This is a genomic window from Streptomyces sp. NPDC001108, from assembly GCF_053598535.1.
This window is the reverse complement of the sequence record NZ_JBSFKL010000015.1, coordinates 1-57671: the sequence shown is the minus strand read 5'-3', so window position 1 is coordinate 57671 and position 57671 is coordinate 1. Positions and strand designations below refer to the sequence as shown.

General features: G+C 72.8%; 43 protein-coding genes (1 of these 43 running past the window's edge). 20 read left to right on the top strand and 23 right to left on the bottom strand.

Going from position 1 to position 57671, the window contains the following annotated elements:
* The 4 genes from ACWC97_RS27510 to ACWC97_RS27495 form a co-directional block, all read right to left on the bottom strand.
* A protein-coding gene (locus ACWC97_RS27510) for a multicopper oxidase family protein (RefSeq protein WP_352277666.1) crosses the window boundary here: on the bottom strand, positions 1-1037 show its 5' portion. Its footprint begins 649 nt before the window's first position; only the first 1037 of its 1686 coding nucleotides appear in the window; it begins with the start codon at positions 1035-1037; its stop codon lies off the left edge, out of view.
* A gap of 350 nt (positions 1038-1387) precedes the next feature.
* Positions 1388-1813 carry a CBS domain-containing protein gene (locus ACWC97_RS27505; protein ID WP_352277808.1) on the bottom strand — a complete coding sequence of 142 codons (426 nt, stop codon included), beginning with the start codon at positions 1811-1813 and terminating at the stop codon, positions 1388-1390.
* Positions 1814-1981: 168 nt separating this feature from the next.
* The gene (locus tag ACWC97_RS27500; protein WP_450652146.1) at positions 1982-2719 is read right to left on the bottom strand and encodes a DUF305 domain-containing protein; all 738 of its coding nucleotides are present in this window, start codon (positions 2717-2719) and stop codon (positions 1982-1984) included.
* Positions 2716-3420: a DUF3105 domain-containing protein gene (locus ACWC97_RS27495; RefSeq protein WP_450652144.1), complete on the bottom strand. Its 705-nt coding sequence runs from the start codon at positions 3418-3420 to the stop codon at positions 2716-2718. The genes ACWC97_RS27500 and ACWC97_RS27495 overlap by 4 nt, the downstream gene beginning before the upstream one ends.
* 235 nt (positions 3421-3655) lie before the next feature.
* Here ACWC97_RS27495 and glnA (ACWC97_RS27490) point away from each other — a divergent pair, with 235 nt between their 5' ends.
* From glnA (ACWC97_RS27490) to ACWC97_RS27460, 7 genes are all read left to right on the top strand, one after another.
* Complete coding sequence (gene glnA / locus ACWC97_RS27490; protein WP_352277664.1) at positions 3656-5017, top strand: type I glutamate--ammonia ligase; 1362 nt, start codon at positions 3656-3658, stop codon at positions 5015-5017.
* A 178-nt stretch (positions 5018-5195) separates the two neighbouring features.
* Positions 5196-5762 carry a hypothetical protein gene (locus tag ACWC97_RS27485; protein WP_385204988.1) on the top strand — a complete coding sequence of 189 codons (567 nt, stop codon included), beginning with the start codon at positions 5196-5198 and terminating at the stop codon, positions 5760-5762.
* A 452-nt stretch (positions 5763-6214) separates the two neighbouring features.
* Positions 6215-7537 carry a discoidin domain-containing protein gene (locus tag ACWC97_RS27480; protein ID WP_450652141.1) on the top strand — a complete coding sequence of 441 codons (1323 nt, stop codon included), beginning with the start codon at positions 6215-6217 and terminating at the stop codon, positions 7535-7537.
* Between the two features lie 2 nt (positions 7538-7539).
* On the top strand, positions 7540-8853 hold the full coding sequence (locus ACWC97_RS27475) for an MFS transporter (protein WP_450652265.1): 1314 nt from the start codon (positions 7540-7542) through the stop codon (positions 8851-8853).
* Positions 8850-9890, top strand: coding sequence for a TolB family protein (locus ACWC97_RS27470; protein ID WP_450652139.1), 1041 nt, complete (start codon positions 8850-8852; stop codon positions 9888-9890). The genes ACWC97_RS27475 and ACWC97_RS27470 overlap by 4 nt, the downstream gene beginning before the upstream one ends.
* Before the next feature lie 193 nt (positions 9891-10083).
* A complete protein-coding gene (locus ACWC97_RS27465; protein WP_352277657.1) occupies positions 10084-10881 on the top strand; it encodes a putative protein N(5)-glutamine methyltransferase in 798 nt (265 codons plus the stop codon).
* Between the two features lie 49 nt (positions 10882-10930).
* The gene (locus tag ACWC97_RS27460) at positions 10931-13921 is read left to right on the top strand and encodes a bifunctional [glutamine synthetase] adenylyltransferase/[glutamine synthetase]-adenylyl-L-tyrosine phosphorylase (protein WP_450652137.1); all 2991 of its coding nucleotides are present in this window, start codon (positions 10931-10933) and stop codon (positions 13919-13921) included.
* A gap of 33 nt (positions 13922-13954) precedes the next feature.
* Here the strand turns inward: ACWC97_RS27460 and ACWC97_RS27455 are convergent, their stop codons facing one another.
* The gene (locus tag ACWC97_RS27455; protein ID WP_450652135.1) at positions 13955-14869 is read right to left on the bottom strand and encodes a phosphatase PAP2 family protein; all 915 of its coding nucleotides are present in this window, start codon (positions 14867-14869) and stop codon (positions 13955-13957) included.
* A 177-nt stretch (positions 14870-15046) separates the two neighbouring features.
* On the bottom strand, positions 15047-16084 hold the full coding sequence (locus ACWC97_RS27450; RefSeq protein ID WP_352277652.1) for a LacI family DNA-binding transcriptional regulator: 1038 nt from the start codon (positions 16082-16084) through the stop codon (positions 15047-15049).
* A gap of 361 nt (positions 16085-16445) precedes the next feature.
* On the opposite strand from ACWC97_RS27450, the gene ACWC97_RS27445 reads away from it, so the two are divergent.
* From ACWC97_RS27445 to ACWC97_RS27410, 8 genes are all read left to right on the top strand, one after another.
* Positions 16446-17717 carry an extracellular solute-binding protein gene (locus ACWC97_RS27445; RefSeq protein ID WP_352277650.1) on the top strand — a complete coding sequence of 424 codons (1272 nt, stop codon included), beginning with the start codon at positions 16446-16448 and terminating at the stop codon, positions 17715-17717.
* A 21-nt stretch (positions 17718-17738) separates the two neighbouring features.
* Positions 17739-18755 (top strand): carbohydrate ABC transporter permease, encoded by a 1017-nt coding sequence (locus ACWC97_RS27440; RefSeq protein ID WP_352277648.1) that lies wholly within the window; start codon positions 17739-17741, stop codon positions 18753-18755.
* Complete coding sequence (locus ACWC97_RS27435; protein ID WP_352277647.1) at positions 18752-19636, top strand: sugar ABC transporter permease; 885 nt, start codon at positions 18752-18754, stop codon at positions 19634-19636. The genes ACWC97_RS27440 and ACWC97_RS27435 overlap by 4 nt, the downstream gene beginning before the upstream one ends.
* Positions 19637-19745: 109 nt before the next feature.
* Positions 19746-21422 carry a glycoside hydrolase family 13 protein gene (locus ACWC97_RS27430; RefSeq protein ID WP_352277646.1) on the top strand — a complete coding sequence of 559 codons (1677 nt, stop codon included), beginning with the start codon at positions 19746-19748 and terminating at the stop codon, positions 21420-21422.
* On the top strand, positions 21407-22477 hold the full coding sequence (locus ACWC97_RS27425; RefSeq protein WP_352277644.1) for a LacI family DNA-binding transcriptional regulator: 1071 nt from the start codon (positions 21407-21409) through the stop codon (positions 22475-22477). Before ACWC97_RS27430 ends, ACWC97_RS27425 begins: the two co-directional genes overlap by 16 nt.
* A gap of 454 nt (positions 22478-22931) precedes the next feature.
* Complete coding sequence (locus ACWC97_RS27420) at positions 22932-24641, top strand: carbohydrate-binding module family 20 domain-containing protein (RefSeq protein WP_450652131.1); 1710 nt, start codon at positions 22932-22934, stop codon at positions 24639-24641.
* A 136-nt stretch (positions 24642-24777) separates the two neighbouring features.
* A complete protein-coding gene (pulA, locus tag ACWC97_RS27415) occupies positions 24778-30102 on the top strand; it encodes a pullulanase-type alpha-1,6-glucosidase (RefSeq protein ID WP_450652129.1) in 5325 nt (1774 codons plus the stop codon).
* Between the two features lie 186 nt (positions 30103-30288).
* Positions 30289-32325 (top strand): ATP-binding protein, encoded by a 2037-nt coding sequence (locus ACWC97_RS27410; protein WP_385205022.1) that lies wholly within the window; start codon positions 30289-30291, stop codon positions 32323-32325.
* 15 nt (positions 32326-32340) lie between these two features.
* On the opposite strand, the gene ACWC97_RS27405 is transcribed toward ACWC97_RS27410, so the two are convergent.
* The 11 genes from ACWC97_RS27405 to ACWC97_RS27355 all read right to left on the bottom strand — a co-directional run bounded on the left by ACWC97_RS27405 (position 32341) and on the right by ACWC97_RS27355 (position 47311).
* Positions 32341-33063 carry a TetR/AcrR family transcriptional regulator gene (locus tag ACWC97_RS27405; RefSeq protein WP_392278724.1) on the bottom strand — a complete coding sequence of 241 codons (723 nt, stop codon included), beginning with the start codon at positions 33061-33063 and terminating at the stop codon, positions 32341-32343.
* A 49-nt stretch (positions 33064-33112) separates the two neighbouring features.
* Complete coding sequence (locus ACWC97_RS27400) at positions 33113-34195, bottom strand: PDR/VanB family oxidoreductase (RefSeq protein WP_450652126.1); 1083 nt, start codon at positions 34193-34195, stop codon at positions 33113-33115.
* Between the two features lie 2 nt (positions 34196-34197).
* Positions 34198-35103 (bottom strand): metal-dependent hydrolase, encoded by a 906-nt coding sequence (locus tag ACWC97_RS27395; RefSeq protein ID WP_352277636.1) that lies wholly within the window; start codon positions 35101-35103, stop codon positions 34198-34200.
* A gap of 87 nt (positions 35104-35190) precedes the next feature.
* A complete protein-coding gene (locus ACWC97_RS27390) occupies positions 35191-37068 on the bottom strand; it encodes a hypothetical protein (protein ID WP_450652124.1) in 1878 nt (625 codons plus the stop codon).
* Positions 37069-37139: 71 nt separating this feature from the next.
* Entirely contained in the window at positions 37140-40265 is a 3126-nt protein-coding gene (locus ACWC97_RS27385) for an alpha-N-acetylglucosaminidase (RefSeq protein WP_450652122.1), read from the bottom strand.
* A gap of 183 nt (positions 40266-40448) precedes the next feature.
* Entirely contained in the window at positions 40449-41096 is a 648-nt protein-coding gene (locus ACWC97_RS27380; protein WP_352277632.1) for a response regulator transcription factor, read from the bottom strand.
* The gene (locus ACWC97_RS27375) at positions 41081-42349 is read right to left on the bottom strand and encodes a sensor histidine kinase (RefSeq protein WP_450652120.1); all 1269 of its coding nucleotides are present in this window, start codon (positions 42347-42349) and stop codon (positions 41081-41083) included. Before ACWC97_RS27375 ends, ACWC97_RS27380 begins: the two co-directional genes overlap by 16 nt.
* 140 nt (positions 42350-42489) lie before the next feature.
* Positions 42490-43101, bottom strand: a complete 612-nt coding sequence (locus ACWC97_RS27370) for a winged helix-turn-helix domain-containing protein (RefSeq protein ID WP_352277630.1) — start codon at positions 43099-43101, stop codon at positions 42490-42492.
* A gap of 398 nt (positions 43102-43499) precedes the next feature.
* The gene (gene glnII, locus ACWC97_RS27365; protein ID WP_352277628.1) at positions 43500-44534 is read right to left on the bottom strand and encodes a glutamine synthetase; all 1035 of its coding nucleotides are present in this window, start codon (positions 44532-44534) and stop codon (positions 43500-43502) included.
* 168 nt (positions 44535-44702) lie between these two features.
* The gene (locus ACWC97_RS27360; RefSeq protein ID WP_450652117.1) at positions 44703-45851 is read right to left on the bottom strand and encodes an ARPP-2 domain-containing protein; all 1149 of its coding nucleotides are present in this window, start codon (positions 45849-45851) and stop codon (positions 44703-44705) included.
* Positions 45848-47311 (bottom strand): hypothetical protein, encoded by a 1464-nt coding sequence (locus ACWC97_RS27355; RefSeq protein WP_385205051.1) that lies wholly within the window; start codon positions 47309-47311, stop codon positions 45848-45850. The genes ACWC97_RS27360 and ACWC97_RS27355 overlap by 4 nt, the downstream gene beginning before the upstream one ends.
* 260 nt (positions 47312-47571) lie before the next feature.
* On the opposite strand from ACWC97_RS27355, the gene ACWC97_RS27350 reads away from it, so the two are divergent.
* Positions 47572-48483 (top strand): Gfo/Idh/MocA family protein, encoded by a 912-nt coding sequence (locus ACWC97_RS27350; RefSeq protein WP_352277623.1) that lies wholly within the window; start codon positions 47572-47574, stop codon positions 48481-48483.
* Between the two features lie 68 nt (positions 48484-48551).
* Here the strand turns inward: ACWC97_RS27350 and ACWC97_RS27345 are convergent, their stop codons facing one another.
* Entirely contained in the window at positions 48552-49040 is a 489-nt protein-coding gene (locus tag ACWC97_RS27345) for a MarR family transcriptional regulator (RefSeq protein ID WP_450652263.1), read from the bottom strand.
* 87 nt (positions 49041-49127) lie between these two features.
* Here ACWC97_RS27345 and ACWC97_RS27340 point away from each other — a divergent pair, with 87 nt between their 5' ends.
* On the top strand, positions 49128-49982 hold the full coding sequence (locus ACWC97_RS27340; protein ID WP_450652115.1) for an alpha/beta fold hydrolase: 855 nt from the start codon (positions 49128-49130) through the stop codon (positions 49980-49982).
* 18 nt (positions 49983-50000) lie between these two features.
* Here the strand turns inward: ACWC97_RS27340 and ACWC97_RS27335 are convergent, their stop codons facing one another.
* Positions 50001-50360, bottom strand: a complete 360-nt coding sequence (locus ACWC97_RS27335) for an arsenate reductase family protein (protein WP_450652114.1) — start codon at positions 50358-50360, stop codon at positions 50001-50003.
* A 130-nt stretch (positions 50361-50490) separates the two neighbouring features.
* Between ACWC97_RS27335 and ACWC97_RS27330 the strand changes: the two genes are divergently transcribed.
* The gene (locus tag ACWC97_RS27330; protein ID WP_352277618.1) at positions 50491-50760 is read left to right on the top strand and encodes a hypothetical protein; all 270 of its coding nucleotides are present in this window, start codon (positions 50491-50493) and stop codon (positions 50758-50760) included.
* Between the two features lie 81 nt (positions 50761-50841).
* Here ACWC97_RS27330 and ACWC97_RS27325 read toward each other — a convergent pair whose 3' ends face one another.
* Entirely contained in the window at positions 50842-51276 is a 435-nt protein-coding gene (locus tag ACWC97_RS27325; protein WP_450652113.1) for a hypothetical protein, read from the bottom strand.
* A 143-nt stretch (positions 51277-51419) separates the two neighbouring features.
* Here ACWC97_RS27325 and ACWC97_RS27320 point away from each other — a divergent pair, with 143 nt between their 5' ends.
* A complete protein-coding gene (locus ACWC97_RS27320) occupies positions 51420-51905 on the top strand; it encodes a hypothetical protein (protein ID WP_450652111.1) in 486 nt (161 codons plus the stop codon).
* A gap of 22 nt (positions 51906-51927) precedes the next feature.
* Here the strand turns inward: ACWC97_RS27320 and ACWC97_RS27315 are convergent, their stop codons facing one another.
* The 3 genes from ACWC97_RS27315 to glnA (ACWC97_RS27305) form a co-directional block, all read right to left on the bottom strand.
* Complete coding sequence (locus ACWC97_RS27315) at positions 51928-53292, bottom strand: lipase family protein (RefSeq protein WP_450652109.1); 1365 nt, start codon at positions 53290-53292, stop codon at positions 51928-51930.
* A 543-nt stretch (positions 53293-53835) separates the two neighbouring features.
* Positions 53836-54735, bottom strand: a complete 900-nt coding sequence (locus tag ACWC97_RS27310) for a hypothetical protein (RefSeq protein WP_352277611.1) — start codon at positions 54733-54735, stop codon at positions 53836-53838.
* 684 nt (positions 54736-55419) lie between these two features.
* Positions 55420-56829, bottom strand: a complete 1410-nt coding sequence (gene glnA / locus ACWC97_RS27305; RefSeq protein WP_352277609.1) for a type I glutamate--ammonia ligase — start codon at positions 56827-56829, stop codon at positions 55420-55422.
* Between the two features lie 243 nt (positions 56830-57072).
* Here glnA (ACWC97_RS27305) and ACWC97_RS27300 point away from each other — a divergent pair, with 243 nt between their 5' ends.
* On the top strand, positions 57073-57540 hold the full coding sequence (locus ACWC97_RS27300; RefSeq protein ID WP_352277608.1) for an RDD family protein: 468 nt from the start codon (positions 57073-57075) through the stop codon (positions 57538-57540).
* Positions 57541-57671 lie beyond the last annotated feature (131 nt).

The window sequence follows — 57671 nt, the reverse complement described above, 5'->3', positions numbered from 1 at the left end:
TCGGTGTGGGTGATCGTCATCCGGTGGCCGCCGAGCGCCACCCGGAAGGCGGTGTCGCCGCCCGCGTTGATGATCCGGATCCGGATGCGCTCGCCGGGCTTGGCCGTGAAGGTGGTGGGGGCCTTCGGGACGCGCCCGTTGATCAGGTAGTACGGGTAGGCGACATCGCCCCCGTGGCTGCCGAGCAGCTTGCTGTACGAGTGCTTCCCCAGCCGCGTGGGCCCGCTGAGCGGCTTCCCGCCGTTGGACTTGGCGGGCTTCCCGGGCGCGCCGTGCCCGCCCGCGCCGTGGCTCATGCCGTGGCCCATGCCGCCCCGGCCGTGGCTCAGTTCGTTCAGCACCGAGTCGGGCGTCGAGCCGTCCACCCCGTCGACCCAGTCGTCGAGGACGACGACCCACTCCTTGTCGTACTTCAGGGGCTCCTTCGGGTCGTCGACGATCAGGGGCGCGTACAGCCCCCGGTCCTGCTGGACGCCGGTGTGCGGATGGAACCAGAACGTCCCGGCGTGCGGCACGGTGAACCGGTAGGAGTACTCGGTCTTCGGCCCGATCGGCGCCTGGGTCACCTCGGGGACGCCGTCCATGTTGTTCCGGACGTTGAGGCCGTGCCAGTGCAGTGACGTTTCCGCGGGGAGGTTGTTGGCCAGGGTGAGCGCCAGGGTGTCGCCCACGGTGACCCGGAGCTCCTTGCCGGGGAGCCGGCCGTCGTACGCCCAGGAGCCGACGGTGACTCCGCCCAGGTCGAGCTGGGCGGGGGCGGCGACCAGGCTCACCTTCCGCAGCGGGCCGACGCCCCGCTCGGTCTCGGCCGCGGCCACCTCCGGCCCGTCGGGGGAGACGTACTCGCCCTTGGAGCGCCTGCCGGGGGCGCCCCCGCGGTTCGCGCCGCCGTTGCCCGTACCGTCGGCGGCCGGGCCGCCGGTCTTCCGGCCGTCGGGGCCGCTGCCGGAGTCGCCGGAGCAGCCGGCCAGTGCCGCCGCACCCGCGGTGGCGACGGCGGCGCCGAGCACGGCGCGCCTGGTGGGGGAAGTACGCATGACGGAGTGCACCTCGGAGTCTGTTCGGTGGGTCGGGCTGCTGGGGGAGGGGGAGGCGCGCCCCCTCTATATCAGCGAGCCGAACAGATGCGACTGTCCGTATGTCGTACGTCCACACAGGGTCATGTCGAGCACCCTACCCCCGCCGGGTATCACTCGCGCGCCGAGCGGCCGCGCGTCCCGCGACCGTGTCCGTACGGGGCCCCGCGCGGAGCCCGTACGGCGTCCCGTGCGGTGGCCCGTACCGGTCGCGAGCACGGCGCCGGTGGCGGGGGGAGGGCGCGCCACGGCCCGGAACCCCTCGGAGGAGAGTTCCGGGCCGTGGTCACGGGACGGGCGCGCCGGTGCGGTCAGCCGTGCGCGTAGACCTGCGCCGCCCAGCCGGCGATCTGCTCGTCGCTGAGGTGCTGCGCCAGGTCGGCCTCGCTGATCATGCCGATCAGCTTCTTGTTCTCGACCACCGGGAGCCGGCGGATGCGGTGCGTCTGCATCTCCTCCAGCACCGTCTCCACCTCCGCGTCGGCGTCGATCCAGCGCGGCGTGCCATGGGCGAGGTCGCCCGCCGTCATCCTCGCCGGATCGTGACCCATGGCCACACAGCCGACCACGATGTCGCGGTCCGTGAGGATGCCGATCATCCGGTCCTGCTCGCCGTTGGCCGAGATGGGCAGCGCGCCGACCTTGTGGTCACGCATCAGCTGCGCGGCCCGGTCGAGCGTCTCGTGCGCGGGGATCCAGGTGGCCCCGGTGTGCATGATGTCCTTGGCGGTGGTCATGAGGGATTCCTCCTGCGTGCCGATGGGCATGCCGTACTCCCCCGAGCGAACCCATCGTCATGGGTCCGTTCGGGGGATGCGACCGCTATCACCCGTTCGGGTGCATCCGGCGCTTTTCGGGCACGCTCGGAGTCGCTCGGAACACGCTCCGCAGCCGGAGGGAACCCCTCAGGGGCGGGGTGCGGCTCCGCGCGCGGACAGCATGCCGGCCATTGCGTCCAGCTCCGACTGCTGCGCCTCGACCATCCCCCGGGCCAGCCGCCGCTCTGCGGGCACCGCACACAGCTCGGCACAGCCGCGGGCCATGTCGACGCCGCCCCTGTGGTGGTCGGTCATCAGCTGGAGGTAGAGCACCTCGGCCGTCCGGCCGCTCGCCTTCCCGAGCCGGTCCAGCTCCGTCCGGGTGGCCATGCCGGGCATCAGGGAGCCGTCGTGCGGCCGGTACGTGGTGCCCGGCTCGCCCGCCCCGGTCATCCCGGGCATGTCCGCCATCGGGTGCTCCGCGTGCCCGGCCGACATCCACGCCATCGGCGGCCCGGACACCGCCTTCGGCAGCTCCCACAGGTCCAGCCAGCCGAGCAGCATGCCGCGCTGGTTGGCCTGCGTGTTGACGATGTCGTACGCGAGCCGGCGCACCTCCTCGTCCCGTGTGCGGTCGCGCACGACGAGGGACAGCTCCACCGCCTGCTGGTGGTGGACGGCCATGTCACGGGCGAACCCGGCGTCCGCCGAGTCCACCGAGGGGGTGCCCGCCGCCGTGGTGCGGTGGTCCGTGCCGTTCCCGTTCCCGTCCCCGTGCGCGGAGGCGACCGTCGCCACCCCCGCGCAGAGCAGCGCGAGCACCGCGGCGGAGCCCACCGCCCACCGGCCGCCGCGTACGCGCCTCACACGCTGCGGCGCGGTCACGGCGCCTCCAGCCCGCCCGAGCACGTGGCACCGGGCTCGGGGGTCTGCGACCCCTGGACGAACTGCGAGAAGAACTGGTCGACCCTGGGGTCGTCGGCGCCGTCCACCGTCAGTTGCTTGCCCCAGGCGGTCAGCATGATCGTCCCGGACTGGTCCGCGTACGGGCTCATCAGCGAGTACGGCGTCCTGGACACCCGTTCGGCGAGCTTGTCGACATCGGGGCGCGGTGCCTTGGCGGTGTAGGTCACCCACACCGATCCGTGCTCCAGTGCGTGGACGGCGTTCACGTCGGGGATCGCCTTCGTGTAGACCGCGCCGTCGCAATTCATCCAAACGGGGTTGTGGTCACCCCCGACCGGAGGCTTCATCGGGTACGTGACGGGCCCGTTGACGTGATTGCGGGTCAGCTTCGACGCGTCCCAGCTCCGCAGCCCCTCGATCTTCTCGCTCGACTTTCCGGTGGGGGAGCCGTGCCCGGTCGCGGGCGCCTTGCCGTCGCCCGTCGCGCCGTCGCTCGCCGACGTGGGCGGCTTCTGCTCGGACGCCTCGGACACGGTGGTCAGCACCAGGTAGGAGCCGAAGCCGACCAGGCCCAGGACGACGAGCACGCTCAGACCTATGGCCAGGGCGCGGTCGCGGCGACCGCCGGGGCGGTGGGCGTCGTGCGGCTGGTCCATGGGGTTGTGCGGAGCGAAGCTCATGGCGTCAGGTCCTTCTGCGAAGGGGCGGTCACGGACAGGGACACCGGCGTGCGCGGGACCGTCGCGAGGACGCTTCGCCCCCGGCGCGCCGTGGGCGCCGATCGTAGTGGGTGGCCGGGTGCTCCATCTCACTCCGTGTGCGTAATCTGGGTGAAATCCCGGGTCGTGACACTGGAGCTCCTCCCCCTGTCCCGGGCGGTGGTGCACGGACCGTCTGAACTGCAAGGATGTGGCTATGGACAAGCAGCAGGAATTCGTCCTCAGGACGCTTGAGGAGCGCGACATCCGCTTCGTGCGGCTGTGGTTCACCGACGTCCTCGGCTACCTCAAGTCCGTCGCCGTGGCCCCCGCCGAGCTTGAGCAGGCGTTCGACGAAGGCATCGGCTTCGACGGATCCGCCATCGAGGGCTTCGCCCGGGTGTACGAGTCCGACATGATCGCCAAGCCGGACCCGGGCACCTTCCAGATCCTGCCGTGGCGGGCCGAGGCCCCGGGCACCGCCCGGATGTTCTGCGACATCCTGATGCCGGACGGCTCGCCGTCCTTCGCCGACCCGCGCTACGTCCTCAAGCGCATCCTCGCCAAGACCTCCGACCTGGGCTTCACCTTCTACACCCACCCGGAGATCGAGTTCTTCCTGCTGAAGGACAAGCCGGTCGACGGCAGCCGCCCCACCCCCGCCGACAGCTCCGGCTACTTCGACCACACCCCGCAGAACGTCGGCATGGACTTCCGCCGCCAGGCGATCACCATGCTCGAATCCATGGGGATCTCGGTCGAGTTCAGCCACCACGAGGGCGCCCCCGGCCAGCAGGAGATCGACCTGCGGTACGCGGACGCGCTCTCCACCGCCGACAACGTCATGACCTTCCGGCTGGTGATGAAGCAGGTCGCGCTGGAGCAGGGAGTGCAGGCGACCTTCATGCCGAAGCCGTTCTCCGAGTACCCCGGCTCGGGGATGCACACCCACCTCTCGCTCTTCGAGGGCGACCGCAATGCCTTCTACGAGTCGGGCGCCGAGTACCAGCTCTCCAAGGTCGGCCGCTCCTTCATCGCCGGTCTGCTCACCCACGCGGCGGAGATCTCCGCCGTCACCAACCAGTGGGTCAACTCCTACAAGCGGATCTGGGGCGGCTCCTCCCGCGCCGCGGGCGCCGGCGGCGAGGCCCCCTCGTACATCTGCTGGGGCCACAACAACCGCTCCGCGCTCATCCGCGTCCCGATGTACAAGCCGGGCAAGACCGGCTCCGCCCGGGTGGAGGTCCGCTCCATCGACTCCGGCGCCAACCCCTACCTGACGTACGCGGTGCTGCTCGCCGCGGGCCTCAAGGGCATCGAGGAGGGCTACGAGCTCCCGCCCGGCGCCGACGACGACGTCTGGGCGCTCTCCGACGCGGAGCGCCGCGCGATGGGCATCGAGCCGCTGCCGCAGAACCTGGGCGAGGCGATCGCGCTGATGGAGAAGAGCGAGCTGGTCGCCGAGACCCTCGGCGAGCACGTCTTCGACTTCTTCCTGCGCAACAAGAAGCAGGAGTGGGAGGAGTACCGCAGCGAGGTCACCGCCTTCGAGCTGAAGAACCTGCTGCCGGTGCTGTAGCCGCAGGCTCTACGTGGGCGGGGTCGCCCGGTTCGGTGAAGCGGCCCGCCCCCGGGGCCGGGGGTGCGGGTGGGCAAGGGCTGTCCCGGCGGTCCACCGCAGGTTTCTCGCGGGACGTTGTGCTGTCCGACGGGCCAAAGCGAGGATGAGGGCTTCGAACGTCAGGTGATCGGGGTTCATGGTGAGTCTGGCCGGCCAGATATTGCCGCTCGCGGGTGTGGTCCTGGGCGCGGTCATGTCCTTCCTGGTGAGCAGTTTGAACGAGCGGACGAGATGGCGCAGACAACAAGCCGTCCGCTGGGACGAACGCCGGTTGGCCGCCTATGCCGAATACGCCCATGCCGTCAAGGAACTGGCGGCTCGCTATCAGATGATCGCCGCCGCACGTGGACTCGTATCGGGCCCGATTCCTCTGGAGCCGACCCCTGAGGTTCTGAAGGAGGTGGGTGAGCTGGAATCCCGGCGCTCCGCCTTGTCGGAAACACTCGGGCTGCTCGGTGACACGGAGGCGAACACCGCGTCCAAGACCGTGGATCACTGCCTGTGGCGGCTGGAGCTCCTGGCCCGGGGCATCGCCACGGAGGTCGAACAGAACTGGGACCAGGCGTATCTGGACTTCCGGGAGGCCCGGAGCCGCTACGTCGCCCACGCCCGGGCCGGCCTCGGCGTGCCGGGGGCCGTGGCCCACGACGTGACCTGGCCGGCGGCATGGCGTCCCACGCCCGGGGCCTCGCCCTCGGAGTGACGCGTCCGCAGGAGCGGGAGGAGTAATACGGCGAGGTTGCCGCGTTCGAGCTGAAGAACCTGCTGCTGGTGGTCCGACGGCCACTCGCACCGCGGTGGGCCGGAGGTGATCAACGCCTCCGGCCCACCGCGTTTCCGTACGCCTGGACCAGCCGCGAGGCGCTCTCGAACGGCAGGCCGAAACACTCGAACTGGCCCTGCGAGTAAGCCTGTTGGGGGACTGGTAGGAAAGTTTCCTGTTCGCTAGCATTCCCGGCGGTGGCTCGGCGCGGTGCCCTCCGTTCGACGCACCTCGGGCATGACGCGCTCAGTGAGAGCTCTGGCCCGGCCACCACGACCCCGTCCCCACGTGCCCGTACGCGGGCCGGGCGCGGGTCACCCGCACATCTGCCCAGCTCTCGCCAACCCCCCCCACAGGCCAGGAGTTCAGGGATGCAACCGAACGGTTCTGCTTTGCTCCGCCCGCCCGGGCGGCACCGCACGGTGGGCGTGGTCGTCGCCGCCGTACTCGTCCTCGTCGGCGGGCTGCTGCTCGCCTACCCCGACCGGGCCGGCGCCGCCGACCCCCTCATCTCCCGTGACCGCACCGCCACCTCCTCCTCCGACGAGACCTCCGACCTCGGGCCGCAGAACGCCTTCGACGGCGACCCGGCCACCCGCTGGGCGAGCGCCGAGGGCAAGGACCCGCAGTGGATCGCCGTCGACCTCGGCGACGGGGCCCAGGTCAGCCGGGTGAAGCTCGGCTGGGAGGACGCGTACGCCAAGGCGTACCGGATCGAGATCTCCGCCGACGGCTCCACCTGGACCAAGCTCGCCGAGGAGACCGCCGGCGACGGCGGCACCGACGACTGGACCGCGCTCAGCGGCAAGGGCCGCTACCTGCGCGTGTACGGCACCGCCCGCGCCACCTCCTACGGCTACTCGCTGTACGAGGTCGAGGTCTTCGGCACCGCCGGCAGCCAGCCCCCGCAGACCGGCGGCTTCACCGTCGTCGCCGCCGGGGACATCGCCGCCCAGTGCACCGCCTCCGACAGCGGCTGCGCCCACCCCAAGACCGCCGCGCTCGCCCAGAAGATGGACCCGAAGTTCTACCTGACCATGGGCGACAGCCAGTACGACGACGCCCGGATCGCCGACTTCCGCGCCTACTACGACAAGACCTGGGGCGCCTTCAAGGCCAAGACCCGCCCGGTGCCCGGCAACCACGAGACCTACGACCCGGCCGGATCCCTCGCCGGCTACAAGGCGTACTTCGGCGACATCGCCTACCCCCAGGGCAAGACCTACTACAGCTTCGACGAGGGCAACTGGCACTTCATCGCCCTCGACTCCAACTCCTTCGACAAGACCGCCCAGATCGACTGGCTCAAGGCCGACCTCGCCAAGAACGCCAAGTCCTGCATCGCCGCCTACTGGCACCACCCGCTGTACTCCTCCGGCGGACACGGCAACAACCCCGTCAGCCGCCCCGTCTGGAAGCTGCTCTACGGTGCCAAGGCCGACCTCGTGCTCAACGGCCACGACCACCACTACGAGCGGTTCGCCCCGCAGAACCCGGACGGCAAGGCCGTCGCCGACGGCATCACCGAGATCGTCGGCGGGATGGGCGGCGCCGAGCCGTACCCCATCGAGGAGGTCCAGCCCAACAGCCAGAAGCGGATCAGCGGTGAGTACGGCGTGCTCAAGATGAACTTCGCCGACAACGGCTACAGCTGGTCCTACGTCGGCACCGACGGCAAGGCCAAGGACACCAGCCCGAACTACACCTGCCACTGATGATGTACCTGGCGACCACAGGCCGCCGGGACCTGCCGGCCCCGCCCCGCACCGGCGGAGCGGGCCGGCACGTCCCCGGCACCGTCCTCGCGCTCGGCGCGGTCAGCCTCGTCACCGACATCTCCTCGGAGATGGTCACCGCGGTGCTGCCGCTCTACCTGGTCCTCGGACTCGGTCTCTCACCCCTCCAATTCGGCTTTCTGGACGGGCTGTTCAACGGTGTCGCCGCCGTCGTACGGCTCCTCGGCGGATACGCCGCCGACCACGGCCGCGGCCACAAACGGGTCGCCGGCCTCGGCTACGCCCTCTCCGCCCTCTCCCGGATCGGCCTGCTCCTCGCGGGCGGCGCCACCGCGGGCATCGCCGCCGCCCTCGCCACCGACCGGGTCGGCAAGGGCATCCGCACCGCGCCCCGGGACGCGCTGATCACCCTGAGCAGTCCGCCCGAGACCCTCGGCCGCTCCTTCGGCGTGCACCGCGCCATGGACACCACCGGCGCCCTGCTCGGCCCGCTCGCCGCCTTCGCCCTGCTCTGGGCGACCGCCGATGCCTACGACGCGGTGTTCGTCGTCAGTTTCTGCGTCGGGCTGCTCGGCGTGCTGCTCCTGGCCCTCTACGTCCCGGCCGACCACCCCGCGCCCCGCCCGGCGCCCCGGCCCGCCGCCCGGGCCCGGCGCGGACGCAAGACCTTCGAGGCGCTCCGCGACCCCGCCTTCCGGCGCATCCTCGCGGCGGCCGCCCTGCTCGGCGCGGCCACCGTCGGCGACTCCTTCGTCTACCTCCTGCTCCAGCAGCGCCTCGCCCTCCCGGTCGGCTGGTTCCCGCTGCTGCCGCTCGGCGCCGCCGCCTGCTACCTGCTGCTGGCCGTACCGGCCGGCCGGATCGCCGACCGGGTCGGCCGACGGCTGCCGTTCCTCTACGGGCACCTCGCCCTGCTCGGCGTGTACGTCGCCCTCCTCGCCCCCCTCGGCGGCCCGGCGCCGCTGCTCCTGGTGCCCGTCCTCGCCCTGCTCGGCGTCTTCTACGCCACCACCGACGGGGTCCTGATGGCGCTGGCCGGCCCCGTCCTGCCCGCCGACGGCCGGGCGGGCGGACTCGCCGTGCTCCAGACCGGCCAGGCCCTGGCCCGGATGCTCGCCGCCGCCGGATTCGGCGCCGCCTGGACCCTGTGGGGGCCCGGGCCCGCGCTTTGGGCCGCGGTGTCGGTGCTGCTCGTCGCCCTCGTCGGCGGCTGGGCGCTGCTGCCGCGCACCCCCTCCCCGACCCCCGCCCCCGGCGGGCCGGAGACCACCACCCCCGAGAGGCGGACCGCATGAGTACCAGGTTCCCGACCACCGCGACCCCGCTGGGGCCCCGGGCGAGGATCGCCGTCGTGGCGGCCGCGGTGCTGCTCCTCGCGAGCGGCTCCCTCGGCTACGTACTCCACGCCCAGCAGCGGGCCCGGGGCGCACAGGACGGGGCGGACGCCTCGTTCACCCTCGCCGGGCCCGCCCTCTACTTCCGGGACACCGACGGCGGACGCGTCGCCCACCAGCCGCTCACCGCCGCCCGCACCACCGCCACCCGCGCCTCCGCCGCCCGTACCGCCGGCGGACCCGTCTGCGACCGTTTCTACGCCGCCGGGGACGGGGCGCTCTGCCTGCGCGCGAAGCCCGGGGTGCTGCCGAGGACGTATGCCGTCGTCCTCGACCGGCAGTTGCGCGAGAAACGCCGGATCACCGTGCCCGGGGTACCCACCCGGGCCCGGGTCTCCGCCTCCGGACGGATGCTGTCCTGGACGGTGTTCGCCACCGGCGACTCGTACGCCACCAGTGCCTTCTCCACCCGCACCGCCATCCTCGACCTGCGCACCGGCTACCTCGTCAAGTCCATCGAGGACATCCAGCTCACCCTCGACGGCGCCCGCTACCACGCCCCCGACGTCAACTACTGGGGCGTCACCTTCGCCCGCGACGACAACCGCTTCTACGCCACCGTCTCCACCAAGGGCCGCACCTACCTCGTCGAGGGGAACATGCGGGACTGGACGGCCAAGGCGCTGCGGGAGAACGTCGAATGCCCCTCCCTCTCGCCCGACAACACCCGCCTCGCCTTCAAGAAGAAGGTCTCCGACGACGCCTCCGCGCCCTGGCGGCTCCACGTGCTCGACCTGCGCACCCTGCGCGAGACCCCGCTCGCCGAACGGCGCGGTGTCGACGACCAGGCCGCCTGGCTGGACGACCGCACCCTCGCCTACGCCCTGCCCGGCACCGGCGGCCGCAAGAGCGACATCTGGACCGTCCCCGCCGACGGAACGGGCACCCCCCGGCTCACCGTCGAAGGAGGCTCGTCCCCCGCGGCGGTGACCGGCTGAACGGACCGGCGGAGAGGGGGCGCACGGACCGGCGCGCGGTGTAAGGTGACGCGTCCCCACCCGGGGGCCGACCGGAGGAGGTGAGACCCATTACCGCTGTACCAGGCTGGGTGCTCACCGCCCGCGACCGCGCGACCGACCCGAGGTAGGGCCGTCCGGCGGAGCGCCCATCGGCTTCCCGAAAGGCTCCGCCATGTCGCTCGTCCCCGCTCCGCCCACCCGTTCCACCGTCGTCACCGCCCTGCGCTCCGCCGGCTGCGTCTTCGCCGAGGACGAGGCCGAACTGATCCTCGCCGCCGCCGGTGACCCCGCCGCCCTCGCGGCCATGGTCGGACAGCGGGTGGCCGGCCACCCGCTGGAACACGTCCTCGGCTGGGCCGAGTTCGACGGGCTGCGGATCACCGTCGGCCCCGGCGTCTTCGTACCCCGCCGCCGCACCGAGTTCCTGCTCCACCAGGCCGCCGCGCTGGCCCGGCCGGGGGCCGTCGTCGTCGACCTGTGCTGCGGCTCCGGGGCCCTGGGGGCCGCGCTCGCCGCCCGGACCGGCCCGGTCGAACTGCACGCCGCCGACGTCGAACCCGCCGCCGTGCGCTGCGCCCGCCGCAACCTCACCGGTACGGGCCGGGTGTACGAGGGCGACCTCTTCGAACCGCTCCCCACGACCCTGCGCGGCCGGGTGGAGATCCTGCTCGCCAACGTGCCGTACGTGCCCACGGACGACGTCGGGCTGCTCCCGCCCGAGGCCCGCGTCCACGAACCCCGGGTGGCGCTCGACGGGGGACCGGACGGCCTCGACGTCCTGCGCCGGGTCGCCGCCGGGGCCCCGCACTGGCTGGCCCCCGGCGGCCATCTGCTCGTCGAGACCAGCGAACGGCAGGCCGCCCGCGCCGAGGAGACCCTCGCCCGGCACGGCCTGACCACCCGGGTGGCCGCCTCCGACGAGCTGTACGCCACCGTCGTCCTCGCGACCCGCCCCGTCGACATCCCTTAGGCTCGGGACCGCTGGACGGTGTGTGGGCGGCGGATCGGGAGAGCACGTAATGACGACAGCGCCGGGGCGCAGGAGCAGCACGTTCACCCGATTGCTGCGGCACGGGTTCACCGACCCCTCCACCGCCGAGCGCCTGCTCGACCAGCCCGAGCTGTCCTCGGTCCGCTCCGACCCGGTGCTGCTCGAAGCGCTCGGCGCCACCGCCGACCCCGATCTGGCCCTGCACGGCCTGGTCCGGATCGTCGAGGCCGAGACCCCGGACGGGCGGCGGATGCTGCTCGACACCCTGATCACCGCCAAGCCGCTCCGCGACCGGCTGCTCGGGGTGCTCGGCGCCTCCGAGGCGCTCGGCGACCACCTCGCCCGCCACCCCCGCGACTGGCAGGCCCTGGCCACGTACGAGGCCGCCGACCTGCACCCCGGCGTGGCCGAGTTCGAGGAGGGGCTCGCCGGGGCCGACGACCCCGACGCCCTGCGCGTCGCCTACCGCCGCTGCCTGCTGGCCATAGCCGCCCGCGACGTGTGCGGCACCACCGACGTCGCGGAGGCCGCCGCCGAACTGGCCGACCTGGCCACCGCGACGCTGCGGGCGGCGCTCGCCCTCGCCCGTACGGCCGCGCCCGAGGACGCGGCCCGCTGCCGGCTCGCCGTCATCGCGATGGGCAAGTGCGGCGGCCACGAGCTGAACTACGTCTCCGACGTCGACGTCATCTTCGTCGCGGAGGCGGCCGACGGCTTCGAGGAGGGCGAGGCCGTGCAGGCCGCCACCCGGCTGGCCGCCCACATGATGCGGATCTGCTCCGACACCACCGTCGAGGGCACCATCTGGCCGGTCGACGCCAACCTCCGCCCCGAGGGCCGCAACGGCCCCCTGGTGCGCACGCTCTCCTCGCACCTCGCGTACTACCAGCGCTGGGCCAAGACCTGGGAGTTCCAGGCGCTCCTCAAGGCCCGCCCGGTCGCCGGCGACCCGGAGCTCGGCGCGGAGTACGTCGAGGCCGTGTCGCCGCTGGTCTGGCAGGCCGCGGACCGGGAGAACTTCGTCCCCGACGTCCAGCGGATGCGCCGCCGGGTCGTCGACAACATCCCCGCCGACCGGGTCGACCGGGAGCTCAAGCTCGGCCCCGGCGGGCTGCGGGACGTCGAGTTCGCCGTACAGCTCCTCCAGCTGGTGCACGGCCGCAGCGACACCACCCTGCGCAGCGGCACCACCCTGAAGGCGCTGGCCGCGCTCGCCGAGGGCGGCTACGTCGGCCGGGTGGACGCCGCCCAGCTCGACGACGCCTACCGCTTCCTGCGCGCCATGGAGCACCGCATCCAGCTCCACCGGCTGCGCCGCACCCACCTCGTCCCGGAGGACGCCCCCGACCTGCGGCGGATCGGCCGCTCCCTCGGGATGCGCACCGACCCGATCACCGAACTCAACCAGGCGTGGAAGCGGCACGCCTCGGTGGTGCGGCGGCTGCACGAGAAGCTCTTCTACCGGCCGCTGCTCGACGCCGTCGCCCAGCTCGCCCCCGGCGAGACCCGGCTCAGCGCCAAGGCCGCCGGGCACCGGCTCGAAGCCCTCGGCTACGCCGACCCGGCCGCCGCGCTGCGCCATCTGGAGGCGCTGTCGTCCGGGGTGTCCCGCAAGGCCGCCATCCAGCGCACGCTGCTGCCCGTGCTGCTCGGCTGGTTCGCGGACTCCGCCGACCCGGACGCCGGGCTGCTCGGCTTCCGCAAGGTCTCCGACGCGCTGGGCAAGACCCCCTGGTACCTGCGGCTGCTGCGGGACGAGGGGGCGGCGGCGGAGAACCTGGCGCGGGTGCTGTCGGCCGGGCGGCTCGCCCCCGACCTGCTGCTGCGGGCCCCGGAGGCGGTGGCGCTCCTCGGTGACCCGCAGGGGCTGCGCCCGCGCACCCGGGAGCACCTGGAGCAGGAGGTGCTGGCCGCGGTGGGGCGCGCGGAAGGGGCGGAGACCGCCGTGGCGGTGGTGCGCGGGGTGCGGCGGCGCGAGCTGTTCCGGACCACGGCCGCCGACCTGATCGGCTCGTACGGCACGGAGGAGAACCCGGCCGAGGAGGACCCCGGTCCGCTCGTCGACCGGGTGGGCGACGCGGTCACCGATCTCACCGCCGTCACCATCGCGGGCGCCCTGCGCGCCGCCGTCCGCGCCCAGTGGGGGGACACCCTGCCCACCCGGTTCGCGGTCATCGGCATGGGCCGGTTCGGCGGCCACGAGCTGAGCTACGGCTCCGACGCCGATGTGCTGTTCGTCCACGCGCCGCGCGAGGGCGTCGACGAGCAGGAGGCGGCCCGGGCGGCGAACGCGGTGGTCTCCGAGATGCGCAGACTGCTCCAACTTCCGACCGCGGACCCGCCGTTGATCATCGACGCGGATCTGCGCCCGGAGGGCAAGAACGGCCCGATGGTCCGTACCCTGCGGTCCTACGACGCCTACTACCGCCGGTGGGCGCTGGTCTGGGAGGCCCAGGCGCTGCTGCGCGCGGAGCCGGTCGCGGGCGACGCGGACCTGGGGCGCGGGTTCATCGAGCTGATCGACCCGCTGCGGTACCCGATGGAGGGGCTGGGGGAGGACGCGGTCCGCGAGATCCGCCGGCTGAAGGCCCGGATGGAGTCCGAGCGGATGCCGCGCGGCGCCGACCCCACGCTCCACACCAAGCTGGGGCGCGGCGGGCTGAGCGATGTCGAGTGGACGGTCCAGCTGATGCAGATGCAGCACGGCTGGCGGTTGCCCGGACTGCGCACCACCCGGACCCGCGAGGCCCTGGCGGCGGCCTGCGCGGCCGGTCTGATCCCGGGGGAGGAGGCCGCGATCCTGGACGAGGCGTGGCTGCTGGCCACCCGGGTGCGCAACGCGGTGATGCTGGTGCGCGGCCGGCCGGGCGACACCTTCCCGTCCGGCCCGCGCGAACTGACCGCGGTCGGCCGGTACCTGGGGTACGAGCCGGGCCACGTCGGGGACATGCTCGACGACTACCGGCGGATCACCCGGCGGGCCCGCGCGGTGGTGGAGGAGCGCTTCTACGGGGCGTGAGCGCCGGGGCGCGGACCGTGCGCGGCCCCGCCGCTACCGGCCCTGCGGCGGGCCCGCCGGTTCCGGGGCCGGGCGCCGCGTCCGGGCGGGCGCCGCCGAGGAGATACCGGCCAGCCGGGCCCGGCCTCCCGGCACCGGTACCCGCTTCGCGAGATGGTGCGGCAGCGATCCGTACCAGGCGTACGACACCGCGTAGCCGAAGGCCAGGCAGGCCATGCCGCCCAGCGCGTCCAGCCAGAAGTGGTTGGCGGTCGACACGATGACGGCCAGGGTGAGGGCCGGGTACAGCAGGGCCAGGATCCGCGCCCAGGGTGCGGAGACCAGCGCGAACACCGTCAGCCCGCACCAGAGCGACCAGCCGATGTGCATCGAGGGCATCGCCGCGTACTGGTTCGACATGTTCTTGAAGTTGCCCGAGGCCATCGAACCCCAGGTGTGGTGGACCAGCACGGTGTCGACGAAGTGGCCGCCGGCCATCAACCGGGGCGGTGCGAGCGGATACAGGTAGTAACCGAGCAGCGCCGCGCCCGTCGCCGCGAACAGGGTCAGCCGGGCCGCCGCGTAACGGCCGGGGTGGCGGTGGAACAGCCACACCAGCACACAGACCGTGACGACGAAGTGCAGCGTCGCGTAGTAGTAGTTCATCGAGACGATCAGCCATGTCACGGAGTTCACCGCGTGGTTGACGGACTGTTCGACGGCGATGCCCAGACGCCGCTCGGCCGACCAGATCCGGTCGGCGTTGCGCAGGGCCTCGGCCCGCTGCTCCGGAACGGCGTTGCGGACCAGTGAGTACAGCCAGTAACTGGCCGCGACGAGCAGGATTTCGAACCAGACGCGCGGCCGACGGGGGGCACGGAGCCGGTGGGAGGGGCGGAGGGAGCGGAAGGGGCGCGGGGAACGCCCCTCCGACCGGCCTTCCTGTGGCATCACGCTCAATTCACCCATAGGCATAGAGTCTGCCAGAAAACGCCTTTCCGCCCGACGATCCTCCGGCGGGTCAGGGGAGGCGGGGGAGAGTCGGGGCGCACGGGAGAAGGCCCCCGTCCGCGAACTGCGGAACGGGGGCGCGCGTGGGATGCTGGGCGGGTCGGGTGCCGGTGCCGCCGGCCCCCGCGAGGGCCGTCAGACGGCGGTGGCCGGGGCGGGTCCCGGGCCCGCGGCCGTCGAGCCGCGGACGACCAGCTCGGGCATGAAGACGAACTCGCTGTGCGGGGCCGGGGTGCCGCCGACCTCCTCCAGCAGGGTGCGTACGGCGGCCTGGCCCATCGCCGTGACCGGCTGGCGGATCGTGGTCAGCGGCGGGTCGGTGAACGCTATGAGCGGCGAGTCGTCGTAGCCGACCACCGACAGGTCGCGCGGCACCTCCAGCCCGGCCCGGCGGGCCGCCCGGATCGCGCCGAGCGCCATCATGTCGCTCGCGCACACCACCGCCGTGCAGCCCCGCTCTATCAGCGCCGAGGCCGCCGCCTGGCCACCCTCCAGAGTGAACAGCGAATGCTGGATCAGCTCTTCCGCCGCGTCCGGCCCGAGGCCCAACTGCTCCTGCAGGGTGGCGCGGAAGCCCTCGATCTTGCGGAGCACCGGCACGAACCGCTTCGGGCCGACCGCCAGCCCGATCCGCTGGTGCCCCAGCGACACCAGGTGCGTCACCGCGAGCCGCATCGCCGCCCGGTCGTCCGGCGAGATGAACGGCGCCCGGACCTCCGGGGCGAAGCCGTTGACCAGGACGAAGGGAACGCCCTTGGCCCGCAGTTGTTCGTAGCGCCGCATGTCCGCCGAGGTGTCGGCGTGCAGCCCGGAGACGAAGATGATGCCCGCCACGCCGCGGTCGACCAGCATCTCGGTCAACTCGTCCTCGGTGGAGCCGCCGGGGGTCTGGGTCGCCAGCACCGGGGTGTAGCCCTGCCGGGTCAGCGCCTGGCCGATCACCTGGGCCAGGGCGGGGAAGATCGGGTTCTCCAGCTCCGGCGTGATCAGGCCCACCAGACCGGCGCTGCGCCGGCGCAGTCGCACGGGGCGCTCGTAGCCGAGGACGTCGAGGGCGGCGAGAACGGATTCGCGGGTGGCCGCTGCTACACCGGGCTTGCCGTTCAGTACGCGGCTGACCGTCGCTTCGCTGACCCCCGCCTGAGCTGCGATATCGGCAAGCCTTGCGGTCATGGAAGTGGACTGTACCGGGCGGGTGTCGGATTGCCCACCAGGGGCCGGGGCGGGGCGCCGGGCCGGGTTCGTACGGCGGTTCGGGTGAGGGATCCGGCAATGTCTTGCAAGGTCTTGCGGGGCGGTTCCAGGGCCGTCGGGCCGAGGGCCGTGCCCCGTGACTCCGGGGCATGGCCTGCCGTTGCCAGGGTGTGACCTCTTCCGTCAAGAGGCTTGACGGCAACCGTGAGGACACGCGAATGTAACGATCGTCGGAGCTTGCAGAAATCTTCCGCAAACTCTTTCGGCGTTCTTTCATCCTTGTTACGTTCTCGTCGACCCGGCGCCGCGACGGAGCGGTTCGGCAGTTGAAGGAGTTCAGATGCGACGTGGCATAACGGCCACCGCCCTGGTCGCGGCCCTGGCGTTCGCGGCGACCGCCTGCGGCAGCGACGACGAGGGGGGCACGAGCAACGGCTCGGGCGAGCTCTCCGGCACCGTGACGTGGTGGGACACGTCGAGCGTGGGCAGTGAGGACAAGGTCTTCAAGAAGATCGCCGAGGGCTTCACCAAGCAGCACCCGAAGGTCAAGGTCAAGTACGTCAACGTCCCCTTCGGCGAGGCGCAGAACAAGTTCAAGAACGCCGCGCAGGCCGGCTCCGGCGCCCCGGACGTCATCCGCTCCGAGGTCGCCTGGACGCCCGAGTTCGCCGACCTCGGCTACCTCGCCCCGCTCGACGGCACCCCCGCGCTGAAGAACGCGGACGACTTCATGAAGCAGGCCGCCGCCTCCACCAAGTACAACGGCAAGACGTACGCGGTGCCGCAGGTCATCGACTCCATGGGGATCTTCTACAACAAGAAGATGTTCAAGGACGCCGGCGTCGAGCCGCCCGCGACCGTCAACGACCTCAAGACCGTCGCCAAGAAGATCAAGGACAAGACCGGCAAGACCGGCCTCTACCTGCGCGGCGACGACTCGTACTACTTCCTCTCCTTCCTGTACGGCGAGGGCGGCGACCTGGTCGACGCGGGTGCCAAGAAGATCACCGTCGACAACGCGGCGGGCGTCAAGGCGTTCGGCGTCGTGAAGGACCTCGTCGACTCCGGGGCGGCCAAGACCGACGCCACGGACGGCTGGGAGAACATGATGCAGTCGTTCAAGAACGGCGACGTCGCGATGATGGTCAACGGCCCCTGGGCCGTGGCCGACACCCTGACCGGCAAGCAGTTCACCGACAAGGAGAACCTGGGCATCGCCCCGGTCCCGGCCGGTTCCGCCGCCCAGGGCGCCCCGCAGGGCGGTCACAACCTCGCCGTCTACGCCGGTTCCAAGAACCTCGACGCCTCCTACGCCTTCGTCGAGTACATGACCTCCGTCGAGTCCCAGGCGCAGGTCGCCGGCGAGCTGAACCTGCTGCCGACCCGCAACGCCGCGTACGCCAAGCAGCAGGCCGTGGACAGCGAGATCGTCCAGTTCTTCAAGCCGGTCGTCGAGACCGCCGTCGAGCGTCCCTGGATCCCGGAGACCGGCAGCCTCTTCGCCCCGCTGAACACCGAGTACACCAAGGTCCTCACCGGCCAGACCACGCCGGAGAAGGCCGCCAAGGCGACCGGTGACTCCTACCGCAAGCTCCTCAAGGACTGGAAGTAACCCAGGAAGGCAGGCCGGCTGATGGCTGTCCACACCAGCCAGTCGGTGGCGAAGGCCGCGGGCGACGACGTCGCCCGCGGCCGGAGCCGCGGTACTGGTAACCCCCCGCCGCCGAGCAGGCTCCGGCGGGCCCTTTCGGTCCACTGGTACGCCTGGACCATGGTGGCCCCGGTCGTCGTCGTGATCGGCGTGATCATCGGCTACCCCCTGGTCCGCGGTATCTGGCTGTCGCTGACCGACGCCAACGAGCGCAACGTCGCCCGGTCCATCGGCGTCAACGAGATGCCCGCCACGTACAAGTTCGTGGGTCTGGACAACTACCGCGACGCCCTGACCGGAGGTCAGTTCCTCGGCACGCTCGGCTGGACGCTGGTGTGGACGGTCTCCTGCGTGGGCATCACCTTCTGCCTGGGCATGGCGCTCGCCAACATCCTCAACCGCAGGATCGCCGGCCGCTCCGCCTACCGGATGGCCCTGATCCTGCCCTGGGCCATCCCCGGGTTCGTCTCCGTCTTCGCCTGGCGTTTCCTCTACAACGAGGAGCGCGGCCTGCTCAACAAGATCCTCGGCGGCGTCGGCATCGACGGCATCCCGTGGCTGAACGACCCCACCTGGGCCAAGTTCTCCGTCATCGCCGTCAACGTCTGGCTCGGCGTCCCCTTCATCATGGTGGCGCTGCTGGGCGGACTGCAGTCCATACCCGCCGAACAGTACGAGGCCGCCGAGATGGACGGCGCGACCGCGTGGCAGCGCTTCCGCCACGTCACCCTGCCCGGACTGCGCCCGGTCTCCGCCACGGTGACCCTGCTCTCCACCATCTGGACGTTCAACATGTTCCCGGTGATCTTCCTGCTGACCCGCGGGGGACCGGGGGAGTCCACCCAGATCCTGGTGACCCAGGCGTACAAATTCTCCTTCGAGATCAGCCCGCGCGACTTCGCGCAGTCCTCCACCTGGGGCGTGCTGATCCTCGTCCTCCTGATGCTCTTCGCCGTGGTCTACCGGCGAGTGCTCCGCACGCAGGGAGACAACTGGTGACCACCGCCGCACCGACCACCACCACCGCACGGCGCCCCGCCCGCCGGCCCCGGCGGCGCGGGGAGCGCTCGCCGGTCGCCTCCGTGGCCCTGCACCTCACGCTGATCGCCGCGTCCGTCATCGCGGTCTTCCCCGTGCTCTGGGTCCTGCTGACCTCGCTGAAGCCGGCGAAGTACGCCACGACCACCGACTTCTTCAAAGAGACGACGTTCGAGAACTACACGAACCTGATCCGGGACACCGAGTTCCTGACCTGGTTCGGCAACTCCGTGGTCATCGCGGGTCTCACCACCGTCCTCGGCGTCTTCGTCTCCGCGACCACCGGCTACGCGGTCAGCCGCTTCCGCTTCCCCGGCAAGCGCGGGCTGATGTGGACCCTGCTCATCACCCAGATGTTCCCGGTCGCCGTCCTCATCGTGCCGATCTACAACATCATGTCGAGCATCGGCCTGATCAACCAGCCGGCCGGGCTCGTCATCACCTACCTCACCATCTCGGTGCCGTTCTGCGCCTGGATGATGAAGGGCTTCTTCGACACCATCCCGCGCGAGATCGACGAGTCCGGCCAGGTCGACGGCCTCACCCCGTTCGGCACCTTCTGGCGGCTCATCCTGCCGCTCGCCAAGCCGGGACTCGCCGTCACCGCCTTCTACTCCTTCATCACCGCCTGGGGCGAGGTGGCGTACGCCTCGGCCTTCATGGTCGGCGACGAGAACCTGACGCTCGCCGGCGGACTGCAGAAGTTCGTCAACCAGTACGGGGCCCAGTGGGGCCCGATGACCGCGGCGTCCGTGCTGATCGCGATACCCGCGGCCCTGGTCTTCCTCTTCGCCCAGCGCCACCTGGTCACCGGCATGTCCGCCGGAGCCGTCAAGGGCTGAACCGAGCCGGCAGGGCCCTCGCACGACCCGCACGCACCAAGTCACGGCGGCCGCCGGTGTCCGACCCCGGTCCCGGCGCCGCCACCCACCCCGACACCTCAGGGACGACATGACCCAGCACCTCGCTGCCCCCGTCACCGGCACGTCCGGCGCCGCTCCGGCCCACCAGACCGGCTGGTGGCAGGACGCGGTGATCTACCAGGTCTATCCGCGGAGCTTCGCCGACGGCAACGGCGACGGCATGGGCGACCTCACCGGTGTCCGCGGCAGACTCCCGTACCTCAGGGACCTCGGTGTGGACGCGGTCTGGCTCAGCCCGTTCTACGCCTCCCCGCAGGCCGACGCGGGCTACGACGTCGCCGACTACCGGGCCATCGACCCGATGTTCGGCACCCTGCCGGACGCCGACGCGCTGATCCGCGACGCCCACGACCTGGGCCTGCGGATCATCGTGGACCTGGTGCCCAACCACTCCTCGGACCGCCACGCGTGGTTCCGCCGCGCCCTGGCCGAGGGCCCCGGCTCCGCCCTGCGCGACCGCTACCACTTCCGCCCCGGCAAGGGCGAGAACGGCGAACTCCCGCCCAACGACTGGGAGTCCGTCTTCGGCGGCCCCGCCTGGACCCGGACCACCGACCCGGACGGCACCCCCGGCGACTGGTACCTCCACCTCTTCGCCCCCGAGCAGCCCGACTTCAACTGGGAACACCCGGCCGTCGCCGACGAGTTCCGCTCCATCCTGCGGTTCTGGCTCGACATGGGCGTCGACGGCTTCCGGGTCGACGTCGCCCACGGCCTGGTCAAGGCCGCCGGACTGCCCGACCTCGGCAGCCACGACCAGCTCAAGCTGCTCGGCAACGACGTCATGCCGTTCTTCGACCAGGACGGTGTCCACGCGATCTACCGCTCCTGGCGCACCATCCTCGACGAGTACCCCGGCGCCAGGATCCTCGTCGCCGAGGCGTGGACGCCCACCGTCGAGCGCACCGCCAACTACGTGCGCCCCGACGAGATGCACCAGGCGTTCAACTTCCAGTACCTCGGGACCGCCTGGGACGCCGCCGAGCTGCGCACCGTCATCGACGCCTCGCTCGACGCGATGCGCCCGGTCGGCGCCCCCACCACCTGGGTGCTCTCCAACCACGACGTGACCCGGCACGCCACCCGCTTCGCGAACCCGCCCGGCCTCGGCACCCAGATCCGCACCCCCGGCGACCGCGGACTCGGGCTGCGCCGCGCCCGCGCCGCCACCCTGCTGATGCTGGCCCTGCCCGGCTCCGCCTACGTCTACCAGGGCGAGGAGCTGGGCCTGCCCGACGTCACCGACCTGCCCGACGAGGTCCGCCAGGACCCGTCGTTCTTCCGCGCCGAGGGCCAGGACGGCTTCCGCGACGGCTGCCGGGTGCCGATCCCGTGGACCCGCGAGGGCAGCTCGTACGGCTTCGGTGACGGCGGCAGCTGGCTGCCCCAGCCCGACAGCTGGGGCGGGCTGAGCGTCGAGGCGCAGACCGGCGTGGCCGGCTCCACCCTGGAGCTCTACCGGGCCGCCATCGCCGCCCGCCGGGCCCACCCCGGCCTCGGCGCCGGGGACGCGGTCCAGTGGCAGGACGCCCCCGAGGGGCTGCTGGTCTTCGCGCGCCCCGGCTTCGTCTGCACCGTCAACACCACCGGCGCCCCGGTCCGCCTGGCGGCGCCCGGCAACGTCCTGCTGTCCAGTGCCCCGGTCGCCGTCGACGGCGACGCGATCGAGCTGCCCGCGGACACCACGGTGTGGTGGACGGTGTGACCGTCCCCCCGCCCCGGAGCGGCCCCCCGGCCGGCGGTGCGCCGAGACTCTCGGACATCGCCGGCCAGGCGGCGGTCAGCGAGGCGACCGTCAGCCGGGTGCTCAACGGGAAGCCGGGCGTCGCGGACCCCACCCGCCAGCGGGTGCTCGCGGCGCTCGACATCCTCGGCTACGAACGCCCCGTCCGGCTGCGCAGGCGCAGCGCCGGGCTGATCGGGCTGGTGACCCCCGAGCTCACCAACCCGATCTTCCCGGCGTTCGCGCAGGCCGTGGAGCAGATGCTCGCCGGACACGGCTACACCCCGGTGCTCTGCACCCAGCTTCCCGGCGGCGCCACCGAGGACGAGCTGGTCGAACAGCTCGTGGAGCGCGGCGTCGACGGGATCGTCTTCCTCTCCGGGCTGCACGCCGACCTGTCGGCCGACCCGGCCCGGTACGCCGCGCTCACCGACCGCGGCGTGCCGTTCGTCCTGATCAACGGCTACAACGACCGGATCAGCGCCCCGTTCGTCTCGCCCGACGACGCCGCGGCCGTGCGGATGGCGGTCGGGCACCTCGCCGACCTCGGGCACAGCCGGGTCGGGCTGGCGATCGGGCCGCAGCGCTACGTCCCCTCCCGCCGCAAGCGCGAGGGCTTCCTCGACGCCTCGGTGAGCCTGCTGGGCCTGGACCGCGCCGAGGCCGAACTGCTGGTCTGCCCCACGCTGTTCAGCGTCGAGGGCGGCCAGGTGGCGGCGGGCGCCCTGCTCGACCGAGGCTGTACGGGCATCGTCTGCGGCAGCGACCTGATGGCGCTGGGCGTGGTGCGCGCGGCCCGGGAGCGGGGGCTCGGGGTGCCGCGCGACGTGTCGGTGGTGGGCTTCGACGACTCGCAGCTGATCGCGTTCACCGACCCGCCGCTGACGACGGTGCGCCAGCCGGTGCAGGCGATGGCGGCGGCCGCGGTCGGCGCCCTGCTGGAGGAGATCGCCGGCAGCCCCGTGCAGCGCACGGAGTACGTGTTCCAGCCGGAGCTGGTGGTACGGGGATCTACGGCGGCGGCCCGGGGCGACTGAGAGCCTGCCGGGTGACCTTCGGCCGGCCGGAGGCGCCCGGCAGGCTCCGAGCCCCGACGCGACAGGAGAGGCACCGGGAGCCCCGGCCCTGACGGGCCGCAGCGGGGAGATGAACGGCTCCGGGTGCCTCTCTTGTGCGTGACCGGCCCGGCCGGCCGGGCGCGTGGGGGTCCGGGGTCGCCGGAACCCCCCGGCCGACCGGACCGGAGTCACAGGGAATGTAACAGTGCTGCAATGTCTTGCGTAAGTCCTTGCAAGGAGAAAACTGCTGTATTTCGTGGAAGTTAGCGGGATGTGTCCAAAGGGTTGACCGGAACCTGACGGACTCGTACGGTCATCGGCGCGGCAGGGTTTGCATTCTTGCTGCAAGAACCTTCAGGAGCCTTGGAGGCAGGGCGCGTTGCCGCGCGAGGCTGCACCGTCACCCGCATTTCCCCCCACAGCAGGAGGAAACATGGCACGCAGACCGCTGTCCGCGGTGCTCGCCCTGGCGGCCGGAGCCGCCGTCCTGGTGGCCCCCGCCGCCACCACCGCCCAGGCCGCCACCCCCGGGGAGAAGGACGTCACCGCCGTCCTCTTCGAGTGGAAATTCGACTCCGTGGCCAAGGCGTGCACGGACTCCCTCGGCCCGGCCGGCTACGGCTACGTACAGGTCTCACCGCCCCAGGAACACATCCAGGGCGGCCAGTGGTGGACCTCCTACCAGCCCGTCAGCTACAAGATCGCCGGACGCCTCGGCGACCGCTCCTCCTTCGCGGCGATGGTCAACACCTGCCACGCGGCGGGCGTCAAGGTCGTCGCCGACTCCGTCATCAACCACATGTCGGCCGGATCGGGCACCGGGACCGGCGGCTCCTCCTACACCAAGTACGACTACCCCGGCGTGTACTCCAAAGCCGACATGGACGACTGCACCGCGCAGATCTCCAACTACCAGGACCGCGCCAACGTCCAGAACTGCGAACTCGTCGGCCTCGCCGACCTGGACACTGGTGAGGAGTACGTACGCGGCCGGATCGCCGCCTATCTGAACGACCTGCTCTCCCTGGGCGTCGACGGCTTCCGCATCGACGCGGCCAAGCACATGCCCGCCGCCGACCTGGCCAACATCAAGTCCCGGCTGACCAGGCCCGACGCCTACTGGAAGCAGGAGGCGATCCACGGCGCCGGCGAGGCGGTCCAGCCCGACGAGTACACCGGAACCGGCGACGTCCAGGAGTTCCGCTACGCCCGCGGCCTCAAGCAGGTCCTCACCGGCGAGAAACTCGCGTACCTGAAGAACTACGGGGAGGGCTGGGGCTTCCTGCCCTCCTCGAAGGCCGCCGTCTTCGTCGACAACCACGACACCGAGCGCGGCGGCGACACCCTGAACTACAAGGACGGCGCGAACTACACCCTGGCCAGTGTCTTCATGCTGGCCTGGCCGTACGGATCGCCCGACGTCCACTCCGGCTACGAGTGGTCGGACAAGGACGCCGGCCCGCCCAACGGCGGCACGGTGAACGCCTGTTACAGCGACGGCTGGAAGTGCCAGCACGCCTGGCGCGAGATCTCCTCCATGGTCGGCTTCCGCAACGCCGCGCGCGGCCAGGCCGTCACCGACTGGTGGGACAACGGCGCCAACCAGATCGCCTTCGGCCGGGGCGCCAAGGCGTACGTCGCCATCAATCACGAGGGCTCCGCGCTGACCCGTACGTTCCAGAGCTCGCTGCCCGCCGGCGACTACTGCGACATCCAGTCCGGCAAGGGCGTCACGGTCGACGGCTCCGGCCGGTTCACCGCGACCCTGGCCGCCAACACCGCCCTGGCCCTCCAGGTGAACGCCCGCACCTGCTCCGGCGGGGGCACCACCGAACCGGGCACCGGCAGCTCCGGCGCCTCCTTCGGGGTGAACGCCACCACCCAGCTCGGCCAGAACATCTACGTCACCGGCGACCAGGGCGCCCTCGGCAACTGGAACACCGGCGCCGCCCTCAAGCTCGACCCGGCGGCGTACCCGGTCTGGAAGCTCGACGTGGCCCTGCCCGCGGGCACCACGTTCGCGTACAAGTACCTCCGCAAGGACGCGAACGGCAACGTCACCTGGGAGAGCGGCGCGAACCGCACCGCGACCGTCCCCGCCACCGGCAGGGTCACGCTGACCGGCGACGTCTGGCGCGGCTGACCGCCCGTACGCCGGTACGCGCCCACCGCACCGCACCGCCCCGCCCCCTCCGCGAAACGCGCCGGGGCGGGGCGGTCCCACAGTCGAACCCGCCCCCCCCGAGATCCCCGTACACGCACGCAAGGAGAACCGCCCCGTGTCCCGTTCCGCCCTCCGGAGAGGAGCCGTCGCCGCACTCTGCGCGGCGCTCCTCCCCGTCGTCCCGGCGGCGTCCGCCTCCGCCGCGCCGAGACCGCCGGCCCCGCCCTCGGACGCGAAGCTCGCCAAGGAGCCCGCCCGCCACGACCTGACGCGGGAGCAGTTCTACTTCGTCATGCCGGACCGGTTCGCCAACGGCGACCCGGCCAACGACCGGGGCGGGCTGACCGGCTCCCGCCTGGAGACCGGCTACGACCCCACGGACAAGGGCTTCTACCAGGGCGGCGACCTCAAGGGCCTCACCCGGCGCCTCGACTACATCAAGGGCCTCGGCACCACCGCCATCTGGCTCGCCCCGATCTTCAAGAACCGCCCCGTCCAAGGCACCGGCAAGGACGCCTCGGCCGGCTACCACGGTTACTGGATCACCGACTTCACCCGGGTCGACCCGCACTTCGGCACCAACGCCGACCTGACGAAGCTGATCGACAAGGCCCACGCCAAGGGCATGAAGGTCTTCTTCGACGTCATCACCAACCACACCGCCGACACCGTCGACTACGCCGAGAAGGCCTACGGCTACCGCCCCAAGGGCGCCTACCCCTACCTGGACCGGGACGGCCGCCCCTTCGACGACGCCAAGGGCATGGCGAAGGTGGACGCCGGCTCCTTCCCGTACACACCGGCCAACGCCGAGAACGCCGGGAGCAAGGTCCCCGCCTGGCTCAACGACCCCACGATGTACCACAACCGGGGCGACTCCACCTACGCCGGCGAGTCCACCACCTACGGCGACTTCTCCGGTCTCGACGACCTGTGGACCGAACGCCCCGAGGTCGTCTCCGGCATGGAGAAGATCTACGAGAAGTGGGTCCGCGACTTCGACATCGACGGATTCCGGATCGACACCGTCAAACACGTCGACCTGGACTTCTGGACCCAGTGGGCCACCGCCCTCGACACCTACGCGGCCAAGCGCGGCCGCGAGGACTTCTTCATGTTCGGCGAGGTCTACTCCTCCGACCCCGCCGTCACCTCCCCCTACGTCACCCGGGGCCGGCTCGACGCCACCCTCGACTTCCCGTTCCAGGAGGCCGCCCGCCAGTACGCCTCCCAGGGCGCCCCGGCGGGGAAGCTCGCCGCCGTCTTCGCCGACGACTACCGCTACACCACCGACAAGGCCAACGCCTACGAGCAGGTCACCTTCCTCGGCAACCACGACATGGGCCGCATCGGGACGTTCCTGAAGCAGGACAACCCGAAGGCCGACGACGCCGAACTCGTCGCCCGCGCGAAGCTCGCCAACGAGCTGATGTTCCTCGGGCGCGGCAACCCCGTCGTCTACTACGGCGACGAACAGGGCTTCACCGGCGCGGGTGGCGACAAGGACGCCCGGCAGACCATGTTCGCCTCGAGGACCGCCGACTACCTCGACGACGACCAGCTCGGCACCGACCGCACCCACGCCTCCGACGCGTACGACACCGGCCACCCGCTGTACCGGAACATCGCCGCGCTCTCCACGCTCACCCGGAACCACCCGGCCCTGCGCGACGGGGTCCAGACCGAGCGGTACGCCGAGGGCTCCGTGTACGCCTTCTCCCGCACCGACCCCGCCAAGCCGTACGAGTACCTGGTCGCCGCCAACAACGGCACCGCCCCGCGCACCGTCGAACTGCCCACCGGCACGGCGGACACGGACTTCCGCACCCTGTACGGCGGCTCCGGCACCCTCCGCAGCGGCGCCGACAGGAAGCTCACCGTCACCGTCCCCGCCCTCTCCAGCGTCGTGCTCCGCGCCGACCGGCCCCTGGACACCCCCGCCACCAGGCCCTCGGTCACCCTGAAGGCCCCGGCCGCCGGAGCCACCGGCACCGTCGAGATCTCCGCCGACGCGGACGGCGGCGGGCTCGACCGCGTCGTCTTCGCCGCCCAGACCGGCAACGGCAGGTGGACCACCCTCGGCTCCGCCGACCACGCCCCGTACAAGGTCACCCAGCACCTCGACGCCACCGTGAAGGCCGGTACGCCGCTGCGCTACAAGGCCGTCGTCGTCGACCGCGCCGGCCGCACCGCGAGCGCCCTCGCCGCCACCACCGCCGGAGCGGCCCCCGCCGAACCGAAGCCGGTGGCCGTCGAACGCGACTACGCCGTCGTCCACTACCGGCGCGCCGACGGCGACTACGACGGCTGGAAGCTCCGCTCCGGGGATACCACCGCCGCCTTCACCGGCCGCGACGCCTACGGCGCCTTCGCCTGGATCAAGCTCGACGAGGGCGCGGCCGACCTCCCGTACACCGTCGAGAGGAACGGCACCGCCGACGGGCCGCAGCGCACCGTCGACCTCGCGCGCACCGGCGAGGTCTGGATCGAACAGGGCAAGGACGGCCAGGCCGACGAGGCCCCCGACGGCGCCCGACCGCCGCAGGACACCACCAAGGCCGTGCTGCACTACTACCGGCCCGACGGCGACTACGACGGCTGGGGCCTGCACACCTGGACCGGCGCCAAGAACCCCACCGACTGGGCGAAGCCGCTCCAGCCGGTGGAGCGGGACGCCTCCGGCGTCACCTTCGAGGTGCCACTGACCGAGGGCGCCACCTCGCTCTCCTACATCCTGCACAAGGGCGACGAGAAGGACCTCCCCAGCGACCAGTCCCTCGACCTCACCACCTACGGCCACGAGGTCTGGCTGCTCGGCGCCACCCCCGGCTACCTGCTGCCCCAGACCGGCGGCGTCCCCGCCCCCGACCTCTCCAAGGCCGAGGCGCAGTGGATCGACGCCTCCACCGTCGTCTGGAAGGTCACGCCCACCGGCGCCACCAGCCAGCAGCTCGTCTACGCCAAGGACGGCGCCCTCACCGTCGTCGACGGGGCGCTGAGCGACGAGGGGCAGTGGCTCCGGCTCACCCCCGCCGCGCTCACCGACGCGCAGAAGGCGAAGTACCCGCACCTCAAGGACCATCCGGCGTTCACCGTCGACCCCCGCGACCGGGGCCGGGTCCGCGAGGCACTGCGCGGCCAGCTCATCGCCACCCAGCGCGCCGCCAACGGCGCCCTGCTCGCCGCCACCGGGGTACAGAGCGCCGGCGCCCTCGACGACCTGTACGGGAAGAACGCGGCCGGCGCCGCACTCGGCCCGGTCTTCGACGCCAAGGGCCGCCCCACCCTCTCCGTCTGGGCCCCCACCGCCCGCACCGTCGCCCTCGAACTCGACGGCCGCCGCGTCCCGATGGACCGCGACGACCGCACCGGCGTCTGGTCCGCCACCGGCACCAGGGGCTGGACCGGAAAGCCCTACCGCTACGTCGTCGACGTCTGGGCGCCCACCGTCCGGAAGTTCGTCACCAACAAGGTCACCGACCCCTACTCCACCGCGCTGACCACCGATTCCGCCCGCAGCCTCGTCGTCGACCTCGACGACCCACAGCTCGCCCCCGCCGGCTGGTCCGGACTGAGGAAGCCCGCCGCCACCCCGCTGCGCGACGCGCAGATCCAGGAACTGCACATCCGTGACTTCTCGATCGCGGACCGCACCTCGAAGCACCCCGGCGAGTACCTCGCCTTCACCGACACCCGCTCCGACGGGATGAAGCACCTCAAGAAGCTCGCCGACGCCGGAACGGACTACGTCCACCTGCTGCCCGCCTTCGACATCGGGACGATCCCCGAGAAGAAGTCCGCACAGCAGCGGCCCGCCTGCGACCTCTCCGTCCACGCCCCCGACTCCGAGGAGCAGCAGGCCTGCGTGGCGAAGGCCGCCGCGAAGGACGGCTTCAACTGGGGCTACGACCCGCTCCACTACACCGTCCCCGAGGGCTCCTACGCCTCCGACCCGGACGGCACCCGGCGCACCGTCGAGTTCCGGCGGATGGTCCAGGGCCTCAACGGCACCGGGCTGCGCACCGTCATGGACGTCGTCTACAACCACACCGTCGCCGCCGGCCAGGACGACAAGTCCGTACTCGACCGGATCGTGCCCGGCTACTACCAGCGGCTCCTGGAGGACGGCACCGTCGCCACCTCCACCTGCTGCGCCAACACCGCCCCCGAACACACCATGATGGGCAAGCTCGTCGTGGACTCGGTCGTCACCTGGGCCAAGGAGTACAAGGTCGACGGCTTCCGCTTCGACCTGATGGGCCACCACCCCAAGGCCAACATCCTCGCCGTCCGCAAGGCGCTCGACGCGCTCACCGTGGCGAAGGACGGCGTCGACGGGAAGAAGATCATCCTCTACGGGGAGGGCTGGAACTTCGGCGAGATCGCCGACGACGCCCGCTTCGTCCAGGCCACCCAGAAGAACATGGCCGGCACCGGCATCGCGACCTTCTCCGACCGGGCCCGCGACGCCGTGCGCGGCGGCAGCCCCTTCGACGAGGACCCGCGCGTCCAGGGCTTCGCCAGCGGCCTCTACACCGACCCCAACACCTCGCCCGCCAACGGCACCGCGGCCGAGCAGAAGGCCCGGCTGCTGCACTACCAGGACCTGATCAAGGTCGGCCTCACCGGCAACCTCGCCGACTACACCTTCACCGACACCTCCGGCCGCACCGTCAAGGGCTCCGAGGTCGACTACAACGGCGCCCCCGCCGGATACGCGGAGGCCCCCGGCGACGCCCTCGCCTACGTGGACGCCCACGACAACGAGTCGCTCTACGACACGCTCGCCTTCAAGCTCCCCGCGGGCACCCCGGCCGCCGACCGGGCCCGCGCGCAGGTCCTGGCGATGGCCACCGCCGCCCTCTCGCAGGGTCCCGCGCTCTCCCAGGCCGGCACCGACCTGCTGCGCTCCAAGTCCCTGGACCGCAACTCCTACGACAGCGGCGACTGGTTCAACGCCCTGCACTGGGACTGCCGTGACGGCAACGGCTTCGGCCGGGGGCTGCCCCCGGCCGCCGACAACGCCGACAAGTGGTCCTACGCCAAGCCGCTGCTGGCCGACCCGGCGCTCCGGCCCGGCTGCGCCCAGATCGACGGGGCGTCCGCCGCCTACCGGGACCTGCTCACCATCCGCGCCACGGAGAAGGACTTCTCCCTCGCCACCGCCGGGCAGGTGCGCTCGGCGCTCTCCTTCCCGCTCTCCGGCAAGGACGAGACTCCCGGCGTGATCACCATGCGGCTCGGGAAGCTGGTCGTCGTCCTCAACGCGGCCCCCGGCACCACGACCCAGACGGTCCCCGCCCTGGCAGGCCACGCGTACGCACTCCACCCGGTCCAGGCGAAAGGCGCGGATACTACCGTCAAGAAGTCACGATATGAGCAGAGTTCGGGAAGTTTCACCGTTCCGGGTCGTACGGCGGCGGTGTTCTCCCTGAAGTAGGCCAGGACGGCGCTACCTTGGGGGAGCAGTCGTCGGGAATGCCGTAGTACCGCACCCCGGCGCACGTCCTCCCACCCCCGGCCGGTCCCGGCCCCTCCCCGCTGCATCGGGCGTCCCCCACACGCCCGAGCCGCACCGGGGCAGGGGACGGGGCCGGCCGGTCCACCTGTTTCGGCGACGGTGACCATGGCGAGCAACATCCCCGAGGAGAACAGCAGCTTTGTCGGACGGAAAGTGGAGCTCGCCAGGCTGGAACACACCCTCGCCACGCACCGGCTGACCACGCTCACCGGCCCCGGCGGCGTCGGCAAGACCCGGCTCGCCGTCCGCGCGGCCCGGCAGGCGGCGGCGTCCCACCGCGACGGCGCCTGGTGGGCCGACCTGTCACCGCTCCACGACGACGGACTGCTCATCGCCACCGTCTCCGACGCGGTCGGGCTCTCCGACCACACGCTGCGTATGCCCATCGACGCCCTGTGCGAATGGCTCGTCGACAAGGAACTGCTGCTCGTCCTCGACTCCTGCGAGCACCTGCGCCCCGCCTGCGCCCATCTGCTCGGCGAGATCCTCACCACCTCGCCCGGCCTCACCGTGCTCACCACCAGCAGGGAACCCCTCGGCATCAAGGGCGAGCAGACCGTGGAGGTCGGCCCGCTCCCCGTGGAGGGCACGGCCGACGCGCTGGCCCTCTTCCGGGACCGGGCCACCGCCTCCGCCCCCCGGCTCTCGCTGGACGAGCCGGGCGACGCGGAGGCCGCCACCGAGATCTGCCGCCGCCTCGAAGGCATGCCGCTCGCCATCGAACTGGCCGCCGGGGCGCTGGGCCGGGAGACCGTCGAACAGGTCGCCGCCCGGATCAGGTCCCGCTTCGACGTACCGGCCGACGACTCGCTCTGGCCGCCGCGCCACCGCGCCCTGCGCACCGCCATCGGCTGGAGCCACGAACTGTGCGCCCCGCTCGAACGGCTGCTCTGGGCCCGGCTCACCGTCCTGCGCGGCCCCTTCGACGAGGCCACCGCCCGCAAGGTCTGCGCCGGGGGACCGCTCACCCCGGACGGTGTGACCCGGGCCCTGGACGGCCTGGTCGCCAAGTCCGTCGTCCAACGGGACGGCGCCCGCCACCGGATGCTCGACACCATCCGCGAGTACGGCCGGATGTGGCTCGCCGAACTCCGCGAGGAACGCGCCGCCGCCGACCGGCACGCCGCCTGCTTCCTCGGCCTGGCCCGCGACGCCCACGCCGGCTGGACCGGCGACGACCAGATCAGCTGGTACCACCGGATCGCCGAGGCCCACGCCGACCTCTGCGCCGCCCTCGACCACCTGCTGGCCCACGACACCGCGGCCGCCCAGGAGATGGCCGGGCGGATCGGCTTCTTCTGGTGCTGCTGCGGCCACCTCCCGCAGACCCGCGACTACGCCCGGCGCGCCCTGGACGCCGGGCCCATCGTGGGCCCGCACCGCACCCGCGTCCTCTGGGTCCTCGGCATGACCCTGATGCTCCAGGGCGACTACGCGGCCGCCCGCCGACTGGGCCGCCAGTGCACCAGGGAGGCCGAGCGGGACGGCACCGCCGAGGGCATCCTCGCCGCCGCCTACCTCCGCGGCTTCACCGACCTGATGACCGGCCGCCCCGAGGCCGGTCTGCGCGAGGTCGCCCGGGTGCTGCACACGGCCGGGACCGACACCCCGCTGGAGCGCGCCTACCGGCTGCGGTGCCGCCTCATCACCGTCTTCGCGCTGACCGGCCTCGGCCGGCTCGACGAGGCGGCCGAGGCGGCGGCGGTGCTCCGGGCCGCCTGTGAGGCCCTGGACGAGTGCTGGACCCGCAGCTACGTCGACTACCAGCTCGCCCTGATCGCCCTGATGCGCGGCGACGCCGAGGAGTCCGCCGCCCACGCCCGCGCCATGCTGGCCGGCAAGCACCGCATGCGCGACCGCTTCGGCATCGCGCTGGGCCTGGACGTCCTGGCCGCGGCCATCGCCGCCCAGGGCGCCGGGGCCCGCGCCGCCCGGGTCTACGGCACCGGCCAGGTGTACTGGCGCATGGTCGGCCAGCCGCAGCGCGGCACGCCGGAGCTGGGCCCGCTCCGCGAGGCGTGCGAGCGCCAGGCCCGCGCGGCCGTCGGCGACGCCGCGTACCAGCGGGCCTTCGAGCGGGGGCGACGGGACAACGCGGAGGTGGGCCTGGCCGCCGCCCTCCAGGGCGAACTGCTCCTTTAGCGACGGGGACCGGCCCTACGGCACCCGCTGCGCCACCACCGCCGGCGCGGCGGGCGCCAGCACGGACAGCCGCTCCAGCAGCTCCCCGAACGGCCCGTCCGGGGGCTCCTGTCCGAGCACCCGCAGGACGACCCCGGCCGTCTCCGGGTCGTACGCGGCGCTCACCGCGGCCAGCGCCGCGAAGTCGTGCACCAGTTGGCGCTCCAGCTCGGCGCGGGGGATCTTCCGTCCGTCCAGCCAGATCAGCGCCGTCGACTCGGCCAGCGACACCCAGGAGCGCACCACCAGCTCCAGCCGGGCCGGCGGGTGCGTGACGCCCAGGTGGTCCAGGATCTGCGTACAGGCCGCCTGCCGCACCCCGTCGATCATGGCGTTCGCCGCCGAGGACCCCGCCGCCGGACCGCCGCGCATCAGCGCCGAGAAACCGGGGCCGTGCTCGTCGACGAAGTCGAAGAACCGCTCCATCACCCGCAGCAGCCGCGCCCCGAGCGGACCCTCCCGGGGCTCCACGAACCGGGCCGCCAACTCGTCGGCGGCCCGTCGCAGCGCGGCCTCGTACAGGCTCTGCTTCCCGGGGAAGTAGTGGTAGACCAGCGGCCGGGAGATCCCCGCGGCCGCCGCGATCTCATCGATCGACACCTCGTCCGGGGCGCGGTGACTGAACAACTCCAGCGCGACGCCGATCAATTGCTGTCTGCGCTCCTCGACGCCCATTCTGCGGCGCACCCCGGTCGTCATGGAGCACAGCGTACCGAGTGGGAGACCAGGTCAGCGGCGTCGGGACCGCTCACAGATCCAGCACCAGCCGCGGCCCCCGGCAGCGCGACACGCAGATCAGCATCGCCTCCGCGCGCTCGGAATCCGTCAGGAGCTCGTCGCGGTGGTCGACCTCGCCCTCCACCACCCGCTGCCGGCAGGTGCCGCAGAAGCCCTGCTCGCAGGAGTACGGGACGTACGGCACCTCCTTGCGCACCGCGGCCAGTACCGAACGGTCCGCCGGGATGTGGACCGTACGGCCCGAGCGGCGCAGCTCCACCTCGAAGGCCGTGGCGTCCGCCGACGGGCCGGCCGCGGCCGCGAACCGCTCCAGGTGCAGGGTGCGTCCGTCCGGCAGGGCGGCGGCGACCGCGTCCATCAGGGGCTCCGGGCCGCAGCAGTACACGGCCGTCCCCGGTGCCGTGTCCGCCAGGGCCGCGGCGGTGTCCGGGCGGCCCGCCTCGTCCTCGGGGACCACCGTCACCCGGCCGCCACCCGCGTCCAGCCGCTCGATCTCGTCCAGGAACGGCATGGAGGCACGGGACCGGCCCCCGTACAGCAGCCGCCAGTCGGTGCCGGCGGCGGCCAGTGCCCGCAGCATCGGCAGCACCGGGGTGATCCCGATGCCGCCCACGACGAACAGATGGGCGGGCGCCCCGGTCAGCGGGAAGCGGTTGCGCGGCTCGCGGACCTCCACCTCCTCGCCCTCCCGGAGCCGTTCGTGCACCTCGCGGGAGCCGCCCCGGCCGTCCTCCACCAGCCGGGTCGCGATGGTGTACGTGTCGGGCTCGGCCGGATCGCCGCAGAGCGAGTACTGCCGGACCAGACCGGAGGGCAGCAGCAGATCGAGATGGGCGCCGGGCTGCCAGGCGGGCAGCCCCGTGCCCTTGAGGCGGAGCTGGACGACCCCCTCGGCCGGGGTGGTCCGCTCGGTGACCAGCACCCGCCAGGTGGTCGTGGTACGCCGCTCGGCATGGCCCGAGACCGGCTCCTCCAGGGCGGGCAGCGGCCACAGCGGGGAGTGCTGGATGCGGCGGCGCAGGGCGCGCCGGGCCAGCAGGGCGGCGCCCGCGACCAGGACGACGGTGCGCAGGCGGGGCCGGGACGGTGACATGGTCAGCGGGCTCCCGTCGTACGGGCCTCGGCGGCGGTGGCCGCGGGCGAGTGGGCGAGGTAGTCGACGGCCTGGGCGGTGCTGCCCTCCTGCGAGGGGTGGTAGCCGCGGCTCAGATAGCGGGGGACCGAGCGCAGCAGGTCGCCGGTGGCGGGCAGGGTGCCGCGCCTGCCGCTCACGTAGAACTCCTTGAACGAGCCCTTGCCGTTCAGCAGGGTCGGGTCGTTCTCCATGAAGAAGCGGATGCCGCGCTGCCAGAGGAAGACCAGCGCGCTGAACGCCGTGGCCCAGGTGCGGGCCCGCCGCCGGTAGCCGCCGTCGACGTGCATGAACACCTCGAAGGCGACCGAGCGGTGCTCGACCTCCTCCGCGCCGTGCCAGCGCAGCAGGTCCAGCATCATCGGGTCGGCGCCCCGCCGGTCCAGCTCCTCGGCGTTCAGCACCCAGTCGCCGAGGAAGGCGGTGTAGTGCTCGATCGCCGCTATCAGCGCCACCCGCTCCATCAGCCACCAGGTGCGCGCCCGCCCCGGCGGCAGCGTCCGGTCGCCGAGCAGCTTCTCGAAGAACCAGTCGACCTGCGCGGTGTACGGGGTCGGGTCGAGCCCCAGCTCCTTCAGCCGGGGCAGGACGTCGTCGTGCGCCTGGGAGTGCACGGCCTCCTGGCCGATGAAGCCGATGACGTCCTGGCGCAGCCGTTCGTCGTGGATGTACGGCAGCACCTGCCGGTACACGTGGATGAACCAGCGTTCCCCGGCGGGCAGCAGGAGATGGAGCACATTGATGGTGTGCGTGGTGAACGGATCGCCCGGCACCCAGTGCAGGGGCGTCTTCTCCCAGGAGAAGGAGACCTGACGGGCCTTGAGCGGAATCCGCTCCGACGTGACCGGCGCCGGCTGCGTGTTAGACATGGTGTCAATGTACTGAGAGGTAGGCCCCAGGACCAGGGGCGTGCGGCGAATTCCCAGCACCCGCCCGGCCCCGCCCCGAACCGCCCTTCACCGCAGCCCGCCGACCCGACTCCCGTCCGCCAGAGTCCCGTTCAGCCGCGCCCGGTCGCCCGCCCGGGCCGGCACCGCGAGGAGCCGACCGCCCGACCGCCCCACCACCCCGCCCGAGGCCGCCAGCGAGGCGAACTGCTCGCTGCCCGCGGCCAGCACGTACCAGCCGCCGTCCCGCGACCGCCACAACACCCCCGCCAGCACCCGCGGATCACGCGCCCCGCAGGCCGGGGTGGAATCGGCGTGGGCCGCGACCACCCCGGGCGGGCCGCCCGTCGCCGAGGCGGGCGCGGCCGGGGCCTGGAACTGGGCGAGGACCCGGCTCCCGGCACCCCGCCAGGTCTCGGCCCGGGTGCAGAACCAGCGCGCCGTCCCATTGCCCTCGGGCAGCCGCTGCTCGGCGAAGCGCCAGGAGTTCACCGTCCGCACCCCGAGCCGGCGCAGCGACGGCAGCAGGCAGGCGGTCCGCGCCCAGCCGTCCCGCTCCGCCCGCCCGGCGACGTCGTGCGGCGCGTACGGCGGGCCCGAGGTGAGCAGGGCCGGGGTCGGCTCCCCGAGGTCCGTCAGCAGCCGGGCGGCCCGCCCGTCGCGCAGCTCGACGGCCGGCCAGGACCGGCAGCCGTGCGTGCCGTCGGGGGCGGCCAGGGCACCGGTCACCCCGTCGGCCCGATGCCCCAGCGGGCGCGGGGCGGTGTCCGGCGCCAGCAGGTCCCGCACCCGCACCGCGGTCACCCAGGGCGCGGTGAGGTAGCGGACCCGGCCGCCGGACCGTGCCAGGACCAGGGCGGAGGCCGACGCCCGGTCCGCACCGTCGACCCGGGCGAAGTCCAGCGCGGCGCCCCGCGCCCGGCCCGGCCCGCGGGACTCGGTGTACCGCACCACGCGCAGCCCGTCGTGGAAGAGCACCACCGACGCCCGGTCCACCCCGCCCGCGTACAGCAGTTGTGGCGCGCCCATCGGCGGACCGGCCGGGGTGCCCGGGGCCGCCGAGACCCGCACCGGCCCGCCCGGCCGGGACCAGGCGGCGAGCGCCCGGCGCAGCAGCCGGGCGTCCCGCACCCGGTCGCCCCGGGTGGGCCAGGCGGTGAAGTCGGTCCGCGGCGAGCGCCGCCAGGACGCCCCCTCCACCCGGTCCAGCCGCCCCGGGTCCAGGGCCTCGGCCGCGGCGGCCGCCCGGGGATCGGGCGCCCGGCCCCGCTCCGGTACCCGGCCCGCCGGACCCAGCAGCGCCCCGCACACCAGCACCGCCGCCCCGGCCGCCAGAGCCGCCTTCCCGTACCGGCGGCGGCGCTCCAGGTCCGGCGGCCGGGCCCGGAGCGAGCAGGGGTCGAACTCCGGGGAGCGCAGGAGCGCGTACGGCGCCGGGACCGCCTCCGCCTCGGCGAGCGCCGCGTGCGGATCGGCGACCCCGGCCGCCGCGAGCACCCGCCGCACCTCCGCGTCGGCCAGCCCCTCCAGGCCGCGCAGGGCGTGGGCGGCGCGGCCCGGCCCGGAGAGCGCGGCCAGCGCGTTCTCCAGGGCGAGCCCGTCCGCCCCGCCCGCGTGCGGCAGCAGCCGCAGCCCCCACACCAGCGGGAGGAACGACGGAAGCCGGACGCGCCCGGCACGGCGCGGCCGCCCCGCCTCCAGGGCCGCCCGCAGCAGCCGCAGCCGGGCCCGCGCGTACGAGGGATCGGGCGCGGGATCCGCCCGGAGCGGCCCGGTCTCCGGTGCCGCCCGGCGGCGCGGCAGCAGACAGCGCTGGGCCAGCGCGTGCGCCGTCAGGACCCGGCGGTGTGCGTCCGGGCCGGGCGGCAGCACGAGGTAGCCGAGCCGGACCAGCCGCGCGTAGTGCTCGACGGGTGCCGGGGAGGGTACTTCGGGCAACGGGGACACGTTCAGCAGAACGAGCGAATCGTGCGATGGTCACCCCAGCGCGCGCCCCGGCCCCGGCCCGCCGGGCGCGGCTACCCCAGGCGCCAGGAGCTGAACTCGGCCATGCCGCGCAGTCCGCTGCCTCCGTTCGTCGCGGTCATGAAGAACCCGACGTCCTGGACCGCCGACGTGCCCGGCACCGTCACCGTGCCCACCTCCTGCCAGACCGTCCCGCCGTCGGTGGAGCAGGCGGCCGTGCACGCGCTCCCCGACCGGGTCAGCCGCAGCAGCACCGGGGCCTTGATCCCGGTGATCCGCCGGTAGGCGTCCAGGGTGCCGTCGCCGGTGGTGTCGTACGAGAACACCACCCCGTTGGACGGGGTCACCGCCAGGTTCAGGAAGCCGCCGGAGCCCTGCGTGGCCAGGGCGTTGCGGACCACGAGCCCGGCCCGCGCCCAGCCCCCGGTGTTCTGCTGGGCGTCGACCCGTACCGTCGCCTCCGCCCCGTCCGCCCAGGCCCCGGCCCGGTACGCGGTGCCGAACTGGCTGGTGCCCTTCCACAGGTCCTGGCCCGCCCCGTCGACGGCGTACCGCCCGTCCAGCTCGCCGAAGACCGCCGCGTTCGAGGTGTACGTGCGCCAGCCCGGCCCCAGCGGCGCCGCCAGGTACACCGCGCCGCGCCGCACCTCGGTCACCCGCTCCCCGCCGAGCGGCCCGTACGAGGTGGCCAGTTCGTACGGCATCGGCCGCAGCGGCGCCGTCAGCGGCTCGGACGGGGCGGTGACCCGCCAGCCCACCGAACCGGAGCCGCCCGCCGCGACCCCGTCGAGCGAGGTGGCGCCCGTCGGGACGGCGGCCGGGCCGGTCAGCGTGAAGTCGACCCGGCCGGTGGCCCGCAGCCCGTTCAGGTTGCGGAAGACGGCACGCACCGCGCCGGTGCTGCCCGGGGTGAACGTCACCGGCTCGGCCGTGACCGTGACACCGCCCTGGTACGGGGCGGTGGACAGCGTCTCGAAGACCCGCCGGGCGGTGCGGTACGCGTCGCCGGTCGGCCGCACCGGGAGGCGGTCCGTCCGGCGGGTCCACTCCTCCTCGCCCGGGTACCAGTCGAACGCCTTCGCCACCCGGCCCTCCGCGAGGGCGTCCGTCAGCTCGTCCAAGTACGCCTGCCACTGCGGGAGATGGACCTCGGCCAGCAGCCCGTGCCAGTCCCGGTTGGCGTAGTTGCTCAGAGCGTCGGCGGCCGCCCGGTCCGCCCAGGTGGTGATCAGGGTGCGCGCCGTCCACTCCAGCCGCACCGCCTCCGCCGGACTCGTCGCCAGCCGCCGCGCGTCCTCCAGCCACGGCCCCAGCAGGAACGAGCGGTGACAGCCCGCCACCGCGTCCGCCAGCCGCATCAGCCTCAGCCAGAGCGCGGCGAGCACCCGGAACCTGTCCACGTCCCCGTCGTCCCACGCCGCCCGCAACCGGGGCAGCAGGGTGCGGGACCGGTTGGCGAGCGCCTGCCGGGCCAGATCGGTCAGGTCGTGGCGGTAGCCGTCCGATGCGCGCAGCGCCGGGCGGACGTCGAGGAGCGCCGCGAACGCCCGGTCGAAGCCGGCCGGGTCGAAGGCGGTGTTCACCGAGGCGGCGATGTTCGGCCGCCGGGAGAAGAGCGAGTCGACGGGGCGGCCGTCGGTGCTCGTCAGCCGGTACGCGGTGGCGGCCAGCGCCGCGAACGCCGTCTCGGCCGCCCGGTCCCGCCCGCCGTACCGGAACGCCGGATACGCCCGGAACCACGCCTCCCGGTCCACCTTCTCCGTCCGCCAGGCCAGCTCGCCGAAGAGCTCGAAGGCCGCCGGGTCGCGCTCGGTGGCCTCCGGCATGTACGCGGTGCCCGCGAGCGCGCTGCCCGGCTTGTCGCGCCAGACGGTGAACTTCTCCGTCCAGCGGTCGGTGTTGGCGCCGATCGTCGTGCGGCCGCCGAAGTTCGGGATGGTGCCGAAGGCGTACGGGGCCCCGCCCCAGTCCCGCTCCCGGTCGGTGACGGTGTCCAGGTCGGAGAGGCCGTCCACGATCAGCAGCCGGTCGGTGTCGACCGCCTCCAGCAGCGCGGGCCGGGGGTTGGCCTGCCAGCCGAGGATCACCCAGGTCGCCCCGGGGTGCGCCGTGCGCAGCGCCGTCTCCACGGCGCGGGCGGCGTCCGGCACCGGGACGTCCCCGGCGGTGCCGCCCTCGTGCAGCAGATCCATCTTGAAGTGGGCCGCCGGCCCGAACAGCTCCTCCTGGTGCCGGTAGAAGGCGGCGGCCACCTCCGCGAAGACGGGGCTGCGCGGGTCGAGCCAGTCCGGCCGGCGCAGCCCGTTCCAGGTGCCCTGGGGCACCACCCGGGCCCCCGGGTTCCGCGCGGGGAAGCCGTCCGGGACCGTGCCGAAGTAGCCCGGGAGCACCGGCGCCATGCCCAGCTCCCGCATCCGGTCGCAGACCCGCCGCCCCAGCTCCGCCCGGCGCCCGACGAGTTCCGGGCCGAGCGGTCCGCCGTAGCCGCTCATGTTCTGGAGCAGCCACCACGGCTGGTGGGAGGGGGCGGGCAGCCAGGCGCGGGCCTCGGCGTCGCTGTAGCCGAAGTCCTGGAGCAGCCGGTGGTAGACGGCCTCCTGCCCAGCGGTGACCAGCACCTCGTTGCAGCCGTGCAGGGCGAGCACGTCGATCATCCGCTCCCAGCGCGGCCAGTCGGCGTACGGGGCGGTGTACCCGTCGTGGGTGTCGTTGAGCGCGAACCGGTGCGGGACGGTCGCCGAACGCTCCACGGGGGTGCGGGGCGCGGGCAGTCGCCGGGGCAGCCCGGCGGTGTTGCTCCCGGCCCAGGAGACGACCGCGTCACAGCTGTACTTGAGGTACCAGTGCGCCCCGGTCAGGGCCGCCGCCGGAGTGGTCGCCGCGATCTCGATCCGCCCGGTGGCGCCGGTGACCCGGAAGCGGTCCGGCACGCCGCCGCCCCGGGGCAGGGCACGGAGCCGGAACTGGTCCGCGTGGTCCGGCAGCAGCCGGCGCAGCGCCGTCCCCGCCGCCGCCAGGTCCCCGGCCGCGGCGGCCGGTGCGGCGTACGCGGGGGAGGGCACGGCCCCGAGCGCGGCGGCGGCGCCGGCGGCCCCCGCGGCGCCCAGCAGGGCGCGCCGCGTCGGCCGGGCGGGCCCGGAGGCGGGGGAGGAGCTGAAGGGCAGGGAGGGTTCCGTCATGATCCGCACTCCTCGGCGTCGTTCATGGTGGCGCATGCGACAACAGGTGCGTGCGCAGCGCACGTTAACGACGGGTGGAGGGACGGGCAACGGCGCGTCCGGCGGGGTCGTGCCGATCCAGCCGTTCGGCCGCACGGAGCCGTACCGGACGGCCCCGGGCGGCCGCCCCGGAGGTGTCCCCGCTCAGCCCCGGTCCAGATAGGCGAGGACCGCGAGGACGCGGCGGTTGTCGTCGTCGGAGGGCGGCAGGTCGAGCTTGGCGAAGATGTTGGAGGTGTGCTTGGCCACCGCCCGTTCGGTCACCACCAGTTGCGAGGCGATCGCCGTGTTGGAACGGCCCTGTGCCATCAGCTCCATGACTTCCAGTTCGCGCGGGGTGAGCCGGCTCATCGGCGCGTCGTTGGAGCGCCGGGTCAGCAGCTGGGAGATCACCTGCGGGTCCATCGCGGTGCCGCCCGCCGCGACCCGGCGCACCGCGTCCACGAACTGGCCGGCGTCGAAGACCCGGTCCTTGAGCAGATAGCCGATGCCCCCGTCGCCGTCCGCCAGCAGCTCGCGCGCGTACAACTGCTCCACGTGCTGCGAGAGCACCAGCACCGGCAGCCCCGGCTTCGCCCGCCGGGCCGCCAGCGCGCACTGGAGGCCCTCGTCCGTGTGCGACGGCGGCAGCCGTACGTCGACGATCGCGACGTCCGGCGCCGACTCGGCGAAGGCCCGGGTCAGTTCGGGCCCGGTCTCGACGGCGGCGGCGATCTCGAAGTCGTACGCCTCGAGGAGCCGGACCAGCCCGTCGCGGAGCAGGAAGAGGTCTTCCGCTAGGACAACTCGCAAGGAATCTCCATGGTCACCATGGTGGGGCCGCCGACCGGACTGCTGACGGCCATGACGCCGTCGAATGTACCGAGTCTGCGTTCGATTCCGCTCAGTCCCGAACCACCCCCGACCACCGCACCGCCCCGCCCGTTGTCGATCACGGTGATCCGCAGCGCGGAGTCGGTGTGGCGGATGTCGACCTGGACCCGGTCCGCCCCCGAGTGCTTGGCGGCGTTGGTCAGCGCCTCGCTCACCGCGAAGTACGCCGCCGACTCGACCGCCGCGTCCGCCCGCCCGGCCAGCTCCGCCCCGACCTCCGAGTCGAACGGCATCCGCAGCGCCAACGCCCGTACCGCGTCCCCCAGTCCGCGCTCGGCCAGGACCGGCGGATGGATGCCCCGGACCAGGTCGCGCAGCTCGGCCAGCGCCTCGGCGGACGACTCCCGGGCCATCGCCAGGACCTTCTTCGCCTGCTGCGGGTCCTTCTCGATCAGCGCCTCCACCGCCCCCAGGCTCATGCCCATCGCGACCAGCCGGGCCTGGGCGCCGTCGTGCAGATCGCGCTCGATGCGCCGCAGTTCGAGGGCGGCGGTGTCCACCGCCTCGTGCCGGGTCTCGGTCAGCCGGTCGATGCGCCGGGCCAGCTCCTCCTGCGGGGTGGGGGCCAGGACGGAGCGGGCGAGCAGGAAGTGCGCCCGCAGCAGCCGCTCGTTCACCAGCACCCCGACCCCGAACAGCGCCAGGCCGAGCCCGGCGGCGGCCAGCCCGGTCGCCTGGTCGGAGACCGGGACGAAGCCGTACCAGTAGCGGTCGTCGGTGAAGACCCGCCACAGCCCCGCCGCCAGGACGAAGCCCTCCAGCGGGTAGAGGACCAGCCCGGCGGCCAGCGTCGACACCAGATAGCCGGCCGTCGAGTCGACCAGCAGCCACCGCAGGTCCCGCCAGGTCGCCGGGTCCTTCAGCAGCAGCCCGGTCCGCCGCCCCTGGCCGAGGAGACCTTTGCGCAGGTCCTCGGGGAAGGGGCGGTACGGGATCGGGATGCGCACCCCGGCCCAGTCCGCCGCGAGGAGCCGCCGCCGGTTGGCGTGCCTGCGGACCAGTTCCAGCACACCGGGGGTGGTGAACAGCCCGACGCCCAGCGGGACGGCCGCGATCGACAGCGTCGCCCACACCAGCAGGGTCAGCGAGCCGACCAGCGCCGCCAGCGACAGCACGAACCCCCGCCAGGCGGCCCGTACCGAGCCGCGTATCCGTCGCCCTGCCGCTGCCATGCCGGTACGTCCCCCCTCGCCGGGCCCCGGTCCGGGCCCGCTCCGGGGGATAGTCTCACCCGGCGCGACGAGGGAAAGCAGCCGTCCCGCCACCCGGGAGGGGTGTACCCAGCACCACCCCCGGGCGGGGCGGGTGCGGGTCAGGGGATGTACTTGTAGCCGACCCGCCGCACCGTCTGGATCGAACGGCGGTGCTCGGGGCCCAGCTTGCGGCGGAGCCGGGCCACGTGGACGTCGACCGTGCGGCCGTCGCCGACGTGCCCGTAGCCCCAGACCGTGGTCACCAACTGGTCGCGGGTGTGCACCCGGTGCGGATGGGCGACGAGATGGGCGAGGAGCTCGAACTCCAGGTACGTGAGGTCCAGGGTGGTCCCGTCGACCGAGGCGGTGCGCTGGACGGCGTCGATCCGCACCGGCCCCGCCTCGGCGGCGGGCTCCGGCGCCGCCACCACGAACTGGGCGCCCGGGGCGGAGGCGGAGGGCTGCTGGTCGGCCGGTACGAGGACCAGGTAGCCGACCATCGGCGGCTGCCCCGGCAGTGCCGGAAGGGTGTGCTGGGGCGCGGGCAGCCAGGTGGCGCCCGGCGGCAGCAGGGCGGCCGCGTCGGCGAGCCGGCCGGCCTCCTCGGAGGTGACGGCCCGCAGCCGGTGACGGTTGGGCGGGAGGGGACGGGCCGAGGGTGCGGCCGCGACGGGGGACGGGGACGCCGGGGTGGCGGCGGCCGCGACGGAGAAGGTACGGGTGTTCGCCATGAGGGTCAGCTCTTTCGCGCGAAGGAGTCGTCGGTGGACGGACTTGCTTGCGCGCGGGCCGAAGGCCGGGATGAGGCGGCTTTAGAGGGCCTGCGCGTTCGACGCGCGACAACACACCCGGTCGAAGTCGTGGTGCTGACGGGACGGCCAGAACGGTTCGAGGTCGCTGCGACCCGTCGAGGTGTGCTGGAGGCTGGCCATGGCCCCATTGAACCAGACAACCGGACGGCGCAGCAGACCCCTTCCACCCGTCAAGACGCTCCCCCGGAGTTACCTTCCTCACCCCGCCCGCCCCGCCCCCACACCAACGCCCCGGACGGGCAAGGGGGTTGGCCGCCGGACGCGGAAGGGCGCCCACCCGGACGGATGGGCGCCCCACGGGCGGCGGCGGACCCGGGTCAGACCTGGCCGGCCTTCTCCAGCGCGGTGCAGCAGGTGTCGGTGATCAGCCGCGTGACGACGTACGGGTCGACGTTGGCGTTCGGGCGGCGGTCCTCGATGTACCCCTTGCGGTCCCGCTCGACCTGCCAGGGGATGCGGACCGAGGCGCCGCGGTCGGAGACGCCGTAGCTGTACTCGTTCCACGGGGCCGTCTCGTGCAGACCGGTCAGCCGGTCGTCGATGCCCGCACCGTAGTTCTTGACGTGGTCCAGCGGCTTCGAGCCCTCACCCAGCGACTCGCACGCCGTGATGATCGCGTCGTACCCCTCGCGCATCGAGCGGGTGGAGAAGTTGGTGTGCGCGCCCGCCCCGTTCCAGTCGCCCTTCACCGGCTTCGGGTCCAGGGTCGCCGACACGTCGAACTCCTCGGCGGTGCGGTACAGCAGCCAGCGGGCCACCCAGAGCTGGTCCGAGACGTCCAGCGGGGCGAGCGGGCCGACCTGGAACTCCCACTGGCCGGGCATGACCTCGGCGTTGATGCCGGAGATGCCGAGCCCCGCGCGCAGGCAGTTGTCGAGGTGCTTCTCCACGATCTCCCGGCCGAAGATCTCGTCCGAGCCGACCCCGCAGTAGTAGCCGCCCTGCGCGGCCGGGAAGCCGCCCTCGGGGAAGCCGAGCGGGCGGTGGCCGGCGAAGAAGGTGTACTCCTGCTCGATGCCGAAGACCGGCTCCTGACCGGCGAACCGCTCGGCCACCTCGCTCAGCGCGGCCCGGGTGTTGGAGGCGTGCGGCGTCATGTCGATGTTCAGCACCTCGCACAGGACGAGGATGTCGTCGCCGCCCCGGATCGGGTCCGGGCAGCTGAACACCGGCTTCAGCACCAGGTCGGAGGCGTGCCCCTCGGCCTGGTTGGTGCTGGAGCCGTCGAAGCCCCACAGCGGCAGCCCGGCCGCCTCCGGCACGGCGTCCCCGGTGAGTATCTTCGTCTTGGAGCGGAGCTTGGCGGTCGGCTCGGTGCCGTCGATCCAGATGTACTCGGCCTTGAACGTCACGGAAGCCATCCTTTGCGGTGCTGCGGTCCTGCGGGCCCGGTCTCTGCTCCGCAGCTTCGCAAGCCGCGATTTCCCGTCCGTTGCCCGCATGTGAACCCCGTGTTACCGAGGTTTCCGCCCCGTTTCGCCTGGGTTTCCACCCCGCGCCACCAGGGCTTCACCCTCGTCTCACGGCTTGTCCCGCTTCGGGAACGACCGCCCCCGGTCCCTCAGCAGCGACTCGAAACCCGCCGACCGGATACGGCGCACCACCTCCTCCTCGGTGGTGCCCAGCGCCTCGGCCGCCCCCGCGATCCGCCAGTCGGCCGCCGCCAGCCGGTGCAGCAGGTGGCCGCGCCTGATCTGCGCCTCCGACAGCCGGAACGTCTTCAGATACGCCACCCGGCCCCTGTGGTCGGTGATCGTCTCCCCGATGTGCTGCCCCGGCCCGCCCGGCCGGAACGGCGGCAGGAACCGCCAGAGCGTGAACGACCCCATCCGGTACACCCGGTCGAAGGCGTACGACGAGTCCAGCAGCTCGCCCGCGAACAGCGTGTCGTGCGCCTCGGCCCACTCCCGCACCTGTTCCCGCGCCGCCGCCCGCAGCCCGGCGAGCGAGCCGGGCCCGGGACCGTCCGGGATCCGTGCCGCGAACTCCGGCACCGGGGCGCCGTACAGCGCGTACTGGTGGATCAGCTCGCCGTACAGGTCCTCCACCAGCGAGGGGTGCAGCAACCGGTAGTCCTCCGGGTGCGGTACGACGAAGGCGGCGGCCAGCGCGTCGGCCGCGTACACCATCAGCCCGCACTGGCCCGGGTGGATCTCGAAGACCCGCAGCGCGTCCCCGAGCCCGCGCACCGACCGGCCCAGGTAGGCGGCCTCGGCACGCGGCGACAGCCCGTCCCGCAGCGCCTGGCGCGACCACTCCTCCCAGGCGGTGGCGGGCCCGCCGAAGTGCAGCGAGAGATAGCCCTCCAGGGCGAGGTGGAGCGGCAGGAAACGCAGCCGGTCGCCCGGCTTCCGCCTGGCCATCCGATGGTGGTGACGCTGGAGCCGGGCCGTCCGGGGCGGTCGCCCGTCCGCCCCGCCGAGCTGCGTCCCGTACGCGGCGGACCGCTCGCCGCCGCCCGACCAGTCGGCCACGAAACCGTGCGGGATCACCGAGGTGTAGCGGGCACGCGGCCCGAGGTCCACCACGCCGGGGCCGTGCTCCGCGTACAGCTCCTCGTGCAGGCGCAGTCCCTCCACCGGGGCCTCCCGCACCAGCGGCACCAGCCGGATGCCGCCCCACACCTGCGAGGGCCGGGCGGTCAGCCCGGTCAGTTCGAGCCGGTTCACGCCGTCGCCCCCGTCTCCCCGTCGTGCACGAACCGGGCCACCTGCCGGTCCAGGTACGCGTGGAGCGCAGCCGCCCCGGTACGTCCCTCGGCGAACCCGGCCAGCTCCACCAGCGCCGGGAGGTCCTCCGCGTCCCGGATGCCCGCCGTGGGCACCTCCGGCGCCAGCCGCCGCACGTCGAACCCGTCCGCGTCGTACACCGGGTTCAGATGCACCACCGCCGTGCGCCGGTCCGGATCGAGCCGGGTGCGCCAGACCCGCAGCACCTCGCCCGCCAGCCCCGGCGGCGCGTTGTCCCAGCCGTCCGAGACGACGACCAGCCGGTCCGGGCCCAGCTCCAGGGCGTCCAGCACCCGCATCCCGAGCGGCGTCGGCCCCCATGGCCGGACCAGCAGCGGATCGGTGCGCCCCGAGGTCCACAGCCCGGCGCACGCCCCCGGCGCGGCCAACTGCTCCAGCAGGAAGGAGCAGGCCAGCGCCACGGCGAGCGGACGCCGCCGCTTCTCGCCCGAACCGGACGCGGAGTAGCTGTCGTCCAGCACGGCCGCGACCCGGCCCCAGCTCCCGGCGTGCGGGCCCGCCGCCCGCCGGGCCGCCGCCCGCAGCGCACCGGTCAGCTCCGCACGGCGCGCCAGCCGGTCCTCGGTGCCGAGCGACAGGACGTACAGGGCGAGCCGGGTCAGCGGCATCGCGGCCAGGTCCACGGACACGTCCGCGCCCCCCGGCCCGGCCGTCCGCCGCTCCAGGGTCCGCAGCCGCTCCAGCCGGGTCATCCGGGGCGCCGCCAGCTCCAGGAGGTCCGCGCGCTCCGTCCCGCGCCGGGCGGCGAAGCCCTCGGCCACGGTGAACGGCAGCTCCGCGAGGGCCCCCTGCTCGTAGTGGGCGCGCCGCCAGGCGTCCAGCAGCCGGTGCTCGTAACGTGCCCGGCGCCCCGGCCGGAACAGGAAGTCGCCCAGCTCGCCGTCCCCGCCGAGCCCGAGGTGGGCATGGCGGGCGGTGGCCTTCACCCCGGCGCGGTACTTCACCGCGTCGTGCGCCGGATCGGGCCGGGCGGCCAGCCAGTCCCGCATGATCGCGCGGGTCCGCCGGTTGTTCACCCCGGCCGAGCGCACCGCGCGGAACAGCCGGTACACCCGCTGCGGCGGCAGCTTCGCCAGCCGGGCGGCGATCAGCCGGCCCTCGGCGCGCCGCTCCTCGGGGCTCGCGTCGGCGGCGTGCTCCAGCAGGCCGAGGACGATGCGCGCGGCGTTGTGGTCGTTGATGTCGAGGGCGAGCGCGGCGGCGTACACCCGGCGGTAGTTGACCCGGACGTACTCGTGGAGGAAGTCCAGCGAGAGCCGCTGCTGGTCCGCGGTCGAGCGGAACTCGCGCTGGCCGGTCGCGGTGATGGCGGCGTTGACGAAGAGGAGGACGTCCTCGGCCGCGACGCGACCCGGGTCGGCCCCGGTGCCGGTGTCCATCGTCTGTGGTCCCCCGTGGTGATGTCGCGCGCCCCGGTCCCGGAGCGGGGTGCCGGCCGGGGAATGGGGGCGCGAACAGCGAAATCACTGCTTCAAAGGCATGTCCCGGAAGTCGCGCCGGAGTCCCGCGGCCGGCCCCGCCAACGTAACCACCGCCACCGCCCGGCGCCAAACGGATAAGGAAGCCGCCCGGCCCCGCCCGGGGACGCGGACCGGCCGCAAATACGGGAACGGACCGGCGCAACCGGCAGACTTGCCCCATGACGACACTTCCCGCGACCCCCCTGCGCATCGGCCTGGTCGGCACCGGACCCTGGGCCCGCAACACCCAGGCACCCGCCCTCGCCGCCCACCCCGGCGCCGTCCTGAGCGGTGTCTGGGGCCGCCGTCCCGAGGCCGCGCGGGAGCTGGCCGACGCGCACGGCGCCCCGGCGTACACCGGTGACGCGGGCATCGACGAGCTGTTCGCCGCCAGTGACGCCGTGGCGTTCGCCCTGCCGCCGGACGTCCAGGCCCCGCTCGCCGCCCGCGCCGCCGCCACCGGCCGCCATCTGCTGCTGGACAAGCCGGTCGCGACCGGTGCCGCGGGCGCCCGGGAGGTGGTCCGGGCCGTCGAGGGGACCGGGGTCGCCTCCATCGTCTTCTGCACCCTCAGGTTCGCCGTCGACACCGCCGCCTGGATCGACGAACAGGCCGCCGCGGACGGCTGGTTCACCGCCCGCGCCGAATGGATCGGCTCCCTCTTCGCGCCCGGCTCGACCAGCGAGTACGCCGCCTCGCCGTGGCGTCAGGAGAAGGGCGGGCTGTGGGACGTCGGCCCGCACGTGCTGTCGGTGCTGATCCCGGTGCTGGGTGACGTGACCCGGCTGACCGCGGCCGCCGGCCCGTCCGGCACCACCCACCTGGTGCTCCGCCACACCTCCGGCGCCTCCAGCACGGTGACGCTCTCCCTGGGCGCCCCGCAGGCCGCGGCCGGTACGGAGATCGAGCTGCGCGGCGAGCAGGGCCGGGTCGTGCTGCCCCGCTGGGGCGACGCGGTCGGCTCGTTCCGCTCGGCGGTCGACGCGCTGATCCACTCGGCGCGGACCGGCGAACCGCACCCCTGCGACGTACGGTTCGGCCTGCGCCTGACGGAGCTGCTGGCCGAGGCGGAGGCGCAGCTGGCCCGTTAGGCCGCGTACGGCGGGGCGGGGCGGAGCTCGGGCCGTGGGGCCCGGACGGTGCGGCGGCGGGGGCGGGCTCAGGCCGTGGGGCCGGACGGTGGCGGAGGCGGTGGCGGAGGCGAAGGTGTGGCGACCGCCCGGTGCGCGGCCTCCAGGAAGCGCCGGACGGCCGCCGTCCCGTCCCCGTCGAGACCGCGCAGCACGCTCGTGGTGTCCTCGATCAGCGGACCGAAGAACGCCCGCCCCAGCTCCCTCGCCCGGGGCGTCACACTCAGCAGCACCCGCCGCCGGTCCCGGTCGTCGCGCACCCGGGCGACATGCCCCAGCCGCTCCAGCCGGCCGATGAGCGAGGTGGTGCCCGCGGAGTTCAGCCCGAGCTGCGAACCGAGCCACCCGGCGGTGGCCGACGTACCGGCCCGCTCCGCGTCCAGCAAGCAGATCAGCGCCCGGACATCGGTGCTGTGCATTCCGTGCAGACTCGCGAACTCGGCCTGCCGGAGCCCGAATTCGACGGTCACCCTGCGCAGCAGATGGACCAGCTCCAGCTCGGGACCCTCGTCGCCCACCACGGCACACCTCCTGGTCGTCCACCGATATTATCTCGCTCAGCGAGATAATATCGGTGGACGGCACCCGACCGCGGAGGCACACCCATGACCGTCAGCACGTCCTTCCGTACGGCCTACGACGACGTCCTGGCCACCGCGTGGCCCGCCGCGACGACCCCCTCGGACCTTCCCACCCCGTACGGCACCACCCGGGTCAACAGCCACGGCCCCGAGGACGCCCCGCCCCTGGTGCTGCTGGCGGGCGGCGGCGCCACCTCCACCGTCTGGTACGCGCAGGCCGCCCACCTGGGCCGGACCCACCGGGTGCACGCCGTCGACCTCGTGGGCGAACCGGGCCGCAGTGTCTCGGGGCGGCGACCGGTCCGCACCGCGGACGACCTGACGGCCTGGCTCGACGCCGTGCTGGACGGGCTGGCCGCCGACCGCGCCGACCTGTGCGGGCATTCGTACGGCGCCTGGATCGCCCTCCAGTACGCGCTGCACGCACCCCGGCGCGTCCGGAGGCTGCTCCTCCTCGACCCCACCCAGTGCTTCGCCGGGTTCCGCCCCGGCTATCTGCTGCGTGCCCTGCCGATGCTGCTGCGCCCCGACGCGCGGCGGATCCGCGCCTTCCTCGCGTGGGAGACGGGCGGTGCGGCGCTGGACCCGACGTGGCTGAGGCTGCGCTGCGAGGCGGCCGGTTTCCCCTCCGCCCGCCCCGTCACCGGCCGCCGACCCGGCGCCGAGGCCCTGCGCGGCCTCGACGTGCCGACCCTGATCCTGCTGGCGGGGGAGAGCCGGGTGCACGACCCGGCCCGCGTCGCCGCCCGGGCGGCCCGGCTGCTGCCGCACGCCAGGACGGCGACGATCCCCGGGGCGACCCACCACACCCTGCCGCTGCACGGGCCGGGGGCCGTCGAAGTGAACCGCAGGGCGGCGGACTTCCTGGCCGCCGACTGACGCTCCGCCCCCGCGGCCTCAGCGGCCCAGGGCGTCCCGTACCGCCTCGTCCGTCCGCGCCACCACGGCGCTGCCGTCGTCCGCGGTGATGATCGGGCGCTGGATGAGCTTCGGGTGTCCGGCCAGCGCCGCGATCCAGCGCTCGCGCGAACCGGGCTCGCGCGGCCATTCCTTGAGTCCCAGCTCCTTCGCGTCGGCCTCCTGGGTCCGGGCGATGTCCCACGGCTCCAGGCCGAGCCGGTCGAGCACGGCCCGGATCTCGTCCGGCGAGGGCACGTCCTCCAGGTAGCGGCGGACGGTGTACTGGGCCCCCTCCTCGTCGAGCAGCCGCACCGCGCTGCGGCACTTGGAACAGGCGGGATTGATCCAGATCTCCATGGGGCCAACGGTACGCGAGGGATCCGGCGAACACCCTCGAAAGCCCGTCTGGCCAGGGCCGATTGTCAGTGCCGGGCAGTAAAATGGAGGCAGTTCGTGAGGGTTCCACGACCGTGCCAGGAGGTTGTTCATGGCCGTTGCCGCAGTCACGACCAAGCCGCTCCACCAGCCCTTGACCAAGAAGCCGCTGCCCGCGGGCCGACCCCGCGAGTGGTACGTCACGCACAACCGCCGCCTGAAGGCCATGCGGCTCGCGATAGCCCTGCTCGACGCCGGGGTCTACTACCCGTCGACGGCGACCAACGTGAAGATACGCGCCACCGCCGAGCGCGCCGGCATCCACCCGCCGTCCGACACGACCTGCCGCATGGTGCGCGCACTGATCCGCTACGGCCGCTGACGGCCGCGTCCGCGCCCCCGTGCCCTCGTACGCGGGGGCGCGGACGTGCCCGGCCCATGTCCTGCCCGTGCCCGGCCCCGTTCAGAAGCCGTCGCAGCTCGCCGTGGCGAAGGCGCCGGACGCCGTGGCCGTACGGACCGGGCCGCCGTCCACCCGTACGGTGCAGGACGCCTCGCCGCCCGACGCGCCGAGGGTGACGGTGAAGGCGCCGCCGCTCATGAAACCCCTGGTCCGGGTGGTCCCGGCCCAGGGCAGCGCGGGCAGCCTCAGCCGCGCGGCGGCGACCGCGTCCCCCTGCCAGGACGGGTAGGTGACGGTGACGTCCTCGGCGGTCCCGGTGACCCGGTAGGTGACCAGGCGCGGCCGCGTCCCGTCCCGCGACAGCGCGGCGGCGGTCAGCGCGACGGCGGCGGCGCCCCCGGCGGTCAGCACGAGCACCACGACCAGCAGCACCCAGGGCCACCGCCGCCGGGACCGCACCGCCGCGGAGCCACCGTCCGCCAGGCCGTCGTCCATGCACCCAGCCTCGCCCGCCGCCCGCCGTCCCGCGCGCCGGGCCGCCCCACCGCCACCCGACCGGCAGACACGGCGGTGCGCCGCGCCCCGCCACCCCGTTCACTGGACGGGGCACCCCGAGGAGAGCGACCGTTGGAGGCACGATGACCGCGAAGACCACCCGAGGACTGTGCGCCGCACTGCTGGCGACGACCCTCGCCGCGACGGCCGCCGCCTGCAACGACAGCGGCACCGGCGCCTCCGGCACCGCGTCCAGAGCCGCGTCCGCCGCGGCGTCCGCGGCCTCCCGGGGCGCCGACGTGGCGGCCTCCGCGACGGCCGCCGCGGGCGAGAAGCTGAAGAACTTCAAGAACGGCGTCGACGCCACTCCCGACGTGAAGCTGTCCACCCCGGACACCGCCGCCGACGGCCGCACCACCGCCGAGGTCACCGTCGACAACAGCACCGACGCCACGAAGTCCTACGCGGTCCAGGTCAACTTCCGCGACCCGAAGGGCAAACTGCTCGACGTCGTGGTGGTGACCGTCGACGACGTGGCCTCCCACACCACCAAGAAGGCCACGGCCCGCAGCAACCGCAAGCTCTCCGGCGGAGTGAAGGCCGAGGTGGGAACGGCCCTGCGGCACTGACCGCCCCCGGACGGACCCGGGATCAGGGCTGGACCGGCATCGACCAGCAGTTGGAGGTGGCCGGCTTCCCGGCGAGGCGGTCGGTCAGCCAGGAGACGGCGCTGCCCTGGTCGGTGATGAGCGGCGCGAGGTGGTTGGTGAGGATCTTGTCGCCGAGGTTGGGCAGCACGACGGCGTCGTAAGTGACGTTGCCGCCCTTGCCGCACCAGTCGACGGCGAGCTTCCGTGCCTGGCCGTGGGGGACGATGTCGTCCTGGACACCAGTGGCGAGCCGGACCGGACCGGCCGGCTTGAGCGTGCCGATCCGCTGCTTGTCCAGAGCCGCCTGCGCCCGGGGATCGCGGGCGATGACCTCCCCGAGGGACGCGCCGCTGTTGGTCCACTTGTTGCTCTTGGTGAAGCCGTAGCCGAGGATCGCGTCACCGACGCACATCGTCGAGGCGTCGGCCAGGGCGGCCCGCCCGGCGGCGTTGACGTTCGCGTCCACGACCGCCCGCAGATCGGGGTCGGACTGGGCGAAACCGTTGATCGACCAGGCCAGCGCACCGGCGAGCGCACTGCCGTCGATGCCCTTCATGACCGCGGTCAGATCCGCCGGGGGAGCGCCGGAGTAGGTGCCGGAGAGCGGGACGTCGGGCGCGTAGGACTGCTGGAGTTCGGCGGCCGCGGCACTGGCGCCGCCGCCTTGGCTGTACCCGTACAGCCCGGTCCGCGAGGCCGCGGTGACCGACGCGCCGGGCACGGCACGGGCGGCGCGGGCCGCGTCCAGCAGGGCGTGCGCCTCGTCGACGCGGTTGACGTAGGTGTGCAGGCGGTCGGTGGCGCCGAGGCCGACGTAGTCGGTCACGACGACCGCGGCCCCCTTCGCCAGCAGCCGGTAGACCGCCAGGGCCTCGTACCCCACGGACAGGGTGTCGCCGGTGAGGGTGAGCGGGTGCTGCAGGGCGAACGACGGCGCGCACTGGTCGCCCTGGCCCATGGTCCCCGAGGCCAGCGCGACCAGCGGCCGCGGCCCGCCGCCCTTCCAGGCGGCCGAGGGCTCGATGTACGCACCGGTCACGGCGACGGGCTCCCCGTTGGAGTCGGTGGACCGGTACATCAGCCGGGTCGCGGTCCCCGGCATCGGCCGCCCGTCCAGCCCGGGAATGGACAACCCGAGCGGCATGGCCTCCGTGCGGACCAACGCCCCATTCTCCGCCGGGAGTTCGGCGGGCGGCGTATAGAACGCGGGAATGGCCACCCCGCGCGAGACAACGGGCTCCGCCGCGCTGGCCGAGGCCGGCGCGGCCAGGACCCCGGCACACACGGCCCCCGCGACGGCGGCACAGGCCACCAGACGCGAGGCCGGGGCGGGGATGGAACGAGAACGGGTCTTCACGCGGCTCATGACGGGCTCCTCGTTCGTCGTGGGGAGGACCGCGCCGGGGCGGCACACCAGGGGGCGCCCGGGGAACGACACGGTTACTCGCTGGTACTTACTTGAGAGTAAGTCCCTGTGCGGGCACGGGACAAGACGTCTGCGGCCGCGAGCGCACCGGCGAACGCGCGGGGCCCCCGGTCACGGGGGGCGATCCTTACGCGGAACAACTGGCCTGGAAGTCGAAGCGAGGTGCGGATCCGCTGCGACCCGTGCTTTCCAGAGGTTGCGCCTGCCGGTGCGCAATCGGTGCACGCGATGGAACTCTTGGCGGATCGGGTGTGGGGCATCACCCTTCCGCCGCTTCGGCGGGCGGTTGTTCGTCCCGCTGGCTCGGCTCTCCCGCTGGGTGCAACGAGGAGGCGAGGATCCGGCAGACCTCCCCTCGTTGCCTTTGGTTGCATCCCTCCAGGAGCCGTTCCAGTCGGCGAAGCACTGCCACGTCCCGCGCATAGCGTGCGACGGCTCCCAGGGCCATGCACACCGGCGCGGCGAGCGCCATTCCGATCCAGGTCATGACTCGTAGCGCTTCCTGATGGATTCCGCGATGTCCTTCACGTGGTGGCCGTACTGACACGATGCGTGGCGATTCAGGATCACTGTGCGATTACCGAGATGTGCCGAGTGCCTTGAGGTCAGCTCGATCACATTTGCCCGGGGAATCTCGTCGGCGAAGCCGTGGGCCAAGAGGACCGCGCAGAGTGCCTCCACGGTGTCACCGCAGCACCACTCGATCACAAGATCGCCGAGGTGATGCGTGTAGCAGTTGGCGAACCCGTGGGGCTCCGCAGTCCTATTGACCAAGTCCGGGCGACGCAGGATTCGACTCAGCAGCAAATCGCGTACCCACAAGTCTTCTATCCCTCGTGAGTCTGCCCACTCTGCGGCCTCCTGCTTCTCGTCGCGAGAGAGGCCGTCGGGAACCCGTCTCCACAGGAGCCTCTCACCATCGCGTGCGGAAGGCAGACGAATGGGAAATCCGTCCGCACGCGCCACGGTGACGTGAGCCGAGCCGGTCGCGACATGCAGGTTCAACTCCCTTTCATTGCCCCGAACGCGCAGGCCGGCGACCCCGCGCACACCGCCGTAGAAGCGATCGAACCGAGGGAGGAGTTCGCGGAGAACTTCGTCCGCCATGTCGGAGTCAAGGATCAGCTTCACGCTCTGACCCGCGGGCTCTGCCGCTCGCACACCAAGAAGAGCACCATTGAGCTGATGATCCTTGAAGCTGCTGGCCAGTACGTGGGCCATATGCGCTTCCAGGCGACGTTGGTGCGGATTGGGGGAATCCACGACCGAGGGCCCGGGATAGACGTGGACCTGCTTCGCCAGTCTTGAAGCAGTCGCCCGTTTGAGCGATGTCTGGCGGACGATCCGCTTCGCCAGGCCACTGGCATTGCGCGACTTGGACATACCTCGCCCCTTCCGCTTGCCGCCCGGCGACGACAGGAGAGACAGGTCGAATGTCCTGATGCGTACTGACTGCCAACTGCGGGTGACTCTCAAGAGCCCACTGCTCGCTCCGGCGCCGGGACCGGATGTAGCGAGACGCACTGCCGCAGCAGCGCTACGCACACGGTACACCAGCGTTTTGTGCACGGGGCGTTCACGGACGAACAGCGAGTACCGGACATGGTCGGCGCGCGATGGTGCCTGATGTGGTGGGCGGACTCGGTGCAGTCGTCGCAACGCCCGCGCCGGAATGGCTGAGACGGCAGGACGCCGTGGCAGTACCCGCACAGTTCGCGAGCCACCTCGGCAGGTCGTCATACCTGGTCGCGAGCAGTCGGCAAAGGCTGCGTCAGTTGTCGGCGGCAACTATTTCTGCGGGACGTTAGCCCCGCACCTTGCTTGGAGGCTGAGAAGCCATCCGAATGGACGCCGGGTGCTCCAAATGAAGCGAGTGAGGGTCGCAGCCTCCTTCACGGAGACGGCAACCCTCACTCGCGTATCTGATCTATGGGTCGGAAGCTGAAGCATCCGGCGCACACCCGGCATGCGGAGGAACGGAAGGCAACAGTGATCACTGCCGAGCAGAGCTTCCGCGAGGCACCACAGGTTTTAGCGCCTCAGGCCCAGCTCACCCGACCCCGCGGTTTAGAGGTCGAAGTACAGCTCGAACTCGTGCGGGTGCGGACGGAGCTGGATCGGGGCGATCTCGTTGGTGCGCTTGTAGTCGATCCAGGTCTCGATCAGGTCGGAGGTGAAGACACCGCCGGCCTGGAGGTACTCGTTGTCCGCCTCCAGCGCTTCCAGGACGGCCGGGAGGGAGGTCGGGACCTGCTGGACGTTGGCGTGCTCCTCGGGAGCCAGCTCGTAGAGGTCCTTGTCGATCGGCTCGGCGGGCTCGATCTTGTTCTTGATGCCGTCCAGGCCGGCCATCAGCAGCGCCGAGAAGGCCAGGTACGGGTTGGACGACGGGTCCGGGGCGCGGAACTCGACGCGCTTGGCCTTCGGGTTCGCACCGGTGATCGGGATGCGCATCGCGGCCGAGCGGTTGCGCTGCGAGTACACCATGTTGACCGGGGCCTCGAAGCCCGGGACCAGGCGGTGGTAGGAGTTCACCGTCGGGTTGGTGAAGGCCAGCAGCGACGGGGCGTGCTGGAGGATGCCGCCGATGTAGTGGCGGGCGGTGTCCGAGAGGCCCGCGTAGCCCTGCTCGTCGTAGAAGAGCGGGGTGCCGCCGGCCCACAGGGACTGGTGGACGTGCATGCCCGAGCCGTTGTCGCCGAAGATCGGCTTCGGCATGAAGGTCGCGGTCTTGCCGTTGCGCCAGGCGACGTTCTTCACGATGTACTTGAAGAGCATCAGGTCGTCGGCCGCGGCGAGCAGCGTGTTGAACTTGTAGTTGATCTCGGCCTGGCCGGCGGTGCCGACCTCGTGGTGCTGGCGCTCGATCTGGAGGCCGCTGCGCTCCAGCTCCAGGGACATCTCGGCGCGCAGGTCGGCGAAGTGGTCGACCGGCGGGACCGGGAAGTAGCCGCCCTTGTAGCGGACCTTGTAGCCGCGGTTGTTCTCGACCGCACCGGTGTTCCAGGCGCCCGCCTCGGAGTCGATGTGGTAGAAACTCTCGTTCGCCGACGTCTGGAAGCGGACGTTGTCGAAGACGTAGAACTCGGCCTCGGGGCCGAAGTACGCGGTGTCGGCGATGCCGGTGGAGGCGAGGTACGCCTCGGCCTTCTTCGCCACGTTGCGCGGGTCACGGCTGTACTGCTCGCCGGTGATCGGGTCGTGGATGAAGAAGTTGATGTTGAGGGTCTTGTCCCGGCGGAAGGGGTCGAGCCGGGCGGTCGACAGGTCCGCGCGCAGCGACATGTCGGACTCGTGGATGGCCTGGAAGCCGCGGATCGACGAGCCGTCGAAGGCCAGCTCCTCGGTCGGGTCGAAGGTCGGAGCCGGAACCGTGACGTGCTGCATCACACCGGGCAGGTCGCAGAACCGGACATCGATGAACTTGACGTCGTTGTCGGCGATGTATTTCTTCGCGTCCTCGGCGTTCTGGAACATCCAACTCCTCCTACTCCCGGCCCGGGCGGGACGGGGTTGCGGCTCGTGGTGCGGCCAGTGCGCCTGCACACGCTGGACCTGACCATAGGCAGGCCGGATTTCTCAAGCATGACCCATTTGTTTCGCAGAAGTTAACCGGGGCGGGTGTGACCGGCGCCTCGCGGGCCGCTACGCACCCGGCGGCGGGCCCGGTAGCGGCACCCGCCGGGCCGGGCGGAGGGGCGGGCGCAGTACCGTGTTCGGGTGGACAACAGGCAAGCAATCGGATCGTGGCTCTCGGGCCCGCGCGCGGCCGCCGAGGAGATGGGGGCCGACTTCGGCTACCGGGGCAAGCGGCTCGGCCTGCCCGAGCACGGCCCGGGGTCCATGGCCCCCCTCGGCCGCCGGTTCGGCGCGATCTTCATCGACTGGGCGCTCTGCCTGCTGATCGCATACGGGCTGTTCGCTCGCGGTGACCAGCAGGCGGCCGGAAACTGGGCGCTGGGCATCTTCTTCGTACTGAGCGTGCTCACCGTCGGCACCATCGGCTGCACCCCGGGCAAGCGCGTCCTGGGCATCCGGGTCGTCGCCGAGAACCGCGACCGGCTGACGTTCGGGCGCGCGGTCGTCCGGAGCGTGCTGGTCTGCCTGGTGATCCCGGCCCTGGTCTGGGACCGCGACGGCCGCGGCCTGCACGACCGGCTGTCCCGCTCGGTACAGGTCCGGAGCTAGGAAGCCCCGTACGGGTCCGGAGCTGGAGGACGTACGGGTCTGGAGCTAGGAAGCACGCGTCCGGAGCCGACGCGAGCATCCCGTGAACGGCGAAGAGGCGGGTGGTTGGACCGGATCCGGTTAAAAAGATG

What these genes read in the sequence shown, in the direction of transcription:
- ACWC97_RS27320 (WP_450652111.1), top strand. Translation starts at nt 51,420, where the DNA reads ATGACCGCGAAGACCACCCGAGGACTGTGCGCCGCACTGCTGGCGACG.
- ACWC97_RS27505 (WP_352277808.1), bottom strand. Translation starts at nt 1,813, where the DNA reads ATGACCACCGCCAAGGACATCATGCACACCGGGGCCACCTGGATCCCC.
- ACWC97_RS27370 (WP_352277630.1), bottom strand. Translation starts at nt 43,101, where the DNA reads ATGGCGAACACCCGTACCTTCTCCGTCGCGGCCGCCGCCACCCCGGCG.
- ACWC97_RS27485 (WP_385204988.1), top strand. Translation starts at nt 5,196, where the DNA reads ATGGTGAGTCTGGCCGGCCAGATATTGCCGCTCGCGGGTGTGGTCCTG.
- ACWC97_RS27495 (WP_450652144.1), bottom strand. Translation starts at nt 3,420, where the DNA reads ATGAGCTTCGCTCCGCACAACCCCATGGACCAGCCGCACGACGCCCAC.
- ACWC97_RS27395 (WP_352277636.1), bottom strand. Translation starts at nt 35,103, where the DNA reads ATGTCTAACACGCAGCCGGCGCCGGTCACGTCGGAGCGGATTCCGCTC.
- ACWC97_RS27440 (WP_352277648.1), top strand. Translation starts at nt 17,739, where the DNA reads ATGGCTGTCCACACCAGCCAGTCGGTGGCGAAGGCCGCGGGCGACGAC.
- ACWC97_RS27465 (WP_352277657.1), top strand. Translation starts at nt 10,084, where the DNA reads ATGTCGCTCGTCCCCGCTCCGCCCACCCGTTCCACCGTCGTCACCGCC.
- ACWC97_RS27350 (WP_352277623.1), top strand. Translation starts at nt 47,572, where the DNA reads ATGACGACACTTCCCGCGACCCCCCTGCGCATCGGCCTGGTCGGCACC.
- ACWC97_RS27325 (WP_450652113.1), bottom strand. Translation starts at nt 51,276, where the DNA reads ATGGACGACGGCCTGGCGGACGGTGGCTCCGCGGCGGTGCGGTCCCGG.
- ACWC97_RS27460 (WP_450652137.1), top strand. Translation starts at nt 10,931, where the DNA reads ATGACGACAGCGCCGGGGCGCAGGAGCAGCACGTTCACCCGATTGCTG.
- glnA (WP_352277664.1), top strand. Translation starts at nt 3,656, where the DNA reads ATGGACAAGCAGCAGGAATTCGTCCTCAGGACGCTTGAGGAGCGCGAC.
- ACWC97_RS27375 (WP_450652120.1), bottom strand. Translation starts at nt 42,349, where the DNA reads ATGGCAGCGGCAGGGCGACGGATACGCGGCTCGGTACGGGCCGCCTGG.
- ACWC97_RS27475 (WP_450652265.1), top strand. Translation starts at nt 7,540, where the DNA reads ATGTACCTGGCGACCACAGGCCGCCGGGACCTGCCGGCCCCGCCCCGC.
- ACWC97_RS27400 (WP_450652126.1), bottom strand. Translation starts at nt 34,195, where the DNA reads ATGTCACCGTCCCGGCCCCGCCTGCGCACCGTCGTCCTGGTCGCGGGC.
- ACWC97_RS27430 (WP_352277646.1), top strand. Translation starts at nt 19,746, where the DNA reads ATGACCCAGCACCTCGCTGCCCCCGTCACCGGCACGTCCGGCGCCGCT.
- ACWC97_RS27335 (WP_450652114.1), bottom strand. Translation starts at nt 50,360, where the DNA reads ATGGAGATCTGGATCAATCCCGCCTGTTCCAAGTGCCGCAGCGCGGTG.
- ACWC97_RS27470 (WP_450652139.1), top strand. Translation starts at nt 8,850, where the DNA reads ATGAGTACCAGGTTCCCGACCACCGCGACCCCGCTGGGGCCCCGGGCG.
- ACWC97_RS27340 (WP_450652115.1), top strand. Translation starts at nt 49,128, where the DNA reads ATGACCGTCAGCACGTCCTTCCGTACGGCCTACGACGACGTCCTGGCC.
- ACWC97_RS27405 (WP_392278724.1), bottom strand. Translation starts at nt 33,063, where the DNA reads ATGACGACCGGGGTGCGCCGCAGAATGGGCGTCGAGGAGCGCAGACAG.
- glnA (WP_352277609.1), bottom strand. Translation starts at nt 56,829, where the DNA reads ATGTTCCAGAACGCCGAGGACGCGAAGAAATACATCGCCGACAACGAC.
- ACWC97_RS27450 (WP_352277652.1), bottom strand. Translation starts at nt 16,084, where the DNA reads ATGACCGCAAGGCTTGCCGATATCGCAGCTCAGGCGGGGGTCAGCGAA.
- ACWC97_RS27445 (WP_352277650.1), top strand. Translation starts at nt 16,446, where the DNA reads ATGCGACGTGGCATAACGGCCACCGCCCTGGTCGCGGCCCTGGCGTTC.
- ACWC97_RS27410 (WP_385205022.1), top strand. Translation starts at nt 30,289, where the DNA reads ATGGCGAGCAACATCCCCGAGGAGAACAGCAGCTTTGTCGGACGGAAA.
- ACWC97_RS27315 (WP_450652109.1), bottom strand. Translation starts at nt 53,292, where the DNA reads ATGAGCCGCGTGAAGACCCGTTCTCGTTCCATCCCCGCCCCGGCCTCG.
- ACWC97_RS27310 (WP_352277611.1), bottom strand. Translation starts at nt 54,735, where the DNA reads ATGTCCAAGTCGCGCAATGCCAGTGGCCTGGCGAAGCGGATCGTCCGC.
- ACWC97_RS27455 (WP_450652135.1), bottom strand. Translation starts at nt 14,869, where the DNA reads ATGGGTGAATTGAGCGTGATGCCACAGGAAGGCCGGTCGGAGGGGCGT.
- ACWC97_RS27385 (WP_450652122.1), bottom strand. Translation starts at nt 40,265, where the DNA reads ATGACGGAACCCTCCCTGCCCTTCAGCTCCTCCCCCGCCTCCGGGCCC.
- ACWC97_RS27355 (WP_385205051.1), bottom strand. Translation starts at nt 47,311, where the DNA reads ATGGACACCGGCACCGGGGCCGACCCGGGTCGCGTCGCGGCCGAGGAC.
- ACWC97_RS27330 (WP_352277618.1), top strand. Translation starts at nt 50,491, where the DNA reads ATGGCCGTTGCCGCAGTCACGACCAAGCCGCTCCACCAGCCCTTGACC.
- ACWC97_RS27420 (WP_450652131.1), top strand. Translation starts at nt 22,932, where the DNA reads ATGGCACGCAGACCGCTGTCCGCGGTGCTCGCCCTGGCGGCCGGAGCC.